Annotated in this window: 54 protein-coding genes (1 of these 54 running past the window's edge); 28 read left to right on the forward strand and 26 right to left on the reverse strand. The window is 61.4% G+C overall.

Annotated elements, in window-relative coordinates:
- Positions 1-150: 150 nt before the first annotated feature.
- The 3 genes from J4E63_RS05980 (at position 151) to J4E63_RS05990 (ending at position 2,325) form a co-directional block, all read left to right on the forward strand.
- A complete protein-coding gene (locus tag J4E63_RS05980) occupies positions 151-441 on the forward strand; it encodes a hypothetical protein (RefSeq protein ID WP_060738562.1) in 291 nt (96 codons plus the stop codon).
- A gap of 90 nt (positions 442-531) precedes the next feature.
- The gene (locus J4E63_RS05985) at positions 532-1,293 is read left to right on the forward strand and encodes a CHAD domain-containing protein (protein WP_207281368.1); all 762 of its coding nucleotides are present in this window, start codon (positions 532-534) and stop codon (positions 1,291-1,293) included.
- A 234-nt stretch (positions 1,294-1,527) separates the two neighbouring features.
- Entirely contained in the window at positions 1,528-2,325 is a 798-nt protein-coding gene (locus tag J4E63_RS05990; protein WP_192259571.1) for an acyl-CoA thioesterase II, read from the forward strand.
- Positions 2,326-2,336: 11 nt separating this feature from the next.
- Here J4E63_RS05990 and J4E63_RS05995 read toward each other — a convergent pair whose 3' ends face one another.
- From J4E63_RS05995 to J4E63_RS06005, 3 genes are all read right to left on the reverse strand, one after another.
- Positions 2,337-2,711: a terminase gene (locus J4E63_RS05995; RefSeq protein ID WP_092252884.1), complete on the reverse strand. Its 375-nt coding sequence runs from the start codon at positions 2,709-2,711 to the stop codon at positions 2,337-2,339.
- A gap of 230 nt (positions 2,712-2,941) precedes the next feature.
- On the reverse strand, positions 2,942-4,423 hold the full coding sequence (locus J4E63_RS06000; RefSeq protein ID WP_207281369.1) for a methyl-accepting chemotaxis protein: 1,482 nt from the start codon (positions 4,421-4,423) through the stop codon (positions 2,942-2,944).
- A 246-nt stretch (positions 4,424-4,669) separates the two neighbouring features.
- Positions 4,670-5,476 carry a TatD family hydrolase gene (locus tag J4E63_RS06005; RefSeq protein ID WP_192259578.1) on the reverse strand — a complete coding sequence of 269 codons (807 nt, stop codon included), beginning with the start codon at positions 5,474-5,476 and terminating at the stop codon, positions 4,670-4,672.
- Positions 5,477-5,711: 235 nt separating this feature from the next.
- On the opposite strand from J4E63_RS06005, the gene J4E63_RS06010 reads away from it, so the two are divergent.
- The 3 genes from J4E63_RS06010 (at position 5,712) to J4E63_RS06020 (ending at position 8,227) form a co-directional block, all read left to right on the forward strand.
- Positions 5,712-7,133: a transglycosylase SLT domain-containing protein gene (locus J4E63_RS06010; protein ID WP_207281370.1), complete on the forward strand. Its 1,422-nt coding sequence runs from the start codon at positions 5,712-5,714 to the stop codon at positions 7,131-7,133.
- A gap of 100 nt (positions 7,134-7,233) precedes the next feature.
- A complete protein-coding gene (locus tag J4E63_RS06015; RefSeq protein ID WP_092167599.1) occupies positions 7,234-7,668 on the forward strand; it encodes a DoxX family protein in 435 nt (144 codons plus the stop codon).
- A gap of 250 nt (positions 7,669-7,918) precedes the next feature.
- Positions 7,919-8,227, forward strand: coding sequence for a hypothetical protein (locus tag J4E63_RS06020; RefSeq protein ID WP_024618163.1), 309 nt, complete (start codon positions 7,919-7,921; stop codon positions 8,225-8,227).
- Between the two features lie 7 nt (positions 8,228-8,234).
- Here the strand turns inward: J4E63_RS06020 and greB are convergent, their stop codons facing one another.
- From greB to J4E63_RS06035, 3 genes are read right to left on the reverse strand one after another with little or no spacing between them, the layout of a single operon-like run.
- On the reverse strand, positions 8,235-8,732 hold the full coding sequence (gene greB / locus J4E63_RS06025; RefSeq protein WP_003199337.1) for a transcription elongation factor GreB: 498 nt from the start codon (positions 8,730-8,732) through the stop codon (positions 8,235-8,237).
- Positions 8,733-8,766: 34 nt separating this feature from the next.
- On the reverse strand, positions 8,767-11,271 hold the full coding sequence (locus J4E63_RS06030) for an ABC transporter permease (RefSeq protein WP_207281371.1): 2,505 nt from the start codon (positions 11,269-11,271) through the stop codon (positions 8,767-8,769).
- A complete protein-coding gene (locus J4E63_RS06035; RefSeq protein ID WP_060738553.1) occupies positions 11,271-11,954 on the reverse strand; it encodes an ABC transporter ATP-binding protein in 684 nt (227 codons plus the stop codon). The genes J4E63_RS06030 and J4E63_RS06035 overlap by 1 nt, the downstream gene beginning before the upstream one ends.
- A gap of 10 nt (positions 11,955-11,964) precedes the next feature.
- Between J4E63_RS06035 and J4E63_RS06040 the strand changes: the two genes are divergently transcribed.
- From J4E63_RS06040 to J4E63_RS06050, 3 genes are all read left to right on the forward strand, one after another.
- Positions 11,965-12,570, forward strand: a complete 606-nt coding sequence (locus J4E63_RS06040) for an arylesterase (protein WP_192259582.1) — start codon at positions 11,965-11,967, stop codon at positions 12,568-12,570.
- A 56-nt stretch (positions 12,571-12,626) separates the two neighbouring features.
- Positions 12,627-12,920 (forward strand): hypothetical protein, encoded by a 294-nt coding sequence (locus J4E63_RS06045; protein ID WP_003199347.1) that lies wholly within the window; start codon positions 12,627-12,629, stop codon positions 12,918-12,920.
- 234 nt (positions 12,921-13,154) lie between these two features.
- Positions 13,155-14,126, forward strand: coding sequence for a L,D-transpeptidase family protein (locus J4E63_RS06050; protein WP_060738551.1), 972 nt, complete (start codon positions 13,155-13,157; stop codon positions 14,124-14,126).
- Positions 14,127-14,249: 123 nt separating this feature from the next.
- On the opposite strand, the gene oprI is transcribed toward J4E63_RS06050, so the two are convergent.
- Positions 14,250-14,501: an outer membrane lipoprotei OprI gene (gene oprI / locus J4E63_RS06055; protein WP_003183784.1), complete on the reverse strand. Its 252-nt coding sequence runs from the start codon at positions 14,499-14,501 to the stop codon at positions 14,250-14,252.
- 635 nt (positions 14,502-15,136) lie between these two features.
- Here oprI and J4E63_RS06060 point away from each other — a divergent pair.
- Complete coding sequence (locus J4E63_RS06060) at positions 15,137-15,418, forward strand: GNAT family N-acetyltransferase (protein ID WP_053120470.1); 282 nt, start codon at positions 15,137-15,139, stop codon at positions 15,416-15,418.
- A 154-nt stretch (positions 15,419-15,572) separates the two neighbouring features.
- On the opposite strand, the gene J4E63_RS06065 is transcribed toward J4E63_RS06060, so the two are convergent.
- Entirely contained in the window at positions 15,573-16,649 is a 1,077-nt protein-coding gene (locus J4E63_RS06065; RefSeq protein ID WP_092197632.1) for a 3-deoxy-7-phosphoheptulonate synthase, read from the reverse strand.
- Positions 16,650-16,917: 268 nt separating this feature from the next.
- Between J4E63_RS06065 and J4E63_RS06070 the strand changes: the two genes are divergently transcribed.
- The 4 genes from J4E63_RS06070 (at position 16,918) to cysB (ending at position 20,480) form a co-directional block, all read left to right on the forward strand.
- Entirely contained in the window at positions 16,918-17,871 is a 954-nt protein-coding gene (locus tag J4E63_RS06070; RefSeq protein ID WP_207281372.1) for a putative 2-dehydropantoate 2-reductase, read from the forward strand.
- Between the two features lie 21 nt (positions 17,872-17,892).
- Complete coding sequence (locus J4E63_RS06075; RefSeq protein ID WP_060738548.1) at positions 17,893-18,798, forward strand: 5'-nucleotidase; 906 nt, start codon at positions 17,893-17,895, stop codon at positions 18,796-18,798.
- A gap of 96 nt (positions 18,799-18,894) precedes the next feature.
- Positions 18,895-19,395, forward strand: coding sequence for a universal stress protein (locus tag J4E63_RS06080; protein WP_060738547.1), 501 nt, complete (start codon positions 18,895-18,897; stop codon positions 19,393-19,395).
- Positions 19,396-19,505: 110 nt separating this feature from the next.
- On the forward strand, positions 19,506-20,480 hold the full coding sequence (cysB, locus tag J4E63_RS06085) for an HTH-type transcriptional regulator CysB (RefSeq protein WP_003199376.1): 975 nt from the start codon (positions 19,506-19,508) through the stop codon (positions 20,478-20,480).
- Positions 20,481-20,494: 14 nt separating this feature from the next.
- Here the strand turns inward: cysB and J4E63_RS06090 are convergent, their stop codons facing one another.
- Positions 20,495-20,977: a GreA/GreB family elongation factor gene (locus J4E63_RS06090; protein WP_207281373.1), complete on the reverse strand. Its 483-nt coding sequence runs from the start codon at positions 20,975-20,977 to the stop codon at positions 20,495-20,497.
- Between the two features lies 1 nt (position 20,978).
- Positions 20,979-21,365 carry a hypothetical protein gene (locus J4E63_RS06095; protein WP_207281374.1) on the reverse strand — a complete coding sequence of 129 codons (387 nt, stop codon included), beginning with the start codon at positions 21,363-21,365 and terminating at the stop codon, positions 20,979-20,981.
- A gap of 121 nt (positions 21,366-21,486) precedes the next feature.
- On the opposite strand from J4E63_RS06095, the gene earP reads away from it, so the two are divergent.
- Both earP and J4E63_RS06105 read left to right on the forward strand, forming a co-directional pair.
- On the forward strand, positions 21,487-22,620 hold the full coding sequence (gene earP / locus J4E63_RS06100) for an elongation factor P maturation arginine rhamnosyltransferase EarP (protein ID WP_207281375.1): 1,134 nt from the start codon (positions 21,487-21,489) through the stop codon (positions 22,618-22,620).
- Between the two features lie 48 nt (positions 22,621-22,668).
- Entirely contained in the window at positions 22,669-23,238 is a 570-nt protein-coding gene (locus tag J4E63_RS06105; RefSeq protein ID WP_003199385.1) for an elongation factor P, read from the forward strand.
- Positions 23,239-23,325: 87 nt separating this feature from the next.
- Here J4E63_RS06105 and J4E63_RS06110 read toward each other — a convergent pair whose 3' ends face one another.
- From J4E63_RS06110 to J4E63_RS06120, 3 genes are all read right to left on the reverse strand, one after another.
- Positions 23,326-24,339 (reverse strand): alpha/beta hydrolase, encoded by a 1,014-nt coding sequence (locus J4E63_RS06110; protein ID WP_207281376.1) that lies wholly within the window; start codon positions 24,337-24,339, stop codon positions 23,326-23,328.
- A 35-nt stretch (positions 24,340-24,374) separates the two neighbouring features.
- Positions 24,375-24,794 (reverse strand): organic hydroperoxide resistance protein, encoded by a 420-nt coding sequence (locus J4E63_RS06115; RefSeq protein ID WP_103309637.1) that lies wholly within the window; start codon positions 24,792-24,794, stop codon positions 24,375-24,377.
- A gap of 468 nt (positions 24,795-25,262) precedes the next feature.
- Positions 25,263-25,724: a MarR family winged helix-turn-helix transcriptional regulator gene (locus J4E63_RS06120; RefSeq protein ID WP_207281377.1), complete on the reverse strand. Its 462-nt coding sequence runs from the start codon at positions 25,722-25,724 to the stop codon at positions 25,263-25,265.
- A gap of 147 nt (positions 25,725-25,871) precedes the next feature.
- On the opposite strand from J4E63_RS06120, the gene J4E63_RS06125 reads away from it, so the two are divergent.
- On the forward strand, positions 25,872-26,621 hold the full coding sequence (locus J4E63_RS06125) for a sulfite exporter TauE/SafE family protein (protein ID WP_192259594.1): 750 nt from the start codon (positions 25,872-25,874) through the stop codon (positions 26,619-26,621).
- On the opposite strand, the gene J4E63_RS06130 is transcribed toward J4E63_RS06125, so the two are convergent.
- A complete protein-coding gene (locus tag J4E63_RS06130) occupies positions 26,611-27,465 on the reverse strand; it encodes a LysR substrate-binding domain-containing protein (RefSeq protein WP_207282453.1) in 855 nt (284 codons plus the stop codon). The genes J4E63_RS06125 and J4E63_RS06130 overlap by 11 nt on opposite strands.
- Positions 27,466-27,562: 97 nt before the next feature.
- Here J4E63_RS06130 and J4E63_RS06135 point away from each other — a divergent pair, with 97 nt between their 5' ends.
- Together J4E63_RS06135 and J4E63_RS06140 are read left to right on the forward strand one after the other, a co-directional pair.
- Positions 27,563-27,781, forward strand: coding sequence for a DUF1127 domain-containing protein (locus J4E63_RS06135; RefSeq protein ID WP_053120494.1), 219 nt, complete (start codon positions 27,563-27,565; stop codon positions 27,779-27,781).
- A 64-nt stretch (positions 27,782-27,845) separates the two neighbouring features.
- The gene (locus tag J4E63_RS06140; protein ID WP_207281378.1) at positions 27,846-29,075 is read left to right on the forward strand and encodes a winged helix-turn-helix domain-containing protein; all 1,230 of its coding nucleotides are present in this window, start codon (positions 27,846-27,848) and stop codon (positions 29,073-29,075) included.
- Between the two features lie 127 nt (positions 29,076-29,202).
- Here J4E63_RS06140 and J4E63_RS06145 read toward each other — a convergent pair whose 3' ends face one another.
- Entirely contained in the window at positions 29,203-30,549 is a 1,347-nt protein-coding gene (locus J4E63_RS06145) for a class II 3-deoxy-7-phosphoheptulonate synthase (protein WP_092472922.1), read from the reverse strand.
- 142 nt (positions 30,550-30,691) lie between these two features.
- Between J4E63_RS06145 and J4E63_RS06150 the strand changes: the two genes are divergently transcribed.
- Positions 30,692-31,447, forward strand: a complete 756-nt coding sequence (locus J4E63_RS06150; RefSeq protein WP_025212625.1) for a spermidine synthase — start codon at positions 30,692-30,694, stop codon at positions 31,445-31,447.
- 490 nt (positions 31,448-31,937) lie between these two features.
- Positions 31,938-33,611 carry a DEAD/DEAH box helicase gene (locus J4E63_RS06155; RefSeq protein WP_014337279.1) on the forward strand — a complete coding sequence of 558 codons (1,674 nt, stop codon included), beginning with the start codon at positions 31,938-31,940 and terminating at the stop codon, positions 33,609-33,611.
- 187 nt (positions 33,612-33,798) lie between these two features.
- On the opposite strand, the gene J4E63_RS06160 is transcribed toward J4E63_RS06155, so the two are convergent.
- Positions 33,799-34,566, reverse strand: a complete 768-nt coding sequence (locus J4E63_RS06160; protein ID WP_207281379.1) for a class III extradiol ring-cleavage dioxygenase — start codon at positions 34,564-34,566, stop codon at positions 33,799-33,801.
- Positions 34,567-34,669: 103 nt separating this feature from the next.
- Between J4E63_RS06160 and J4E63_RS06165 the strand changes: the two genes are divergently transcribed.
- Complete coding sequence (locus J4E63_RS06165; protein WP_207281380.1) at positions 34,670-35,323, forward strand: thiopurine S-methyltransferase; 654 nt, start codon at positions 34,670-34,672, stop codon at positions 35,321-35,323.
- 194 nt (positions 35,324-35,517) lie between these two features.
- On the opposite strand, the gene htpX is transcribed toward J4E63_RS06165, so the two are convergent.
- The gene (gene htpX / locus J4E63_RS06170) at positions 35,518-36,405 is read right to left on the reverse strand and encodes a protease HtpX (RefSeq protein WP_003183732.1); all 888 of its coding nucleotides are present in this window, start codon (positions 36,403-36,405) and stop codon (positions 35,518-35,520) included.
- 302 nt (positions 36,406-36,707) lie between these two features.
- Positions 36,708-37,919 carry a pyridoxal phosphate-dependent aminotransferase gene (locus J4E63_RS06175; RefSeq protein WP_018603142.1) on the reverse strand — a complete coding sequence of 404 codons (1,212 nt, stop codon included), beginning with the start codon at positions 37,917-37,919 and terminating at the stop codon, positions 36,708-36,710.
- A gap of 221 nt (positions 37,920-38,140) precedes the next feature.
- Between J4E63_RS06175 and msrB the strand changes: the two genes are divergently transcribed.
- The 3 genes from msrB (at position 38,141) to J4E63_RS06190 (ending at position 39,619) form a co-directional block, all read left to right on the forward strand.
- The gene (msrB, locus tag J4E63_RS06180; protein ID WP_207281381.1) at positions 38,141-38,533 is read left to right on the forward strand and encodes a peptide-methionine (R)-S-oxide reductase MsrB; all 393 of its coding nucleotides are present in this window, start codon (positions 38,141-38,143) and stop codon (positions 38,531-38,533) included.
- Between the two features lie 142 nt (positions 38,534-38,675).
- Positions 38,676-39,161, forward strand: a complete 486-nt coding sequence (locus J4E63_RS06185; RefSeq protein WP_003199416.1) for a glutathione peroxidase — start codon at positions 38,676-38,678, stop codon at positions 39,159-39,161.
- The gene (locus J4E63_RS06190) at positions 39,158-39,619 is read left to right on the forward strand and encodes a MarR family winged helix-turn-helix transcriptional regulator (protein WP_072408019.1); all 462 of its coding nucleotides are present in this window, start codon (positions 39,158-39,160) and stop codon (positions 39,617-39,619) included. Before J4E63_RS06185 ends, J4E63_RS06190 begins: the two co-directional genes overlap by 4 nt.
- On the opposite strand, the gene J4E63_RS06195 is transcribed toward J4E63_RS06190, so the two are convergent.
- On the reverse strand, positions 39,603-41,924 hold the full coding sequence (locus tag J4E63_RS06195) for a response regulator (RefSeq protein ID WP_207281382.1): 2,322 nt from the start codon (positions 41,922-41,924) through the stop codon (positions 39,603-39,605). The genes J4E63_RS06190 and J4E63_RS06195 overlap by 17 nt on opposite strands.
- Before the next feature lie 163 nt (positions 41,925-42,087).
- Here J4E63_RS06195 and J4E63_RS06200 point away from each other — a divergent pair, with 163 nt between their 5' ends.
- Positions 42,088-42,978, forward strand: a complete 891-nt coding sequence (locus J4E63_RS06200; RefSeq protein ID WP_207281383.1) for an ATP-binding protein — start codon at positions 42,088-42,090, stop codon at positions 42,976-42,978.
- Positions 42,975-43,457 carry a GAF domain-containing protein gene (locus J4E63_RS06205; RefSeq protein ID WP_207281384.1) on the forward strand — a complete coding sequence of 161 codons (483 nt, stop codon included), beginning with the start codon at positions 42,975-42,977 and terminating at the stop codon, positions 43,455-43,457. Before J4E63_RS06200 ends, J4E63_RS06205 begins: the two co-directional genes overlap by 4 nt.
- Here the strand turns inward: J4E63_RS06205 and J4E63_RS06210 are convergent, their stop codons facing one another.
- The 7 genes from J4E63_RS06210 to J4E63_RS06240 all read right to left on the reverse strand — a co-directional run bounded on the left by J4E63_RS06210 (position 43,458) and on the right by J4E63_RS06240 (position 53,764).
- Positions 43,458-46,406: an HD domain-containing phosphohydrolase gene (locus J4E63_RS06210; RefSeq protein ID WP_207281385.1), complete on the reverse strand. Its 2,949-nt coding sequence runs from the start codon at positions 46,404-46,406 to the stop codon at positions 43,458-43,460.
- Between the two features lie 116 nt (positions 46,407-46,522).
- Complete coding sequence (locus J4E63_RS06215) at positions 46,523-50,143, reverse strand: transporter substrate-binding domain-containing protein (RefSeq protein ID WP_207281386.1); 3,621 nt, start codon at positions 50,141-50,143, stop codon at positions 46,523-46,525.
- Positions 50,144-50,152: 9 nt separating this feature from the next.
- Positions 50,153-50,779: a response regulator transcription factor gene (locus J4E63_RS06220; protein WP_014337291.1), complete on the reverse strand. Its 627-nt coding sequence runs from the start codon at positions 50,777-50,779 to the stop codon at positions 50,153-50,155.
- 492 nt (positions 50,780-51,271) lie between these two features.
- Positions 51,272-52,600: a deoxyguanosinetriphosphate triphosphohydrolase gene (locus J4E63_RS06225; protein ID WP_053183171.1), complete on the reverse strand. Its 1,329-nt coding sequence runs from the start codon at positions 52,598-52,600 to the stop codon at positions 51,272-51,274.
- 125 nt (positions 52,601-52,725) lie between these two features.
- Positions 52,726-53,061, reverse strand: a complete 336-nt coding sequence (locus J4E63_RS06230; RefSeq protein WP_060738528.1) for a hypothetical protein — start codon at positions 53,059-53,061, stop codon at positions 52,726-52,728.
- Positions 53,058-53,447: a phage holin family protein gene (locus tag J4E63_RS06235; protein ID WP_060738527.1), complete on the reverse strand. Its 390-nt coding sequence runs from the start codon at positions 53,445-53,447 to the stop codon at positions 53,058-53,060. The genes J4E63_RS06230 and J4E63_RS06235 overlap by 4 nt, the downstream gene beginning before the upstream one ends.
- 2 nt (positions 53,448-53,449) lie before the next feature.
- A complete protein-coding gene (locus J4E63_RS06240) occupies positions 53,450-53,764 on the reverse strand; it encodes a YqjD family protein (protein WP_060738526.1) in 315 nt (104 codons plus the stop codon).
- 337 nt (positions 53,765-54,101) lie between these two features.
- On the opposite strand from J4E63_RS06240, the gene J4E63_RS06245 reads away from it, so the two are divergent.
- Positions 54,102-54,696, forward strand: the start of a protein-coding gene (locus J4E63_RS06245; protein WP_207281387.1) for an ammonium transporter. 614 nt of this gene lie beyond the right edge of the window; only the first 595 of its 1,209 coding nucleotides appear in the window; its start codon is at positions 54,102-54,104; its stop codon lies beyond the right edge, outside the window.

The raw sequence follows: 54,696 nt of genomic DNA on the forward strand, positions 1-54,696 counted from the left end.
TCGTTGTGGCGCAGACGTCGTTTTTTGACACGCTGCGACGGCATTTGCGTATGCTCGGCCACACTTGAATTTACGCGGTCAAGCAAGGCACTTTTCGCCGTTGCCACCGTCTTAACAGCACGACTGTTGACCTGACCTGAGGTGTTATTGATGAAAGCCCGGATCCGCCTGCCCTTGGTGGCATCTTTGATGATTTTGGCCCTGGCCGGTTGCGCAGGTAAAACCGCTTACCGCGACAGTTGTGGCAGCCAGCTCGACAGCGCCTGGCGTGAACTGGACCTGGCCAAGGCCGAAGGCTTTGCCGGCACCGTCAGCTACTCCAAGGCCTTGTCCCTGCTGACGGGCGCCAAGACCCAGCAGCAATTCGAAGCGTTCGAAGGCTGCTCCAAGAAAGCCGAGAAGGCACGTTTCTACATTCGCGAATCCCGCGCGGGACGATAAAGGCCGCCGCAAGCTACAAGCGGCAAGAGGGCGATACCCACTGCTTCCACTTGCAGCTTGCAGCCCAAAGATGCGTACGGAGTACGTTCCATGATCGATCGGCTGGTGGCCCGCATATTGGGCCTGGAAGTCCGCCTGTTGGCCTGTCAGGCCCGCTTGAATGCCCACACCGACAGCGAAGCGCTGCATGACCTGCGGACCACGGTGCGCCGTTTGCGCAGCCTGCTTCGTCCGCTGCGTGGGTTGCCCGGCGTCGAACAACTGGAAACGGCGGCTTCGGCGGTGGGCACCCTGACCACGCCGCTGCGCGACCGGGAAGTGTTGGCGGCTTACCTTGAACAACATGGCCTGGCCGAGGCGGCGCGGCGACGCCAGATACAAATGGCCGATGCCTATCCCGCCGTGGCCGCGAGTGTTGAACTGGCCCAGTTGCTGATGATGCTCGATGCCTTCCCGCGCTTCGTTCGCGCCGCCCAGCGTGAGGGGCTGCTGAAGGGCTTGCGCAAACGCATCGAAAAGCGCTTGGACAAACAGTGGAAGAAACTCGGCGAAGCCCTGCGTGATCCAGCTCATGACCGCCACCGGTTGCGCCTGCTGATCAAGCGCGTGCGCTACGCCATCGAAGCTTATCCTGAGCTCGACCGCCTGCCCGAAGCCGCCATGCCACGGCTCAAGTCCGCCCAGGGCGTGCTGGGCGACTGGCACGATTGCTGGCAATGGCTGGCCAGGGCCAAGGAAGAAACCGATCTGCAAGCTTGCGTGCCCACCTGGCACGCCACGATGGAAAAGGCCGAGGCCAAGTCCGACAAGGTGCTCGACAAGCTGATTGCGAGTTGCTTCGAAAAATCCTGAAGTCACCCCATTTCCCCTTGTGGGAGCGAGCTTGCTCGCGATGGCGGTGGGTCAGTTTGCATACAGGTTGACTGATACGCCGCCATCGCGAGCAAGCTCGCTCCCACAGTGGTTGGGTGGATTCAGGAATCCTCGGCTTTTCTGTCAGCCTCTTTGGCCGGAATGAGCCCTGTGCCGCCTGCCTGGGCTGGTTAAGATGCCGTCATCTCCTTTTCCCCTGTTTTCGAGGTCGTCATGCGCTTTTCCGAGTTGATCGATGCCGTGCGCCGGCAGCCAGGTGCGGTGACCATCGCGCCAGAGTGGGGCCAGGGCCGGGCCAGTTTTGGCGGGTTGGTGGCGGCGCTGCAGTATGAGGCGATGCGTGCCCAAGTGCCGGCGGATCGCCCGGTGCGTTCCCTGGCGATTACTTTTGTCGGCCCGGTCGAGCCCGACGTGCCGGTCAGTTTCGAAGTCGACGTGTTGCGAGAAGGCAAGGCGGTAAGCCAAGTGTTGGGGCGTGCGGTGCAGAACGGTCAGGTGGTGACCGTGGTGCAAGGCAGCTTTGGTGCCTCGCGCTCGTCCGTGGTGGCGGTGCAGGCCGATCCCGCGCCGGAATTCAAGAGCGTGGAGCAATGCCAGGAGCTGCCTTACGTCAAGGGCATGACCCCGGAGTTCATGCGGCACCTGGCGATGCGCTGGAGCGTAGGCGGCGTGCCATTCAGCGGCAATAAATCCCGGAGCATGGGCGGCTGGGTGCGCTTGCGCGGCGATGTGCAGGAGGAGCCGCTGAACGAAAGCCATATCCTGGCCCTGGTGGACGCCTGGCCCCCGGCGTTGTTGCCTCACCTCTCGCAAATGGCCCCGGGCAGCACGCTCACGTGGACCATTGAGTTCGTCCAGCCGCTGCTGGACCTCACGACACTGGACTGGTGCAAATACCTGGCCGAGATCGAACATGCCCAGGACGGCTACGGCCATATTGCCGCGAAGTTCTGGAGCGCCGATGGCCGCTTGATCGCCCTGAGCCGGCAGACGGTAACGATCTTTGGGTAAGGCCGCTTCGGTTAAGGTTTACGGTTGTGACGGTGGCGATCACGCCAGGCGCGCCACCAGCCACCGCTGAGAAAGAACCGCGGAAAAGTCAGGAACTGCTCCACCAACAGGCGTGACACGGCATCCTTGCGATCGCTGAACGGCTCGGAGGCCTGGGCCTCCAGGCTGTGTCCGTGACGCTGCAGGCCGAGTGCCGCGAGCAGGCCGATGACGCCGATGGCGATGTCCCCCAGGCTCAAGCTGAACACGCCGGTCACAATCAGCAGAAACGCGATGATGAACAGCGGCACGGCAATCAGGTGCAACACCAGGTTGGTGGGGTGGCGATGATTGTCGGGGTAGGCGCGCCATTGCCAGGCTGGAAGATTGGGGTGACGTTTGCCCATGATGCTATTCCTCGATTCGTGTGCACTCATGCTTGAAGAATAGGTGCCGCCCAGGGCGCCTGCGAATCGAGGTTGGTTATCGGGGCGATAGAGTTTCAAAGGTTACATTTGAGTTGACTGTACTGGCCTCTTCGCGAGCAAGCTCGCTCCCACATTGGATCGAGTTGGACGCAAAAGTTTGTGAACCCGACAGACCCCATGTGGGAGCGAGCTTGCTCGCGAAGGCGTCCTCAAAGCTTGAGCTGCCCAATCGCCTTGCTCAACTCGCCTGCCAATGTCGCCAGTTCATCGCTGGTGGTGGCTGAATCGACGGTCTGGCGCACGGTGTTTTCGGTCACGTCGCGAATGCTCACCACCGCCCGGTTCATTTCCTCGGCGACGTGGCTTTGCTGCTCGGCCGCGACCGCGATCTGGGTGTTGCTCTCGCGCATTTGGGCCACCGCTGCGGTGATCTGTGCCAGCGCGTCGCCGGCCTCGCGGGCCTGTTGCACGCAATCGTCGGCCTTGAGCGAACTCTCCTGCATGAAGTCCACCGCGTCCCGGGTGCCGGCTTGCAGGGCCGAAACCATGGTGGTGATTTCATCCGTGGAGGCCTGTACCCGCTTGGCCAGGTTGCGCACCTCGTCGGCCACCACGGCAAAACCTCGGCCCATTTCCCCGGCCCGCGCCGCTTCGATGGCCGCGTTCAGGGCCAGCAGATTGGTTTGTTCGGCGATGCTGTGGATCACATTGACCACGCCGTTGATCTTCTGACTGTCTTCGGCCAGGCGCTGGATCATTTCGGCAGTCTGCTGCACCCCAGACGACAATCCGGTGATCGACAGTTGCACCCGACCGACCACTTCGTGACCGTTGCCGGCCAGGGTGTCGGCGGTTTTCGACAGGTCGCGGGTGGCGCCGGCGTGCTGGGCGATGTGATAAACCGTGGCGGACATTTCGTTGATCGCTGTGGCTGCCTGATCGGTTTCGCTTTGCTGGCCGAGCATGCCGTGGCGAACATCGTTCATGCTCGACGCCAGGCGCGCCGCGCCACTGTCCAGCTGCCGGGCAGTGCTGGCGACGGTGTCAACCACCCGTTGATAACCGGCCTGCATGGCGTTGAACGCCGCCGCCATCTGGCCCACTTCGTCCTTGCAGGCCAGAGGCACGCGGGCGGACAGGTCACCGGTTTTTTCCACATGCAGCATCACGTCTTTGAGCGTGTTGAGCTGGCTGAGCAAAAAGCGGATCAACAGCTGCGACGCGCCCAACATTGCCAGCATCAACACGAACACGGCCATGGCGTATTGGCTGAAGCGTTCACCGAACACTTGGCTCAGGCTTACACCTCGGGCCAACACCGCGAGTGCCTGTCCGTCATCTCGACGGATCACTTGGGCACCCAGCAACGGATCGTCGCCAAGCAGCGGCCCGGCATCGAGTTCGACCCAGCCATCGGCCTGAGCCAGCGAAGGCAACGGTCGTTCGTTGAACACCGGGACCTGGTCGCGCCGGAATGCCAAGAGATCCTCGGCCCTGGGCAAGGGTTGCCCGGCAGGCCAGGCCTTGAGCACCTGTGCTTGGGCCTGGGCGTTCGCCTGGGCTGCGTGGTTGCGCGCCTGCTGTTCGAGGTGCACCGCGTAGAGCACCAGCAGCAGGGTGGTGATAAAGGCGACCGCATTGACCGCCCAGAATTTGTATTTCAACGAGATATTGCTAAGCCAGGCACCCATGGAAGGTTTTCTCTGATAGCGGAAACAGCATTGGCAAGGTGCCATTATTCTGCCGCTATTCAGGTGTCGGGATTTTGATGTGGGTCAACAGACAACAGAGTCCCAGGGTTTTGATGTGGGCCAACAGACAACGAAGTCCTCTTGTGGGAGTGAGCTTGCTCGCGATAGCGGTGTGTCAGTCAGCCAATGTGCAGGCCGATACGCCGCTATCGCGAGCAAACTCGCTCCCACAGGGATTTGCAGGGTTCAGGAGATCGTGGGCAACCCAAAGAACGCCCGGGCGCAGGCGCTGCTGTGGGCTGCCAGGTCTTCCTCGGTTTCGCCCCGGTGCAAGGCCACTTCGCGCAGGACTTCCGTCAGGTAGGCCGGCTCGTTGCGCCCGTTCTTGGGTTTGGGCCGCAGCGTGCGGGGCAGCAGGTAGGGCGCGTCGCTTTCGAGCATCAGCCGGCCACGGGGTATTTCGCGCACCAACGGGTGCAGGTGCGTGCCGCGGCGTTCGTCGCAGATCCAGCCAGTGATACCAATATGCAGGTCGAGATCGAGGTAGCTGAACAACGCCTTTTTTTCCCCGGTGAAGCAGTGCACCACGGCCGCTGGCAATTGATCGCGAAACTCCCGGAGGATGTCCAGCAAGCGCTGGTCGGCGTCGCGCTCATGCAGGAAGACCGGTAATTGCAACTGGACCGCCAGGGCGAGGTGTTCCTCCAGGACCTTTTCCTGTTGGGGGCGGGGCGAGAAGTCTCGGTTGAAATCCAGCCCGCATTCACCCACCGCGCGCACGCGGCTGTGCATCAGCAGGTCCTTGAGGTGCCGGGCGCTGTCGGCGGTCCACTCGCTGGCGCTGTGGGGGTGAATGCCGGCGGTGGAAAACAGTCGTTCCCCGGTCTCGTCGAGGTGTTGGCACAACTCCAGGGCCTGTTCGCTGCCCTCGATGCTGGTGCCGGTCAAGACCAGTTGGCAGACCCCGGATGCATAGGCGCGCTCAAGCACCGCCTGGTGTTTGTCGGTGAAACTGGGGTTGGTCAGGTTGACGCCGATATCGATGAGTTGCATGGTGCTACCTCGGCCCAAAGGCCGGAAAGCATATCAGAGCTGTAGATTTATAAGAAAAGCCAAGAACTACAATGAGTTGAGGCTGTCTGTTAAGGCCGCGAGACACATAGGGTTGGTATAAAAGCCATCACTGTGCCAGTCTTCCGCACTTTTTCAGCGCCCCAGGCGCTCTGTTTCTGTCGACCCAGCCTCGTTTTTCACGGAGGCGGTCCGCAGTGTTCCTTCCGGAGAGTGGATGACACGTCCCCAGGTATTGTTACTGTTGTGTTGTTCGCTGCTGTTGCCGATACCGGCCGAGGCCCGGCTGCCCGGGCCGGTGCAGGCGGCGGCGCCGGGCACGGTGCGCGACCTGGCGCAGATCCGCAGCAGCCGTGTGTTGAAGGTTTTGGTCAACCAGAGCCGCAACAGCTCCGGTGAAGTCCAGGGGCAACCCATTGGCGTCGAATACCATCGGTTGCGCGCCTTCGAGCAATACCTCAACGGCCACGCCCGGGACGGCCAGGAAATTACCCTCAAGATCATTCCCAAGGCCAAGGACCAACTGCTCGGTGCCTTGCAGCGCGGGGAGGGCGACCTCGTCGCGCCGGGTGAGCTGCTTGAGCCTCAGGCCGGCCATGCTGTCAGCGCCAGCAACCCGATCCGTACCGACGTGCCTTTGCTGTTGGTGGGCATCAAGGGCGAGAAGCGCTACACGCGCGTGGAGCAACTTTCCGGCAAGACCCTGGCCCTGCCCAACGGCAGTGCGGCCGGGGATGCCGTGAGCCAGATCAACCAGAAACTGGCGCTGCTCAAGCTGCCGCCGGTGAAGATCGAATGGGTCGATCCTACCCTGGCTGTGGAAGATGTCCTGGAGATGGTCCAGGGCGGGATTTTCCATCTGACCATCGTCGAGCAACCCATTGCCGAGCGCTGGAGCAAGATCCTGCCCAAGCTGCGCTTCGACCGCCAGGTGCTGATCGGCGAGCCGGGTGACGAGTATTGGTTCGTTCGCCGTGACGCCGCCATGCTGCGGGCGAGCATCGACCGATTCCTGGTGACCTACAAGGTGCCCTCCAACCAGGACGCGGCGTTCCTGCGCATCTACCGGCGTTTGTATCAGGTCCACTATCCGCTGGCCCGGGCCAACCGCCAACGCCTGGAAAACCTGCGTCCGGTGCTGCAAAAACATGCCGATGCCCAGGGCATGGACTGGCTCAACCTGGCGGCCCTGGCTTTCAAGGAATCCGCCCTGCAACCCAATGCCCGCAGCGGTGCAGGCCCCACCGGCCTGATGCAGATCACCCCGGCGGCAGCCCAGCGGGTCGGGGTCGATAACATCCAGAACCTGGACGCCAATGTGCAGGCCGGCGCCAAGTACCTGGCCCTCATCCGCCGCAAGTTCTTTGCCAGCCCCAAGCTCAACGAGCGCGAACGCATGGCTTTCGTCCTGGCGGCCTACAACATGGGCCCCGAGCGCGTCCAAGGCATGCGAGCCGAGGCCCGGCGGCGGGGGCTGAACCCCAACCAATGGTTTTTCCAGGTCGAACGCATTGCCATGGAGCAGGTAGGAATGGGCGCCGTCAGCTATGTTAATAGTGTGAATAAGTACTACTTGGCGTTTGATCGTGAACGGGAGTCCTTGGAACCGAAGGAGCAAAAGGTTGCATTGCGTAAATGATCGAATAAACTGATTGGTATTACGGATATTTTCCGCTTTTAGCATGAGTTTTATTGATTAATATAGCGGCCACTCTCTACTACTCCCAAGGAATGACCTTATGAGCACTCTCATCAACAAAGTTCTGTTCACCCGCGCCGGCTATGGCTTGACTGTCCTGCGCATCGCCGTCGGTGTCATATTTGCCGCCCACGGCTCGCAGAAACTCTTTGGCCTGTTCGGTGGCTACGGCCTGGCAGGCACGGCGCAGTGGATGGAAAGCATCGGCCTGACCCCGGGCTATGTGATGGCGACACTGGCGGGCGGTACGGAGTTTTTCGCCGGGCTGGCGCTGATCGTCGGTCTGCTGGCGCGTCCAGCGGCACTGGGCCTGGCCTTCCTGTCGCTGGTGGCGATTTTCTCCGTGCACATCGGTAACGGCTTGTTCATGGCCAACAACGGTTATGAGTTCGCCCTGGCCTTGCTGGCGGGCAGTATTGCCGTGCTGATCGAAGGGGCGGGCAAGCTGTCGGTCGATCGCGCCATCGCGGGTTGAGTGCACGATTGGAACCCGAGGCCCGTCTTGTACGGGCCTTTTTTATGGGGAGTGATTCTTGACACTGGCCGGTCAGCTTCTCTAGGATGCCGCTCATGCGCCGATTTAAACAGCTACTTGCGGGGCGCCAGGTGACTCATCCCGTTGCCGATAGAAGCCGGAAAGACACGGCTTCGAAATACCGCTAAAGCGCTGGTTCGGTGTTGCCTCTCACCTGCCATGCAGACTTTCGAGGCAGAGACACGACACGATGAACGCACCCAGTCCCCTTGTACGTCTTGCGCCGATCACGGCGAACCTTGTGCAACGCAACCCGAAAATTCTCCTGGGCGGCACTCACCAGCCAACACTCTTGCGTTACCTCGACGGCTGGCCGCGTCGCAACCACGGGCCTGCCGCCTTCCTGATCCAGTTTGTCGAAGACGGTGAGTCACTGGCGCGTTTTGCCAATGACAGCTTCGACCTGGCTGTCATCCAGTCCCCCAGCGCAGCGGACGCTCCTGAAATGATCCGGCAACTGACCCGTGTCGCACGGCAGGGCTTGATCACGCGCCGTTGAGGTGAGGTTACGGATAAGCGATGTCCACGATGTAGACCCGTTTCTCGCCTGTGGGCGTCTGGACGCTGACCTCGGCGTCCAGGGCCTTGCCGATCAGCGCCCGTGCCAACGGCGAGTCGATGCTGATCAGGTTCTGTTTCAGGTCCAGCTCGTCCGGGCCGACGATGCGGTAGCGTGATTCCTTGCCGTCCTCATCTTCAACCGTGACCCAGGCGCCAAAATATACCTTGTTCGGATCGCTGGGTTTTTCACTGACCACTTTGAGCGCTTCGAGGCGCTTGGTGAGGAAGCGCACGCGACTGTCGATTTCCCGCAGCATTTTCTTGCCGTAGGTGTATTCGGCATTTTCCGAACGATCACCCTGGGCCGCCGCCTCGCTGACCGCCTGGGTCACCTGGGGACGGCGCACATGCCACAGCTCATGGAATTCAGCGCGCATCCGCGCTTCACCCTCGGGGGTGATCAGCGCGGTGCCGGCGGTGCGGGGTGGGCGATAACGGCTCATGGCAACTTCTTGTGATAGCGAAGCCGGGAGTCTATCAACCCTCGCGCAATACTGTCAGCGGGCTGGCGTTGAGCGCCCGACGGGTGCCGAACACCCCGGCCGCGCCGATCAACAAAGCCCCCAGCAACGGCAATACCAACAGCCATGGATGCGGATGCCAGGGCAGGTCGAAGGCGTACCGGTAAAGCACCAGGCTCACCAGTTCCGAACCCAGGGCCGCCAGCAGGCCACTGACGGCGCCCAGCAGGCCGAACTCGATGCGCCGGGCCTTGACCAGCAGGGGCCGTTCGGCGCCCAGTGCGCGCAACAGCGCGCCTTGGCGGATCCGTTCGTCGAGGGTCGCCTGCAGGCCGGAGAACAACACCGCCATTCCCGCGGCCAGCACGAACAGCAACACGTACTCCACGGCCAGGGTCACTTGGGCCAGGATGCTGCGCAGTTGTTCGAGCAGGGCCTCGACTTGCAGGATCGTCACCGCGGGAAAGGCCCGGGACAGGTCGACGATCTGTTGGTCGTGGCCCGGCGCCAGGTAGAAACTGGTGAGGTAGGTCGCCGGCAGGTCTTTCAATGTACCGGGCTGGAAGATCATGAAGAAGTTGGGTTGGAAATTGTCCCAGTTGATTTCCCGTAGGCTGGTGACCTTCGCTTCACGGTTGACCCCGCCCACGCTGAAGACCAGGCGGTCGCCCAACTTGATCTTGAGGTTCTCGGCCACTTTGCCTTCCACCGAAACCCCCGGGACATCGTCCGCAGGCTGCTGTGGCCACCAGGTCCCTGCGGTGACGACGTTCCCCGTCGGCAGGTCCGCGGCCCAGGTCAGGCTCAGGTCGCGCTGCAGCGCCCGGTCACCCGCCGAGTCCTTGGTGACGAACTCCGTGGCCGGTTCGCCATTGATGCTGATCAGACGCCCGGGTACCACGGGGTAGAGCGGGGCCGATTGTGCGGACAATTCCAGCAGTTTGTCGGTGAAGGCCTGCTTGTCGTTGGGCAGGATGTTCAGGGCGAAATAGTTCGGCGCGTTTTTGGGCAACTGGTTTTGCCAGGTGTCCAGCAACTCACCGCGCAGTAGCGCGATCAACGCCATGGACAACAGGATCAGGCCGAACGCCAAGGCCTGGCCGGCGGCTGCCAAGGGATGACGCAGCAATTGGCCGAGGCCCAGCCGCCAGGGCAGGGCGGCGCGGGCCAGCAGGCGACGCAGGCTCTGGAGCAGCAGCAACAACAAGCCGCCGAGCACCAGCGCGGCAACGACGCCACCGCCCAGCAGGGCGAAGGTCAGGACCAGGTCCAGGCTCAGGCGCCACATGATCAGGCCCAGGGCACCCAGAGCGGCACCGTAGATCACCCAGGAGCTGGAGGGGATCGGCAGCATGTCCCGGCGCAGCACGCGCAACGGTGGCACCCGTCCCAGCGCAGCCAGTGGCGGCAGGGCGAACCCCGCCAGCGCCACCAGCCCGGTGCCGATCCCGGCGATCGCCGGCAGCAGGCCGCCCGGCGGAACGGTGGTGGGCAGCAGGTCATGCAGCAGGGCGAACAGGCCCAGTTGGGCGACCCAGCCGAGCAGGGCGCCGCTGATGCTGGCGAGCAGGCCCAGCACCGTCAATTGCAGGCTGAACAGCGCCATGGTTTCCCGACGTGAAAGGCCCAGGCAGCGTAGTAGCGCGCTGGCATCGAAGCGTCGGGTGGCAAAGCGGTTGGCCGAAAGCGCGACGGCGACCCCGGACAGCAACACCGCCACCAGGCTGGCCATGTTCAGGTAGCGCTCGGCCTTGCCCAGGGCGCCACCGATCTGACGGTTGCCGTCGCGGGCATCCTGCAGGCGCTGGTTGGCTTCAAGGCCAGGCTTGACCAGGTCGCGGTAGGTTTGCAAGGCCGGTGCCGGACCGCGCCACAGGTCGCGATAGCTGACACGGCTGCCCGGTTGCACCACGCCGGTGGCCTCCAGGTCCTTGAGGTTGATCAGCACGCGCGGGGTGAGGCTGTAGAAATTGCCGGCGCGATCCGGTTCATAGGTCAGCACTCGGGCCAGCCGCAGGGTTTGGTTGCCAACGTCGATGCTGTCGCCGATCTTCAGGTCCAGTGCCGTCAACAGCCGTGCCTCGACCCACGCCTCGCCAGGGTTCGGACGTCCGCCGGTTTCTTCCGGCGCGAACGGGGCGGGGCTGCTTTTCAGCTCGCCGCGCAGTGGGTAGCGGTCATCGGCCGCCTTGACGCTGGACAACTGGATACCATTGTCGGTGGCCACGACACTGGAGAACTCCACCACCCGGGCGTGTTCCAGCCCCAGTTCAGTGCCGCTGCGGATCTGCTCCGGGCGGGCCGGCGAGCTGCCTTCGAGCAGCAGGTCGGCGCCGAGGAATTCGGTGGCGCGCATCATCATCGCGCCGTTGAGGCGGGCACCGAAGTAACCGATGGCGGTACTCGCCGCCACCGCCACCAGCAGGGCGAAGAACAACACCCGCAACTCACCGGCGCGGGCATCGCGAAGCAATTGACGGACAGCGAGACTGAACAGGCGCAACAGCGGCAAACGTGCCATCAAGGCTCCAGAGGGGCGACCATCTCGCCGGCTTCAAGTCGGATCAGGCGCCGGCAGCGATGGGCCAGGCGTTCATCATGGGTGACCAGCACCAGGGTCGTGCCGCGTTCCTTGTTCAGTTCGAACAGCAGGTCGCTGATGCGCTCGCCGGTGTGGCTGTCGAGGTTGCCGGTGGGTTCGTCGGCAAACAGCACATCGGGCTCGGCGGCAAAGGCGCGGGCAATCGCCACCCGTTGCTGTTCGCCGCCGGAGAGCTGGCGCGGTGAATGGGTCAGGCGCTGGCCCAGGCCGACGCGCTGCAACAGTTGCGTGGCGCGTTCACGGGCATCCTTGCGACCGTCCAGTTCCAGCGGCAGCATGACGTTTTCCAGTGCATTGAGGCTGTCGAGCAACTGGAACGACTGGAAAACGAAACCGACATGCTCGGCGCGGATTCGCGCACGCTGGTCTTCATCCAGTGCGCTGAGGGCCTGGCCGGCGAGTGTGACTTCGCCGCTGCTGGGCAGGTCGAGGCCGGCCAGCAGGCCCAGGAGGGTGGATTTGCCGGAACCGGACGCGCCGACGATGGCCAGGCTGTCGCCTTTGTTCAGTTCCAGGCTGAGTTCGTGCAGGATGGTCAGTTCACCTTCCGCGCTGGCGACCACTTTGCTAAGGTCCGTCGCGGTGAGAATGCTTGAGCCCATGGAGAATCCGATGCGTGTGTGGTTTTTGAGTGCCGGCCTGGCCTTGATGTGCATGGCCCAGAACGCAGCGGCGGGTACAGTCCTGATCGTTGGCGATAGTATCAGCGCGGCTTTCGGCCTGGATACCCGGCAAGGGTGGGTGTCGTTGCTCGAACAACGGCTCAAGGTCGAGGGTTTTGACGATAAAGTGGTCAATGCTTCCATCAGCGGCGACACCAGCGCCGGAGGCCAGGCGCGGCTGCCGGCGCTGCTCGCAGCCCATAAACCGGACCTGGTGATCCTGGAGCTGGGTGGCAACGATGGCTTGCGCGGACAACCACCAACACAATTGCAACAAAACCTTGCAGCGATGATCGACAGTTCCCGCGCAAGCGGTGCCAAGGTGTTGCTGCTGGGCATGCAACTGCCGCCCAATTACGGGCGCCGATACACCGATGCCTTCGCCCGGGTCTACAGCACCCTGGCCGAGGAGAAAAAAGTGCCGCTGGTGCCGTTTTTCCTCAAGGATATCGGAGGTGTTCCCGGAATGATGCAAGGCGACGGATTGCACCCGTCCGTCGCGGCCCAGGGCAAGTTGCTGGAAAATGTCTGGCCGACGCTGAAACCGCTGCTTTGACGCTTTTCTACAGGCGGGCTTTCGGCTAATGTGGCGCCCCCGATTTGGAGCCCCCGATGCCGCGTCCCGCCTGGTCCCTGTTTGCCTACCAACTGATCGAGCCTGACGAGCAGCTGGATCTGTTCGCCTGCCAGGAAGTGCGGGTGCATCTGGTGACCCGGCAGCTGGAACTCGGTGGCTCGGCCGACCGGACCCTCTGCGGTAGCCTGCTGCCGGCCCAGCCGCGCTGGTCGAGTGTCGATCGCAAGATTTTCCAGGATCATCGCCTGTGCTCGCTGTGCCGGGCGATCCTGGAATCCCAGAAGCGCGGCACCTCGCCGATCTGGCCGGAGCTGCGGTTCGAGTTGTAATCGCGCTGTTCCCGTGTGGGAGCGAGCTTGCTCGCGATGACGGTGGCACATTCAACATCGTTGCTGGTCGACCCATCGCTATCGCGAGCAAGCTCGCTCCCACAGGGGGGGCTTGCAAAGGCCTCTAACCTGTTGCACATCGGACGCTTGATTGCCGCTCTCCCCGAAATAAAGGGTGGCAGTGTACAATCGCCGTTTTCATACCCCTTGTTCGATCTGCGAAGGATTTCCCGGATGTTGCCGCGCTTGCCTGCCGTCGCCCGCTGCCTGTCTCTTGCCGCCCTGTGTATGGCGGGCCCCGTTGCCGCACTCGAGCTGCCTCTGCCACCGCCGGGTGAAGACATCATTGGCCAGGTGCAAGTCATCAAGGCCAAATACGAAGACACCTTCGCCGACCTGGGCACCACCTATGACCTGGGCTACAGCGAGATGGTCGCCGCCAACCCTGGGGTCGATCCCTGGTTGCCTGGCGCTGGCACCGAGATCGTGCTGCCCACCCGCTTCATCCTGCCGCCGGGCCCGCGCGAGGGCATCGTGATCAACCTGGCCGAGTACCGTCTCTACTATTTCCCCAAGGGGCGGAACGTGGTCTACACCTTCCCGCTGGGGATTGGTCGTGAGGGCTGGGGCTCGCCGATCGCCCACACCAGCATCATCGCCAAGACGCCGAACCCGACCTGGACGCCGCCCGCATCGATCAAGGCCGAACACGCTGCCGACGGCGATCCGTTGCCGAATGTCGTGCCCGCCGGCCCGGATAACCCGCTGGGCCCTTTCAAGTTCACCCTGGGCACCCCGGGCTACCTGATCCATGGTTCGAACAAGAAGTTCGGCATCGGCATGCGGACCAGCCACGGTTGCTTCCGGATGTTCAACAACAACGTATTGGAAATGGCCGGCATGGTGCCGGTGGGCACGTCGGTGCGGATCATCAACGACCCCTACAAGCTGGGCTTGAGCGGTGGCAAGGTGTACCTCGAAGCGCATACGCCACTGGACGACAAGGGCAACCCGTCGGTGGTGGACAAGCACACCGCGGTGATCAATGCGATGCTCAAGCGCGAAGACATCACCAGTAACCTGCGCATGAACTGGGACGTGGTGCGGGACGTGGTAGCGGCCGAAGATGGCCTGCCGGTGGAAATTGCCGTTCCCAATACCTCGGCACCGATGGTCTCGAGCGCGCCGATCGACTTGCAGCAGTAAAACTCGAAAGCAACCCGCCGACGTTTTGCGATGTCGGCGGGTTTTTTATCGCCTGCTAAAACACCAGACAATAAAAAAGCCGACCCAAAAATGGGTCGGCTCGATAACAATCCCGAAGGACTATTACTTGCGGCTAGCTTTTTCCAGCATGCGCAGAGCACGCTCGTTAGCTTCGTCAGCAGTCTGTTGTGCTTTTTGAGCAGCAGCCAGAGCTTCATCAGCTTTACGGTACGCTTCGTCTGCACGAGCCTGGGAGCGAGCTGCTGCGTCTTCGGTAGCAGTCAGACGTGCTTCGGTTTCTTTCGATGCGCTGCTGCAACCGGTAGCCAGAACTGCGGCCAGGGCCAGAGCAGAGAATTTCAGAACGTTGTTCATCGGTTTCCCCTTCAAGGACTTTCTATTAGTGACTGTCTCCCCAGACTGGAGAGTTAGCCGGCGTACATACTACCCATTACTTGTAGTAAGTAAACTGACGTAGCGCAAGAAGCAAAAAAATTGTAGGCGGTGATTCTTTTTCGAGCAACTTTTCTTAGGGTTGTTGAAAAAATATACAGCCCCAAGCCCTTGGCAGGAGCGCGTCGACGAAGAAAAGTTCCGCGGCGGGGGAGAACTCTTGCAGCCCTCGCTAACGTCGTTGTTTATTGATTCACCTACACTTTTGTACATTTTTTGTGCAATGTCCCAGGCATCTTTATTGGTATTGGCGGTGACTTTAACTACGCGCGCTCGTCTCAAGACTCAACAACTGGCGATGTTCAGCTATTGCACCGTGACCGACTACCGCCCGACGATGGCGCTCAATCGATAAACCCGGCCAGGTTTAGCCATTCGATGACAGGCGTGCCTTGAGCATTTGCGTCATTGGTGCCTACTATTCACGACGTGCTCGGGTTTGAGCGGATCGTTTTTGGCGCTCGGTGACCAGGAAGGCACGGGGTGGCGTAGATGTTCCTTCGCCGGAAAAACATCGGTAAGGTAGGGGTCGGCATTCAGACCCGCGAGGAGTAGTGATGAGCGAGGCGGTTACCATCCACCATGACCAGGCTGGTCATCAGTTCGAGACCAATGTGGACGGTCATCGTGCCTATCTGACCTATATGGACCTGGGCAAGCAGACCCTGGATATCTATCGCACCTTCGTGCCCAACGCGTTGCGCGGCCGGGGCATCGCGGCGGCGCTGACCGAAAGGGCGCTGCAGTACGCTGAAGAGATGGGCTACACGGTGATCCCGTCCTGCTCCTACGTAGAGCGTTACATGGAGCGTCACCAGCGGCACGCGGCGAAGCTCTGAGAAAACGGATTCCCCAATAAAAAAACGCCGGACTGAAAAGTCCGGCGTTTTTTTATGCCTTAAAGAGAGCAAAAGATCGCAGGCTTCGCCAGCTCCTACATCCCCAGCCTAAATACATGTAGGAGCTGTCGAGTGAAACGAGGCTGCGATCTTTTTAACTACGCTGCCGCTTCGGCAGCACGTCCTTGAGTTTGGCGTGCATGCTGCGCAGGGTGTTCTCGGTCGCGCTCCAGTCGATGCAGGCATCGGTGATGGAGACGCCGTACTGCAAGTCGGCGAGGTCTTTCGGGATGGCCTGGCAGCCCCAGTTCAAGTGGCTTTCGACCATCAGGCCGATAATCGACTGGTTGCCTTCCAGGATCTGGTTGGCCACGTTCTCCATCACCAACGGTTGCAGCGCCGGGTCCTTGTTGGAGTTGGCGTGGCTGCAATCGACCATGATGTTCGGCTTGATCCCGGCTTTGTTCAGCGCCTGCTCACACAGTGCGACGCTGACCGAGTCGTAGTTCGGCTTGCCGTTGCCACCGCGCAGGACCACGTGACCGTAGGCGTTGCCCTTGGTGGTGACGATCGACACGCCACCTTCCTGGTTGATGCCCAGGAAGCGGTGCGGGCTGGAAACCGACTGCAAGGCGTTGATCGCCACGGTGAGACCGCCGTCGGTGCCGTTCTTGAAACCCACCGCCGACGACAGGCCGGAGGCCATTTCGCGGTGGGTCTGGGATTCGGTGGTGCGCGCGCCGATGGCCGACCAGCTGATCAGGTCCTGCAAGTACTGCGGCGAGATCGGGTCCAGGGCTTCGGTGGCAGTGGGCAGGCCCATTTCCGCCAGGTCCAGCAGCAACTGGCGACCGATGTGCAGGCCGTCCTGGATCTTGAAGGAGTCATCCAGGTACGGGTCGTTGATCAGGCCTTTCCAGCCGACGGTGGTGCGCGGTTTCTCGAAATACACGCGCATGACCAGGTACAAGGTGTCGGAGACTTCCGCCGCCAGCACTTTCAGGCGCTCGGCGTATTCGTGGGCGGCCTTGATGTCATGGATCGAGCAGGGGCCGATGACCACGAACAGGCGATGGTCGGTGCCGTCCAGGATGTTGCGAATGACTTCCCGGCCCTTGGTCACGGTGCGCAGGGCAGCGTCGCTCAGGGGGATATCGCGCTTGAGCTGGTCAGGCGTGATGAGGGTCTCGTTGGAGGCGACGTTAAGGTCATTGATCGGTAAATCAGCCATCGTGTTACTCGTCAGGTCACGGGTGCCGGCCGCCAGCGATCCCCGCGCGGCGGTGCACAGCGAATTTTAAGCGCGTCGGGGAGCCGAACCTTATCGCGTTACGAGGTGGCTCGACAATGGGCTGGGCCCGGTTTAATGCCCTATAGGCCAGGGAAAAGGCCTTGGCGATGGCTCTGCAACAGATTCGTGAGCGGATGTAATGAAGATTGCATGCCATGCTGCTCGCGCCGATAGTGTGCAGGGGCTTTTTACCAGGAGAGTTGCAACGATGCAGGCAGGGGTTAAACCGCGGATCGGGATGATCGGCACCGGGGCGATTGGCGGGTTTTACGGCGTGATGCTGGCGCGCGCCGGTTTTGACGTGCACTTTCTACTGCGCAGCGAGTTTGCTGCCGTGGCCGAAGCCGGTTTGCGGATCGACAGCGCGGTCCATGGCACGCTGGCCCTCGACCCCGTCCAGGCCTATCGCTCGGCAGCCGATATGCCGCCCTGTGACTGGCTGCTGGTCGGCGCCAAGACCACCAGCAATGCCGACCTGGCGCCGGCCATTGCCCAGGCTGCCGCTGACGGGGCAAAAGTCCTGTTGCTGCAGAACGGCCTGGACGTGGAGGACGATCTTCGACCGTTGTTGCCCGATTCGCTGCATCTGCTGGGTGGCCTGTGCCTGATCTGCGTGCATCGCATCGGTCCTGGCGTCATCGCCCACCAGGCACTTGGCGCGGTCAACGTCGGTTATCACAGCGGTCCCTGTGCCGATCAGGCGCAACGCATGGCAATCGTCGAAGAGGCGGCGACCTTGTTCCGCAGCGCCGGTATCGAGGCCCAGGCCATGCCTGGCTTGCAACAGGCCCGCTGGCAGAAGCTGGTGTGGAATGTGCCATACAACGGTCTTTCGGTTTTGTTGGGCGCCAGTACCACGCCGTTGATGGCCAACAGTCATAGCCGCGAATTGATCCAGGCGCTGATGGCGGAGGTGGTCCGCGGTGCGCAAGCCTGCGGGCATCACATCGCGCCGGGTTATGCCGAGCATCTGTTCACGATGACCGAGAAGATGCCCGATTACTGGCCGAGCATGTACCACGATTATTCCCACAAGCGAGCGCTGGAACTGGACGCGATCTACGGCCGGCCATTGGCGGCGGCGAAAGCGGCAGGGTGTGAGCTGCCGAAAATCGAAGCCTTGTATCAGGCGTTGGCGTTCATGGATCGCTGTAACCGCTGAGCGGGGCGAAAGGGGAGTGGCATGGCAAACAACATCGACGACAAACTGGTGCTGGCGATTTCGTCGCGGGCGTTGTTCGACCTCAGGGAAAGCCACAAGGTGTACCTGTCGAGTGGCGTCGAGGCCTATCGGCAATACCAGATCGAGCATGAAGACGAAGTCCTGGCACCCGGTGACGCGTTCGCCCTCGTGCAGAAACTGCTGGATCTCAACGAACACCTGGGGCGTGCCCGGGTCGAGGTGATCCTGGTGTCGCGCAACAGTGCCGACACCGGCCTTCGGGTGTTCAACTCGATCCATCATTATGGGCTGGCGATTTCGCGCGCGGCCTTCGTCGGCGGCCGCAGTCCTTACCCGTACCTCAAGGCATTCGGCTGCGACCTGTTCTTGTCCACCCACGCTGAAGACGTGCGCAGCGCCCTGGACGCCGGATTTGCCGCGGCGACCATCCTGTCGGGTGGGGCCAGTCGCGCCGCCAGCGCAGAACTGCGCATTGCCTTCGATGGGGATGCCGTGCTGTTTTCCGATGAGTCGGAGCGTGTCTATCAGGCCGGTGGTCTGGAAGCTTTCCAGGCCAGCGAGCGGCAGTCTGCCCGTGAACCGCTGCGAGGCGGGCCGTTCAAGGGCTTCCTGGCGGCGCTCAACGCGCTTCAGCGCGAGTTCCCCGAGGACGCCTGCCCCATCCGCACGGCCTTGGTGACCGCCCGTTCGGCACCGGCCCATGAGCGGGTCATCCGGACTTTGCGTGAGTGGGATATCCGTTTGGACGAGTCGCTGTTTCTCGGCGGCCTGACCAAATCGGCTTTCCTGGAGGCCTTTGCCGCCGATGTGTTTTTCGATGACCAGACCGGCCACTGCGAATTGGCCCGGGAGGTGGTCGCCACCGGTCACGTGCCCCATGGCATCAGTAACGAAATAAAGCCCTGACTGCCTCTGAGTCGGGACGTCAGGCCGCACGTCGTAGTCCCCAAGGCGCTGCTAAGCTGAATCAATCTCCGCCATTCTGGCACGTGAGGAGGTCACATGATTCGTTCGATGCTGTACGCCACAGACCTGGGCCTTTATGCCCCTTATGTGATGCAGCATGCCTTGGCGCTGGCACGGACGTTTGAAGCCGAGTTGTATGTGGTGCATGCGGTGGAACCGATGGGGCTGTTCGCCGAATCGGTGTTGCAAAGCTATCTCGATGAGCAGGCGCTGAACGAATTCCATCGCCAAGGTCTGAATACGGTGATGGCCAATATCGAACAGCGGGTGCTCGACAGTTTTCGTGAGGAATTGGGGGAAGGGCAACAGGACTTGAAACTGATCAGGTCGGTCAGGGTGTACCAGGGCGATCCTTCCCAGGTCATTCTGGAGCAGGCTGCGAAACTCTCCGTTGATTTGCTGATCGTAGGCAGTCATTGCCAAGGGGCGAACGGTGAAACTCCCTTGGGCAGGACCGCTGCCCGGGTATTGCAGTTATCCCGGGTACCGGTCTACCTGGTTCCGCTGGTCCAGCGTCGACGTCAGGGCGAGGCTTGAGGCTAAATGATGGCGTTTTATAAAAAGTTCTAGATTTATTGTCGTGACCTTCCATATAGTTATATACCGTCGCTGATGCCCGTGGCGTCCAACTGCTTTGAGGGATACATATGAAGCTTCAACAACTGCGCTACATCTGGGAAGTGGCGCACCACGACCTCAACGTTTCCGCTACTGCCCAAAGCCTCTACACGTCGCAACCCGGCATCAGCAAGCAGATCCGCCTGTTGGAAGACGAGCTGGGCGTCGAAGTCTTCGCCCGCAGCGGCAAGCACCTGACCCGCGTGACCCCGGCCGGTGAGCGCATCATCACCACGGCTGGCGAGATCCTGCGCAAGGTCGAAAGCATCAAGCAGATCGCCCAGGAATTCTCCAACGAGAAAAAAGGCACCTTGTCGATCGCCACCACCCACACCCAGGCCCGCTATGCGCTGCCGCCGGTGATCAGCAACTTCATCAAGCAATACCCCGACGTGGCGCTGCACATGCACCAGGGGTCGCCGATGCAGATCGCCGAGATGGCTGCCGACGGTACGGTGGATTTCGCCATTGCCACCGAGGCCCTGGAGCTGTTCGGGGACCTGGTGATGATGCCGTGCTACCGCTGGAATCGCTGCGTGGTCGTGCCCCAGGGCCATCCGTTGACCAAGCTGCCGAAGCTGACCCTCGAAGCCCTGGCCGAATACCCGATCGTCACCTACGTATTCGGTTTCACCGGGCGTTCCAAGCTCGACGAAGCCTTCAGTCATCGTGGCCTGACGCCGAAAGTGGTGTTCACCGCCGCCGACGCCGACGTGATCAAGACTTACGTTCGCCTGGGCCTGGGCGTGGGCATCGTGGCGAAGATGGCCGTTGATACCAAGCTCGACAGTGACCTGGTTGTGCTGGATGCCAGCGAATTGTTCGAGTCCAGCGTGACCAAGATCGGTTTCCGTCGTGGCACTTTCCTGCGCGGTTTCATGTGCGATTTCATCGAGAAATTCGCGCCGCACCTGACCCGGGAAGTGATGGCCAAGGCCATCCAGTGCCACAACAAGCAGGAACTCGAAGAGTTGTTCGACGGCGTCGAACTGCCGGTGCACTAAAAAACGTTACCTGCCTAGATCGCCTCGGTGACAGTGAACTGTTGCCGGGCGCCCGCGACCACGATCTCCACCTCATCCCCTTCGAACTTGCCCAGCAGGCTTCGGCCCAGCGGTGAGCGAGGGGTGATGACGGTGATCGGCTGGCCTACCAGCGAGACCTTCAAGCCTGCCGCATCCGGCCCGAGGAAGAGCCATTGCTGGCGGCCGTGCTCATCTTCCAGTCCGATCAATGTGCCGACCTGAACGCCGCGCTGCTCGTCGTAAGGCCTCAACGTCAGGTTTTGACAAAGGGTGAGTGCCTGGCGGATTTCTTCCACGCGCCTGGCTTGTCCGGCGGCGAGGTAGGACGCCTCGAGGCCCAGGGTGTCGTATTTGTTCTCGGCGATGTTTTCTTCGTGGATCGCGGTTTCGTAGGCGGTTTGCGCGGCGCGCTCGGCGATATCGAGATCAATCTCGAGCTTGTCGAGAATCAACTGGTGGACGGTCTGTTTGTTCATGTCATTCGCAGAATTGCAGCACGTTGGCGCGGCTTTTTTCACTGGGCGCATTCTGGTCCTGTTGCAGCCAGAACTGGCACTTGGGGTTGGACAGGTTGCGAGGATTGCTGCGGGCCTGATCAAGCGCCTGACGCTGCTCGTTCCTCTGCAGGTTCTGCTGATACTGCTCGAACATCGGCGTGGGCGGCTCCGGGGGCGGTTGCACCGCCGGTGGTTGCGCCAGTTGATGGACGGCGGCGGCCACCGGTGCCAGTTGTTCGTTGAACAGGAATCTGGACAGCAGCCAGCCCGTCAACACGATGGCCAGGAACCCCAGCCACAGGCCCAGGGCAATGCTGAAGGTCAATTGCAAAGCCGTAAGGCGCGAGGGTGTCGAGTGATCGGGCATGGCTGCTTCCTGGCAGGGTCATGGGCAGGCGCTGATTGTCGCATGAAGATTAATCGCCGTCGGCTCTTCTGCGCGATCGGTTTATTCGGGACAATCAGGCCTTTGTCACAGGGAGTCGGGAATGGCTGTGCGCTGGGATATTTTTTGCACCGTCGTCGATAACTATGGCGACATCGGTGTCACTTGGCGCCTGGCTCGGCAATTGGTGGCCGAGCACCGATGCGCGGTGCGGCTGTGGGTCGACGACCTGCGTGCTTTCGAACGGCTGTGCCCGCAAATCGATACCACCCTGCCCGAGCAATGGCAGCAGGGCGTGCAAGTGTGCCACTGGCCTGCTGAGTGGCAGCCCACCGAGGCCGCCGAGGTGGTGATCGCCGCGTTTGCCTGCCAGTTGCCGAGTGCCTACATGGAAGCGATGGCCGAACGCCGGACGACGCCCTTGTGGATGAACCTCGATTATTTGAGCGCCGAGGACTGGGTGATCGGTTGCCATGGCTTACCGTCAGTCAAATACAAACATGTGCAGAAATATTTCTTTTTCCCGGGCTTTCGGGAGGGAACGGGTGGCTTGCTGCGTGAGGCCGGTCTGCTGGAGCGCCGTCGGCAATTCCAGCAGGATGCCGAAGCGCAACGCAGTTTCCTGCAAGGATTGGGCATCGAGCGGGCGCCGCAGGCCTGCCTGATCTCGCTGTTTGCCTACGAAAACGCCGGGCTGGCGAGCTGGTTCGACGCGATGGCAACCGATACCCAGGCATTTCATGTACTGGTTCCCGAAGGGCGAGTGCTGGGCGACGTCGAGCGTTGGCTCGGTGTCGAAGGCCTGAAGGTCGGTGCGCTGCATCGACGCGGCGCACTGACGGTGCAGGTGCTGCCGTTCGTTCGCCAGGATCAGTACGACCAGTTGCTGTGGTGCTGTGATTTCAACGCCGTGCGTGGCGAAGACTCCTTCGTGCGCGCGCAATGGGCCGGTCGGCCGCTGCTCTGGCATATCTACCAGCAGGAAGAAGACGTCCACTTGGAAAAGCTCGAGGCGTTTCTCAGGCTCTACAATCAAGGGCTTTCACCGGCCGCGCAAAAAGCGACCAGTGGTCTCTGGCGGGCCTGGAATGCCGGCCAGGACATGGCCGAGCATTGGAAAACCAGCCGCGAACAGCAGCAGGAACTGGCCGAACATGCCCAGGCGTGGTGTCTGGAACAGGCCTCGCGACCCGATCTTGCCGCAGCGCTGGTGAAGTTTTATGTAAATTGGATATGATACGCGGCCTAGATTTTTGTAAATCCCATCCAAATTCGGATATTCGCAATGAAAACTGGTAAAGAACTGAAACCCGGGACCGTGATCCGTCTCGAAAACGATCCTTGGCTGGTTCAGAAAGCTGAGTTCACCAAGTCGGGTCGTAACAGCGCGATCATGAAGACCAAGCTGAAGAACCTGCTGACCGGTTACAAGACCGAGATCGTCTACAGCGCCGACGACAAACTGGACGACGTGATCCTCGACCGCAAAGAAGCGACCCTGTCCTTCATCAGCGGTGACACCTACACGTTCATGGACACCACTGACTACACCATGTACGAGCTGAACGCCGAAGACATCGAAAGCGTTCTGCCGTTCATCGAAGAAGGCATGACCGACGTCTGCGAAGCCGTGTTCTTCGAAGAGCGCCTGGTTTCCGTAGAACTGCCGACCACCATCGTGCGTCAGGTTGACTACACCGAAGGTTCCGCTCGCGGTGACACTTCCGGCAAGGTCATGAAGCCTGCCAAACTGAAGAACGGTACCGAACTGTCGGTCGCTGACTTCATCGAAATCGGCGACATGATCGAGATCGATACCCGCGAAGGCGGTTCCTACAAAGGTCGCGCCAAGTAAGCGAAGCCTTCTGTATGAAAAAGCCCGACCATTGAGTTGGGCTTTTTTATTTCAGGACTGAATACCAGATCCCTTGTGGTTCCATCATCACTTCAGGTGCTGCTTGAGCTCTTCGGACACCTGCAACATCGCCGAACGCACTGCTGGCACCTGGCTGACCACATTGAGCAAGCCATAGTCGTGGATCATGCCGTTGTAGCGCACGGCCGTGACGGGCACACCGGCCGCGTCCAGTTTGCGGGCATAGGCTTCGCCTTCATCGCGCAAGACATCGGCCTCGGCGGTTTGCACCAGCGCTGGCGGCAGACCCTTGAGTTGTGCGGTGCTGGCCCGCAGCGGTGAGGCATAGATCTCGCCGCGTTGTCCGGCATCGGTGGTGTAGTTGTCCCAGAACCACTTCATCATGTTTTTACTGAGGAAGTGCCCTTCGGCGAACTGGTTGTAGGACGCCGTCTCGAAGCTGGCATCGGTCACCGGCCACAGCAATGCCTGGAAACGGATCGCCGGGGTGCCTTTGTCCTTCGCCATCAAGGCCACGACCGCCGCCATGTTGCCGCCGACGCTGTTGCCCACCACGGCCAGGCGCTTGCCATCGACGTTGATCTGCTTGCCGTGCTCGGCCACCCATTTCGTCGCGGCGTAAGCCTGGTTGATCGCCACCGGGTAATGCGCCTCGGGTGAGGGCGTGTAGTTGACGAATACCGCGACGGCACCGGACCCCGCCACCAGATCCCGGACCAGTCGTTCGTGGGTCGGGAAGTCGCCCAGTACCCAGCCACCGCCGTGGAAGAACATGAACACCGGCAACTCACCCTTGACCCCGGCGGGGCGAACGATGGTCAGGCTGATCGGCTGGCCATCGACCTGGATGGTTTTCTCGCTGACGTCGGCCTTGGGCAAGCTCAACTTTACCCCCGCCTGGGCGCCCACCAGGACGGCGCGGGCGTCCTTGGGCGACAGCTGCTCCAATGGCTTGTCGGTGCCGGCATTGAGCGCGTCGAGAAACGCCTGGGTGTTGTGTTCGACGATACCGTCGGCGAAGGCGCTGCTGACGCTGAGGGCGAGAAGGGTGCCGGTCAGGGCTTTGCTGAATGTGTTCATGTGTATCTCCTTGAGTTCGGGGCCAGGGTTGGTGGTCAGACGGTCACGTGCAGGCGCACATCCACGTTGCCGCGGGTGGCGTTGGAGTACGGGCAGACGTGGTGAGCTGCGTCCACCAGGCTTTGCGCGTCGGCCTGGTCCAGCCCTGGCAGGCTGATGTGCAGGTCGATGTCGAGGCCGAAACCACCGGGGATCTGGCCGATGCCGACATGGGCGGTAATCGAGGCGTCGTCCGGGATCTTGCGTTTGCTCTGGCTGGCCACGAATTTCAGGGCGCCGATGAAGCAGGCCGAGTAGCCGGCGGCGAACAATTGCTCAGGGTTGGTCGCCGCACCGCCCGCGCCGCCGAGTTCCTTGGGCGTGGCGAGTTTGACGTCGAGAATGTTGTCACTGGAGATCGCACGGCCATCACGGCCGCCGGTGGAAGTTGCGATTGCGGTATAGAGCGTTTGCATGATGGGAGCCTCGTTTCTGGGTTGATTTGTTTGTACTAAATGTTTGCGCGCTAAGCAGGTGTGAGGCGAATGTATAGCGCTAATATTTTGTGCGCAAGATAAATTTTCAAAACAGGTATGAAAATTCAGGCTGAAAGGGCTTGTACCCCTTGAGCTAGAGGGGTTTGGTGGTGTTAAAAATTTTTTTTCTGGTAGGCAGGGAGGCCGCTATCGCGAGCAAGCTCGCTCCCACAGAGGGGAGCGCCGCAACTTCAATGTGGGAGCGAGCTTGCTCGCGATAGCGGTGGGGCAGTTGGCGGGGATATCGGATGTACCGGCGCTTTCGCGAGCGAGCCCGCTCCCACAGGGAGTTGTGAGCGCCGCAAATCCAATGTGGGAGCGAGCTTGCTCGCGATAGCGGTGGGTCAGTTGGCGGGGATATCGGATGTACCGGCGCTTTCGTGAGCAAGCCCGCTTCCACAGGGGGAGTCAGAGGCTGTCTTGCAAATGCCCGCGTAGCGCTTGCAGGTCATGTTGCAGCTTCCTCAACTGTTCCAGGGTCTGGCCGCTGGCGGCGAGGATGCATTGGGGGATGTCGAGGGCTTTTTCCCGCAGGGCACGGCCCTGTTCGGTGAGTTCGACAATGACCACCCGTTCGTCCTCACGGCTGCGGGTGCGGCTCAACAGGCCTTCGGCCTCCAGGCGCTTGAGCAAGGGGGTCAGCGAGCCGGGGTCGGTAAGCAGGCGTGTGCTGATTTCACCGACGGTCAATCCGTCCTTTTCCCACAGCACCATCATCGCCAGGTATTGCGGATATGTCAGGCCCAGGGCCTGCAGCAGCGGCTTATAGACCTTGGTCATCAGCAGCGACGTGGAGTGCAGGGCGAAACAGACCTGGTTGTCGAGCAACAGGGCTTCGCAGGCTTCGGGGGTGTCGCGCAGGGTGTTCATGGCAAAACCTTCATTCAATGATCGTTACGAATCTAGCGGGCGAATCTTTAATGCGCCAGATAATTCTGACATTCCGGATAGATGTTACGTTTCCCCGCTGGCGCCGACTGCGTAGGATAAGCGCCCTGAGGAAAAGGGGAGTCTTCTGTGTTCGAATTTGCATTGTTCTTGGTGTTTGGTGCCGTGTTAGGCACCTTGGGGGGATTGTTCGGGATCGGTGGCGGCCTGATTGCCATTCCGGTGCTGGGCGTCTGGTTCGGCCTCGACCAGCAAATGGCCCAAGGGACGGCGCTGGTCATGGTGGTGCCCAATGTCATGCTGGCGTTGTGGCGTTACCACCAGCGCAATCGCATCGAATTGCGCCATGTCCTGCCGTTGGCTTCCATGGGGTTCTGCTTTGCCTGGCTTGGCTCGATCTGGGCCGTGGGGATCGATGCCGATAGCATGCGGATCGGCTTCGTGGCGTTCCTGATCGCGCTGACGCTCTACAACCTGGTTCGCATGTTTGCCGCCACCGCACCTGCTTCGGCGCAAATGCGGTATGGCTGGCCGTGGCTCGGCGTGCTGGGAGCCGCATCCGGCACCATGGGCGGTCTGTTCGGTGTCGGCGGGGCCGTTGTCGCCACCCCGATCCTAACCAGCATTTTTGGCACCAGCCAGGTGGTTGCCCAAGGCTTGTCCCTGGCGCTGGCCTTGCCCAGTACCGGCGTGACCCTCGCCACGTATGCGTTTCACCACGAAGTGGACTGGAGCATCGGCCTGCCGCTGGCCGTCGGTGGCTTGCTGAGCATCAGTTGGGGGGTGAAAGTCGCCCACGCCTTGCCGGAGCGGCTGTTGCGCGGGCTGTTCTGCGGTTTCCTGATGCTGTGCGCGGTGTTGCTCGCTTTTAAAGTTTGAAACCTTCGACGATGTGTTCGGCCAGGCACTCGGTGATCGGCGACGGGTTATGCAGGTTGCGGATCAGCATGATGCTGGCCTCGGGCAGCTCCGGCAGGTCTTCGGCCTTGCCCAGTACGCGCATGTCCGGGGTCAGCAGGCTTTCCAGTTGCGCCGTGATTGCCAGGCCGGCCCCCACCACCGCCATGAGCGCCGACAGGCTCGAGCTGTTGTACGCCACGCGATAATCGCGGCCCATGGCATCCAGCGCATTGCAGGCCCATTGCCGGCAGAAACAATCGCTGTTGAACATTGCCAGCGGCAGCGGTGTTTGTTCATGGACGTTGAAGCAGGCGGCTTCGGCCCAGACAAAACGCTCCTTGCGCAGCAACTGGCCGATTTCGTCCCCCGGTTTGCGGGTGACGATGGACAGGTCCAGGTCCTGGCGCAGCAGCAACTGCTTGGATGACTCGCAGTGCACTTCGATTTCGATCAGTGGATAGAACTGGGCGAAGCGTTGCAGGATGCCCGGCAGGAAACGCATCACGTAATCGTCCGGCGTGCCGATGCGCACCGTGCCGACCATGTGCGGTTCGCGCAGGGTATTGAACACCTCGCTGTGCAGCTTGAGGATCCGCCGGGCGTAACCCAGCAACACCTGGCCTTCGGCGGTGAGCTTGACCTGGCGCCCGTCGCGTTCGAACAGCCGTCGTTGCAAGACGTCCTCTTCCAGCCGCTTCATCTGCATGCTGACGGCAGACTGGGTGCGATTGACCAATTCCCCGGCGCGAGTGAAACCGCCCTGGTCGGCGATGGCGACAAAGGTACGCAGCACTTCCGTATCGATGCTCGGGTAACTCGACAATTGATCAATCTCCGAGATGTATTGCATAAGAAACATTCGTTGGATTGATCTTAGCGTTAGCGCGAGACTTGAGCCATCCCCAACGGAGGACATCACGATGAAAGGTCAAAAAGGTTATCTACTGATAGACAAACTCTCCCACGGCTTTTCCATCAGCGCCTTGCTGCACAAGTTTAGCCGCTGGTACGAATTGCACCATGAACGCGAACTGCTGGCCGGAATGAGCGACGAGGCGCTCAAGGACATCGGCGTGAGTCGTGCCGACGTGGAGCAGGAAGTGGTTCGGCCATTCTGGGATGACCCAATGCACAAATGAGCCATCCTCTCCTACACAAACCCCTTATTGGTGAGGTAGGTTGCGAGCAGACAAGGAGATCTCCATGCCCGCGACTGTGTCCTTTACCCTCAAACAGGCCCGGCGTCTGGCGTTGGCCGCCCAAGGATTCGATGGGCGGTCGCCGCCAGCTTCGGTGCAACCCTCGCGCCTCAACCGTCTGATCGAACGCCTCGGCGTCCTGCAGATCGACTCCGTCAATGCGCTGGTGCGCTCGCATTACCTCCCGTTGTTTTCCCGCCTCGGTCACTACCCTCGCGATTTGCTCGATCAAGCCGCCTGGAGCCAGGGCCGACGCCGCACGCTGTTCGAATATTGGGGCCATGAAGCGTCGCTGCTGCCGCTGTCCATGTATCCACTGATGCGCTGGCGCATGGATCGGGCGTCGCGTGGCGAGGGCATCTACCAGCAATTGGCGCGTTTCGGTCATGAACGCCAGGATGTCATCCGTCGTGTCCTGGCGTCGGTCCAGGAGCAGGGCGCCCTTGGTGCGGGCAGCTTGTCCACGCGCCAGGAGAAGGCCGGGCCGTGGTGGGACTGGAGCGCAGAGAAACATGCGCTGGAGTGGCTATTCGCGGCGGGCGAAGTCACGGTGGCGGGGCGGCGTGGGTTCGAGCGGCTCTACGACTTGCCGGAGCGGGTACTGCCGGCTTCGATCCTGCAGCAACCGTTGCCGGACGAAGCCCAGGCCCAACGCGCCTTGCTGGTACATGCCGCCGACGCCCTGGGCGTCGCGACCGAGAAAGACCTGCGCGACTACTTTCGCCTCGACCCGGCCGACAGTCGCGGACGGCTGGCCGAGCTGGAGGAGGCCGGGGAGCTGCTGCGCTGTCAGGTGCAGGGCTGGAAGCAACCGGCCTGGTGCCGACCCACGGCGAAGATCCCTCGCAAAGTAGCGGCCAGCGCCTTGTTGTCGCCGTTCGATTCGCTGGTCTGGGAGCGCAGCCGTACCGAGCGACTGTTCGATTTCCGCTATCGGCTGGAGATCTACACCCCTGTCCACAAGCGGATGTACGGCTATTACGTATTGCCGTTCTTGCACAATGAACGCATCGCGGCTCGGGTGGACCTGCGGGCGGAGCGGGCCCTGGGCCGATTGGCTGTGCATGCGGTGCACGAGGAGGAACCGGGGCTGGACGAGGAGGGGGTGCAGGCCTTGGCGATTAACCTGCGGCGCATGGCCGATTGGCTGGGGTTGGAGCAGGTCCAGCTTAACTGTCAGCGGGTGGGTGGGGTGCGCTTGGCGGTGGCGTTGGCTCAGTTCGGTGGTGACTGAGCTGGCCCTATCGCGAGCAAGCTCGCTCCCACATTGGATCTGCTGTGAACACAAAACCTGTGGTCACCCGGGACCCGTTGTGGGAGCGAGCTTGCTCGCGATAGCAGTCTAGCCGGCGAAGAAGAACCTACCGCCGAACCTGCTTCAACGTCTCCGCAATCAGGAACGCCAGCTCCAGCGACTGATCGGCATTCATCCGCGGGTCGCAATGGGTGTGGTAGCGGTCCGACAGCCCGTCCTCGGTAATCGGTCGCGCACCGCCGATGCATTCGGTGACGTTTTGCCCGGTCATTTCGATGTGAATCCCGCCGGCATAGGTGCCTTCGGCTTCGTGGGCCTGGAAGAACTGCTTCACTTCACCGAGGATCTGCGCGAAGTCCCGGGTCTTGTAGCCGCTGCTGGCCTTGATGGTGTTGCCGTGCATCGGGTCGGAGCTCCACAGCACCTGCTTGCCTTCACGTTGCACGGCGCGCAACAGTGGCGGCAGGTGTTCGCCGACCTTGTTGGCGCCCATCCGGGCGATCAGGTTCAGCCGGCCGGGGTCGTTGTCCGGGTTGAGCACGTCGATCAGGCGGATCAGGTCGTCCGGGTCCATGCTCGGGCCGACCTTGACCCCGATCGGGTTGTTCACCCCACGCAGGAATTCGACATGGGCACCGTCCAACTGACGGGTGCGGTCGCCGATCCAGAGCATGTGGGCCGAGCAGTCGTAATAGTCGTTGGTCAGGCTGTCACGGCGCACGAAGGCTTCTTCGTAATTGAGCAGCAGTGCTTCGTGGGCGGTGAAGAAACTGGTTTCGCGCAGTTGCGGCGAGCTGTCCATGCCGCAGGCGCGCATGAATGCCAGGGTTTCGTCGATGCGGTCGGCCAGGTGGCTGTATTTTTCCGCCAGGGCCGAGTTGGCGATGAAGTCCAGGTTCCACTTGTGCACCTGGTGCAGATCGGCGAAACCGCCCTGGGCGAAGGCGCGCAGCAGGTTCAAGGTGGCGGTGGACTGGTGGTAGGACTGCAACAACCGCTCCGGGTCCGGTACGCGGCTTTTTTCGTCGAAACCGATACCGTTGACGATGTCGCCGCGGTAGGCCGGCAGGGTCACGCCGTCGATGGTTTCGTCGTTGGCCGAGCGTGGCTTGGCGAACTGTCCGGCCATGCGCCCGACCTTGACCACCGGGCAGCCGGCGGCAAAGGTCATGACGATCGCCATCTGCAGGAGCACCTTGAAGGTGTCGCGGATCTTGGCCGCCGAGAACTCGGCAAAGCTTTCGGCGCAATCGCCGCCTTGCAGCAGGAACGCCCGGCCCTGGGTGACTTCGGCGAACTGACGGCGCAACTCCCGGGCTTCGCCGGCAAACACTAACGGCGGATAACTGGCCAGGGTCTGCTCTACCTGCGACAGGTGCGCGGCGTCGGGGTAACGGGGTTGCTGCTGGATCGGCAGGGCACGCCAGCTGTCAGGGCTCCAGGGTTGGCTCATCATGATCTCTAGGTGATTTACGCTCGGACGGCCATGTTATCAGCAAATTAGTACGTGACCTGTTCCGGTTGCTTCGCGGACAATCGCGCCTTTGTCCCGTATCCGCAGGCTCATGCCGGCACGGCAACCATCAGGAGATGAAATGACAGAGGAGCGCGTCGAGCATTTGCTCGCCGAGGTGCACGACGAGTTCGGCATGATTCGCGTATTCGAAGTGGCCGATTACCGGTTTCTGGAGTTTGGCGATGCCATCGAGCAAAGCTGCGTGTTCACAGCCGATCCGAGCTGGCTCGAATATGACTACACCCGCGCCATGCTCATCGGTGCGTTGTGTCACGAGCAGCCGGAAAGCGCGCTGTTCCTGGGGCTGGGTGCCGGTACGCTGACCCAGGCCTGCCTCAAGTTCCTGCCACTGGAAGACGTCGAGGCTATCGAACTGCGTCCCGACGTGCCGCGCCTGGCCATCGAATACCTGGGGCTGGACGACGATCCGCGACTGTACATCCGCGTTGGCGATGCTTTGGAGCTGCTTGAAACGGCGGAACCGGCGGACCTGATTTTCGTCGACCTCTATACCGATGTCGGCCCGGGCGTCGGGCACCTGGCCTGGGGGTTCCTGGAAAACTGCCAGAAGCGCCTCAACCCGGGCGGCTGGCTGGTGATCAACCAATGGGCCACCGACGACGGCAAGCCATTGGGCGCGGCGCTCTTGCGCGGTTTGTACCACCGGCATTATTGGGAGCTGCCGGTGAAGGAGGGCAATGTGATCCTGATTGTGCCGGCGGACCTCGATCAGGAGCTGGACATGCAAGGACTGGTCGCCAGGGCCGAAGGGCTGGCGCCACGCTTGGGGTATTCGTTGCAGTCACTGATCAAGGCGATCCGGCCGGCGACCTGATCAAAGGCCCCCAAAACCTTTTTACAAGTGAGTTCCCCTGTGGCGAGGGAGCTTGCTCCCGCTGGGTCGCGAAGCGGCCCCCTTCGATTTCAGATATCAACCCAGGCGTCTGCTTCGCAGCCGAGCGGGAGCAAGCTCCCTCGCCACAAGGGCAAAGTCGTCTGGAGGTGAACCGTTTTAGCTGGCTGCCCCAAGGCCTTCTGACAGCGAGCCCCATAACGGGGTTTGGCAATAAAAAAAGCTCCCTTTTCGGGCAAATTCCGGTATAGTGCGCGCCGGCCTTTAGCCGGGCCGCGTCAAGGTAGCGCAATTCTCCGAAGTCAGCTTCGGTTGCATGTCCGCACAACGGATGCTTCCACGACGTTCTTTTTCCATTCATTCGTTTTCGCAAATCCCCGCCGACAAAGCAGCCAGGGCGACTCTTGAGTCTCAACACGGCATGCGCAGCTTTGGAGCATGGGTCTTTGCGGATGCACTTAGAGGCAGACCCATGACCCAGGAAACCGGCGGCTTCGCCGCTTTTAATCTCAACCCGAACATTCTTGCTGCCGTCACCGCGACCGGCTACGAAGAACCTTCGGCGATTCAGCAGCAATCGATCCCGATCATCATGGCCGGCCACGACATGATTGGCCAGGCGCAAACCGGTACGGGTAAAACCGCTGCGTTCGCTCTGCCGATCCTGCATCGCATCGATCCTGCCAAGCGCGAACCGCAAGCCCTGATCCTGGCGCCAACCCGTGAGTTGGCGCTGCAAGTAGCCACCGCTTTCGAAACCTACTCCAAGCAAATGCCTGGCGTTACCGTTGTGGCCGTTTACGGCGGCGCCCCGATGGGCCCACAACTGAAAGCTATCCGTAATGGCGCGCAGATCGTTGTCGCCACTCCGGGTCGTCTGTGCGACCACCTGCGTCGTGACGAAAAAGTCCTGGCTACCGTGAACCACCTGGTTCTCGACGAAGCCGACGAGATGCTCAAGCTGGGCTTCATGGATGACCTGGAAGTCATCTTCAAGGCTCTGCCGGCGACCCGCCAGACTGTATTGTTCTCGGCCACCCTGCCGCAATCGATCCGTGCCATTGCCGAGCGCCACCTGCGCGATCCGCAACACGTGAAGATCCAGACCAAGACTCAGACCGTCACCGCGATCGAACAAGCTCACCTGCTGGTTCACGCCGACCAGAAGACTTCCGCCGTTCTCAGCTTGCTGGAAGTGGAAGACTTCGACGCCCTGATCATGTTCGTGCGCACCAAGCAAGCGACCCTGGACCTGGCCAGCGCCCTGGAAGCCAAAGGCTACAAAGCCGCCGCGCTGAACGGTGACATTGCCCAGAACCAGCGTGAGCGCGTGATCGACTCCCTCAAGGATGGCCGCCTGGACATCGTTGTGGCGACCGACGTCGCTGCCCGTGGCCTGGATGTTCCGCGCATCACCCACGTGTTCAACGTGGACATGCCGTACGATCCGGAATCCTACGTTCACCGTATCGGCCGTACCGGCCGTGCCGGTCGCGAAGGCCGCGCGCTGCTGCTGGTCACTCCACGTGAGCGCCGCATGCTGCAAGTGATCGAGCGTGTGACTGGCCAGAAGGTGGCTGAAGTTCGCCTGCCGGACGCCCAGGCCGTTCTCGATGCCCGCATCAAGAAACTGACCAACAGCCTGTCGCCCCTGGTGGCTGACGCCGAATCGACCCACGGTGATCTGCTCGATCGCCTGACCGCCGACATCGGTTGCACCCCACGTGCCCTGGCCGCGGCACTGCTGCGCAAGGCCACCAATGGCCAGGCGCTGAACCTGGCTGCGATCGAGAAGGAACGTCCCCTGGTGCCGAACAACGCACCGCGTGGCGATCGTCCCGAGCGCACCGGTGATCGTCCGGACCGTGGTGATCGCGAGCGTCGTGCACCGATCCCGCTGGCCGAAGGTCGCGCGCGCTGCCGTACTGCGCTGGGTGCCCGTGACGGCATCGCCGCCAAGAACCTGCTGGGTGCCATCCTCAACGAAGGCGGCTTGGCCCGCGAAGCGATCGGCCGCATCCAGGTGCGTGACAGCTTCAGCCTGGTCGAGCTGCCGGAAGATGGTCTGGAGAAGTTGCTGACCAAGCTGAAAGACACCCGCGTCGCTGGCAAGCAGCTCAAGCTGCGTCGCTATCGCGAGGATTGATCGGCTCTTGGGCTGATTGATCGAACATGAAAAATCCCCGACTGGTTCGGGGATTTTTTTTGCCTGATGTTTGGTGTGCTTTCAGGGTGGAGGCCAATCGCGAGCTCGCTCCCACATTGGACTTGCGGTGCTCACAAAACCCTGTGGGAGCGAGCTCGCTCGCGATTGAAGCGACGCGGTCCATCGGTCAATCGAACCGATAAATGTCCATCCCCAGCGTCCCCATCGTGAACCCTGCATGGGCAACGCTGAATGTCCCACCGGCACCCCGGGCAAAATACAGCGGCAACAAGTGCTCATCGCTGGGGTGGCTGTGCACGGCATTGGGGGCTTGGCGACGGTAATCGTGCAGCGCGGTCTCGTCGTCGGCCGCCAGTTGCTCGACCATCCAATCGCGAAAGGCCTTGGCCCAGGGTTCGATGCTGTCAGGGCCGGCGTTCCAGTCCAGGTCGCGCAGGTTATGGGTGATGCTGCCGGAGCCGATCAGCAAGACGCCCTCTTGGCGCAGGCTCGCCAGGGCCTGGCCGACCTGTGTCTGCAGCGCCGGTCCCTGCTGGCTGGGCAGGGAAACCTGCACCACCGGAATGTCAGCCTCGGGGTACATCAACGACAATGGCACCCAGACGCCATGGTCGGACGGCCGTTGAGGGTCGAGGCGGGCCGGCAGGTGCGCGGCGTTGAGCATGTTCGCTACTTGCGTCGCCAGTCGAGGATCGCCAGGCGCGGGGTACTGCACCTCATACAGCGCCGGTGGAAAGCCGCCGAAGTCGTGCCAGGTGCGCGGCTGCGGATTGGCGCTGACCAGCAGTTCGTTGCTTTCCCAGTGGGCGGACACGATGACGATGGCCTTGGGCTTGGGCAACTGACTGGCCAGGCGAGCCAGTGCCGGCCCGCTGGCGCCGGGTTCCAGGGCGAGCATCGGTGAGCCATGGGAGATAAACAGGCTGGGCAGCATGAACGGACTCCTGAGCGTTAAGATGGGCTCATCTTCCGTCAGGTCTATGATCTAAATCTAATATAAGTTTTAGCGCGTTTTGATCGAATTTTTGGAGCGAATCATGGAGCCCGAGTTTTGGCACAAGCGCTGGTCATCGAACCAGATCGGTTTTCATTTGCCGGAGGTGAACCCCTACCTGCGGCATTTCTGGCCGCAACTGGGGTTGGAACGGGGCAGTCGAGTGTTGGTGCCGTTGTGTGGCAAAAGCCTGGATCTGCTGTGGCTTGCCCATCAGGGATATTCGGTTTTGGGCGTGGAGTTGTCGGAAAAAGCCGCAACCGATTTTTTCCTTGAGCATCAGCTTGAGCCGAGCGTAAGCGAGGAGGGCGTATTCAAGGTCTTTCGTGCGGCTGATATCGAGATTCGCTGCGGTGATTTCTTTGCCCTGGACCGGGAGGATGTGGCCGATTGCACGGCATTGTACGACCGCGCGGCGCTGATCGCCTTGCCGGCGCCGATGCGGGAGCAGTATGCGGTTCATCTGCAGAGGATCTTGCCCAACGGTGTCGGGTTGTTGATTACCCTGGATTACCACCAGGATGAAATGCCTGGCCCGCCTTTCTCCGTGGGAAATGATGAGGTGCAGCGGCTGCTGGGGGATGCCTGGCGGCTGGAGATCCTGCAGGAGCAGGATGTGCTGGGGGAAAGCTGGAAGTTCTTGCAGGCTGGGGTGACACGGCTGGATGAGCGGGTGTATCGGATTTCCAGTCGTTGATGCTGTGCGTCTATGCTGGCGCCATCGCGAGCAAGCTCGCTCCCACAGTTGATCGGCAGTGAATAAAGAGTCTGCGTCCACCGAAGATTCCTGTGGGAGCGAGCTTGCTCGCGATGGCGCCCGTCCAGTCACCCCATGATCCCCCGGATAAAAAAAGCCCGCATTGCTGCGGGCTTTTTTACAAGGCTTAGCGGTTAGCCGCGACGACGCAGTGCGTCGATACGCTCTTCCAGCGGCGGGTGGCTCATGAACATGCGTGCCAGGCCCTGCTTGATGCCACCGTTGATGCCAAAGGCATTCAGGGTATCTGGCATGTGCACCGGCAGGCCTTGCTCGGCGCGCAGGCGTTGCAGGGCGCCGATCATGGCGCTGGTGCCGGCCAGGCGTGCACCGGCGTCGTCGGCGCGGAACTCGCGTTTGCGCGAGAACCACATGACGATGGCGCTGGCGAGGATGCCCAGTACCAGCTCGGCGAAGATCGTCGCCACGTAGTAGGCGATACCCTGGCCTTCTTCGTTCTTGAAGATCACCTTGTCGACGAAATTACCAATGATCCGGGCGAAGAACATCACGAAGGTGTTCACCACGCCCTGGATCAACGCCAGGGTCACCATGTCGCCGTTGGCGACGTGGCCGATCTCGTGGGCCAGTACGGCCTTGACTTCATCGGGCGAGAACCGCTCGAGCAGACCCTGGCTGACGGCGACCAGGGCGTCGTTCTTGTTCCAGCCGGTGGCGAAGGCGTTGGCCTCGTAGGCCGGGAAGATACCGACTTCCGGCATCTTGATACCGGCTTCGCGGGACAACTGCTCGACGGTCTGCAGCAGCCATTGTTCGTGACGCGTGCGCGGCTGGCTGATGATCTGGGTACCGGTGCTCATCTTCGCCATCCACTTGGAGATGAACAGCGAAAACAGGGAACCGGCGAAACCGAACACCGCACAGAAGATCAGCAGCTGATTGAGGTTGAGGTCAACCCCATTGGCCGCCATGAACCCGTTGAAGCCAAAGAGGCTCAGGGTGATGCTGGCAATCAGCACGACCGCCAGGTTAGTGGCCAAGAACAGCAGGATGCGCATCATGGTTGTGAAAATCTCCTCATGCTAAAGATGTAGCGTTATGCGGGGTATATAAGGTGCTGCCGCAGGCTATTCAACTCGGCGACTATTTCAAACTGTGTCCTACAGGCGTCCTAAATGTTTGAAAGACTTTTCTGAAAGTGACCAGGGAAAAGAAATGCGCTGCCTGCCCCCCGTGAACGTTGAGCCCAGATGCATGTTGACCATCCAATTCCCAGTGTAGAAGGCCCGACGGAGTCGGCGGAACGGATATGTTGCTGAATCAAACAGCGTGCGAGGTGAGGACGCCCCGCACGCAGCCCGGCTTATTGACGGTAGGACTTGAGGAAGTTGCCGATCCGGCCAATGGCCTGGTCGAGGTCATCGACCCGCGGCAGGGTCACGACGCGGAAGTGGTCCGGCCATGGCCAGTTGAATGCCGTACCCTGGACCACCAGCAGCTTCTCGGACAGCAGCAGGTCGAGGACGAACTTTTCATCGTTATGGATCGGGCAGACCTTCGGGTCGATCCGTGGGAAGGCATACAACGCGCCCATCGGCTTGACGCAACTGACGCCGGGAATGTCGTTGAGCAATTCCCAGGTGCGATTGCGCTGTTCCAGCAGCCGGCCCTGGGGCAGGACCAGGTCGTTGATGCTCTGGTAGCCGCCCAGCGCCGTCTGGATCGCATGCTGGCTCGGCACGTTGGCACACAGGCGCATGTTGGCCAGCATGTCGATGCCTTCGATGTAGCTCTGGGCATGGTGCTTGGGCCCGGAGATGGCGATCCAGCCGGAGCGGAAACCGGCGACCCGATAGGACTTGGACAGGCCGTTGAAGGTCAGGCACAGCAGGTCCGGCGCCAGGGAAGCGGTGCACACGTGCACGGCGTCGTCGTAGAGGATCTTGTCGTAGATCTCGTCGGAGAACACCACCAGGTTGTGCTGGCGGGCCAGTTCCAGCATGCCCAGCAGCACTTCCCGGGAGTACACGGCGCCGGTCGGGTTGTTCGGGTTGATGATCACCAGTGCCTTGGTATTGGGCGTGATCTTGGCCTTGATGTCCGCCAGGTCGGGAAACCAGTTGGCCTGTTCGTCGCACAGGTAATGCACCGGGTTGCCGCCGGACAGGCTCACTGCGGCGGTCCACAGCGGATAGTCCGGTGCCGGTACCAGCACTTCGTCACCGTTGTTGAGCAGGGCCTGCATGGACATCACGATCAGCTCGGACACGCCGTTGCCCAGGTAGATGTCCTCGATGCCGATCCCTTCGACCTGCTTCTGCTGGTAATACTGCATCACGGCCTTGCGCGCACTGAACAGGCCTTTGGAGTCGCTGTAGCCCTGGGCGGTCGGCAGGTTGCGGATGACGTCCTGGAGGATTTCATCGGGCGCTTCGAAACCAAAGGGTGCCGGGTTGCCGATGTTCAGCTTGAGGATGCGATGACCTTCCTCTTCCAGGCGTTTGGCGTGCTTGAGCACCGGGCCGCGAATGTCGTAGCAGACGTTGGCGAGCTTGTTCGATTTGCTGACCTGCATGGCGATGTGTTCCCGAAAATGAACGATCCAGGCGGCGTATGAACTACCGTAACTGGGAATCCTGCGTCTGTGCCCAGGCCTGACGCGGTATAGGCGCCACAATCCGTTTGAATGCGCATGACGTGACTGCCAGACTGGCGTCTGACGAGGCGCAATCATACGTGCCGCCCGATCTGCGGAAAAGCGTCGGATCGGGCTTTTTCAATTGCCGAGGTAGGACGATGGAAAAGTTGGAAAAAACCCTTGAGGAATGGCGCGCCATGCTCGACCCGGAGCAGTACAACGTCTGTCGGTTGAAGGGCACCGAACGGCCATTCTCCGGTAAATACAACGCCACCAAGACCGACGGCGTATATCACTGCATCTGCTGCAACGAGCCGTTGTTCGATTCGCAGACCAAATTCGATTCGGGCTGTGGCTGGCCGAGTTTCTACGCGCCGATCGAAGGCAGCGCGGTGGTGGAGGTGCGGGACGTCAGCCACGGCATGATTCGCACCGAGGTGGTCTGCGCCAAATGCGATGCCCACCTGGGCCACGTCTTCCCCGACGGCCCGCCGCCCACGGGGTTGCGGTACTGCATCAACTCGGTGTGCCTGGATCTCGTGTCTCGTTAGGCACTTGTGGCGAGGGAGCTTGCTCCCTCGCCACATAAATGCCTCCACTATCATTGCGCGCGGGGATGATCTCTATAATTAAATTGCACACAATTTAATTGATCGCTATCTTCAGCATCCAACCTTTAACCGGAGCCTTGCCATGAGCGACAACCTGCTGAGTATCCCGTGCACCACCATCAAGGGTGAGCAAAAGACCCTCGCCGATTTCGCCGGCAAGGCCGTGCTGGTGGTCAACACGGCCAGCCAGTGCGGGTTCACCCCGCAATACAAGGGACTTGAGGCGTTGTGGCAGACCTACAAGGACCAGGGCCTGGTGGTGCTGGGCTTTCCCTGCAATCAGTTCGGCAAGCAGGAGCCGGGCAATGAAGGGGCGATCACCGAGTTCTGCGAGCTGAACTTCGGCGTGAGCTTTCCGCTGTTCAAGAAAATCGAAGTCAACGGCGCCAACGCCCATCCGCTGTTCGTCCAGCTTAAACAGCGTGCCCCCGGCGTGCTGGGGTCCAAAGGCATCAAATGGAATTTCACCAAGTTCCTGATCGGCAAGGACGGTCAGGTGGTCAAGCGGTTTGCCCCGACCACCAAGCCCCAGGACCTGACCGGCGAGATCGAAGCGCTGCTCAAATGAATGACCTGTCAGCCGATTCGCTGAAGCTCGACAGCCAGTTGTGCTTCAAGCTGTACGCCGCTTCACGTGCGGTGATCCGTGGCTACAAGCCGATGCTCGATCAGCTTGGCCTGACCTATCCGCAATACCTGGCCATGCTGGTGTTGTGGGAATGGCAGGACACGGCTCCGCCACAACCGACGGTCAAGGCCCTGGGTGAACGTTTGCTGTTGGATTCCGGCACACTGACGCCGCTGCTCAAGCGCCTGGAACAGTTGGACCTGGTCCAACGCCAGCGTTCGGCCCGGGACGAGCGGGAGGTCCACTTGAGCCTGTCGGCTGCGGGGCGGGCTTTGCGCGAACAGGTCGGCCCCCTCAAGGCCCGCCTGTTATGCGACAGCGGGGTCGATCTGGACCGCCTGGGCGCGTTGCGAGACGGTCTCGATCATCTGCTGGGCCAGATCAAAGCGCTGACGTAGTGGGCACCCACTGGTCCAGCACGGCTGCCAGCTCTTCGCGGCGGAACGGCTTGGACAGGTAGTCGTTCATGCCAGAGGCCCGGCAGCGCTCGCGTTCTTCGGGCATCGCGTTGGCCGTCAGCGCAACGATCGGCAGGTCCGACCAACGCCCGCTGCGGCGAATCTGCCGGCTGGCTTCGTAACCGTCCATCACCGGCATGTTGCAGTCCATCAACACCAGGTCGAACGCCCGCTGTTCCAGTTGATCCAGGGCTTCGACGCCGTGGGCCGCGACGGTGACCTCGCAGCCCAGTTTCACCAGCATGCCCTTGGCCACCAGTTGGTTGACCGGATTGTCCTCCACCAGCAGCACCCGTCCACGCTTGGATGGCGTCGGGGTTTCGATCTGTGCGTCGTTGATGGTGGTCGCCTCGCTTTGCATGGCGCGCCGCACAATCTGGTACAGCGCATGGCGTGCCAGCGGTCGGGCCTGCTGTATCAGCGGGGCAAGGGCGGCGGCCTCTTCGCCGGGCATGAAGCTGCCATAGGCGGTCACCAGCAGGATCGGTGCGTCAAAGGTCGGCCGCAGGTTGAACAGGCATTCCGGACAGTCGGTGATCAGCACGTCAGGCTTGAGCCCCAGCAGCCCGTCATCGATGGAGCGCTGCACATAATCCAGGCCCCACCCCGGCAACAACATGCCCAGCAACTCGGCCAGGCCGCTGCTGCTGGCGGTGATGGCGACGACGTTGCCACGCAACGGTTCGACCGGCGTTGCAGGGAGATGGCAGGGCAGGGGCAGGTCTGCGCAGAACTGACTGCCGAAGCCGGCTTCGGAGCTGATCGTCAATCGGCCCTGCATGGCTTCGCAGAGGTTGTAGGTCAGTGCCAGGCCCAACCCGGTGCCGCCAAACTGACGGGTAATCCCGGCGCCGGCCTGAGTAAACGGCTGCAGGATTCTCGCCTGGGCTTCCTGGGGAATGCCGATACCGGTGTCGCAGACTTCGATTCGCACGCCGCCTTCGTAATGGCTCAACTTCACATCGACCCGGCCGAAGCGTGTGAACTTCAGTGCGTTGGACAGCAGGTTGCTGACGATCTGGCGCACCCGGGTCGGGTCGCCGAGCACCTGCGCCGGGAACCGGGGATCGATCAGGCAGGCCAACTCGACACTGGGGGCCGCGTTCTGGGAAAGCAGGTTGGCGGTATCCTCCACCAGGGCGCCGAGGTCGAACGGGATGCGTTCGAGCTCCAGTTGCCCGGCGTCGAATTTCGACAGATCGAGGATGTCGTTGAGCAACTCGACCAAGACCTTGCCCGAGTCATGGGCGATCGAGAGCTGCTGCTGTTGCTCGGCCGTCAGGGGGCCGTCCAGGGACAGGGCGATCATGCCCAGCAGGCCGTTGAGCGGCGTGCGGATCTCGTGGCTCATGTTGGCGAGGAACACGGAGCGGGCTTCGGCCATATCCAGGGCCGTGCGCCGAGCCACCTCCAGCTCTTCGTTGGACTGGCTGAGGCGGGCGTTGATGGCCTTGAGTTCGGCGGTGCGTGCCGAGACGATGTTTTCCAGTTGCGCCAGGTACTCGGTGAGGCGATTTTCGGCGGTGCGCCGCTGTTGGATTTCCATGGAGATATTTTCGAACTGCTGGTTGGCGACGGACACCAGCACGCCGATTTCATCGGACTGGTGGCCGGAAGGGCATTCCAGGCGGTTCTGTTCGTTGCTGCTTGGGTCGCGGCTGCTCAATTCGCGGATGACCCGCACCAGGGGCTTGGTCAGCATCACGTAGAACAGTGCCAGCAGCAGGCCGGTCAGGATCAGGCTGCGGGCGAAGCCGTTGAGCAAAGTGACCTCGGCGCGGCGCAGGAAACGACTGCCGAACGCATAGGTGTCGACGTCCAGTCGCAGCATGCCCAGGGATTCGCCGGGCAAGTGGTCCAGGTAGAGCCGGTCCTCGAACTGGCGCTGGGCACCGAACAGGAAGTCGCTGATGAACCGGTAGCTGCTTTGCAGCTCGGGCCGCGTGACGCTGGTCAGCACGGTATTGTTGTTGTCGATCAGCTCGGCGCCGATGATGGCCGGTGAGCGCAACAGGCCCATGGCCAGTTCCTGGGCGAGTTCGGCGTCGATGTTGTAGGCGATGCGCGAGGCCGGGTTGTGGCTGATTTCCAGCAGCGACAGGATTTCACGGTTGATCGACGCGTCTTCGCTGGCATAATCGATGCCGATCTGCATCAGGCTGAGCAAGGTGCCCAACACGAAGCCCACCAGGACGGTCAGGCGGGCCTGCTTATAGGAAAGCCGTTGGGTGAATCTGATGTCCATTGAGTGATGAACCACTTACGTTTCCCTTCGCCGGTCAAGCATAGCTGATCATCTCTGAATACCGGTGCGGCCGGTGTGTATTGTGTGAAGTAGACCCGCCATTGGATAAGGCGTTTCGTTGTTGGAGCGCCATCATTACTGTGAACCTGTCCGAGGAAAAGACGTGGACTCGCGATTGAATGCTTTTCTTGAGCGTGCCGATGCCGTGCTGGCCCGGATCGAGCCTTTGCTGCCGGCGCCCCGGCCCGCCATCGATTGGACCCAGACCCTGGCCGCCCGCTGGCAGCGTGATGGCCGTAGTGGCTACCTGTTGCCGCTGCACGTCAGCCTCGACATGCGCCTGTCGGACCTGATCGGCGTGGATCGCCAGGTCGAACAGCTGGGTCGCAACACCCGGCAGTTCCTCGATGGCATGCCCGCCAACCATGCCTTGCTCTGGGGCTCGCGTGGCACCGGCAAGTCGTCCCTGGTGCGCGCCCTGTTGGCCGAACATGCCCCGCATGGCCTGCGGTTGATCGAGATCGAACGCGATCACCTGGCCGATCTGCCCCGGGTGGTCGAGCAGGTTGCGAAACTGCCGCAGCGCTTTGTGTTGTTCTGCGATGACTTGTCGTTCGAGTCCGGCGAAGGCGATTACCGCGTGCTCAAGAGTGTGTTGGATGGCTCCTTGGAGCAGGCGCCGGACAACGTGCTGCTGTATGCCACCTCCAACCGTCGCCACCTGGTGCCGGAAAAGGAGAGCGACAACGAGAATTGGAAACGGGTCGACGGCGAACTTCACCCCAGCGAAGCGGTGGAGGACAAGATCGCCTTGTCCGACCGCTTCGGCTTGTGGCTGTCGTTCTATCCGTTTACCCAAGAGCATTTCCTCAACGTCGTGGAGCACTGGATCGGTGAACTGGCGGCCAAGGCCGGGCTGGCCTGGCAGCGCGACGAAGCGCTGGATGTGCTGGCGGTGCGCTGGGCAACCGGTCGCGGCAACCGCAACGGACGTTGCGCTTATCAGTTTGCCCGTTATTGGGTAGGCCTGAAATTGTTGGAGCACAAGGCATGATCGATTTGAAGGGCACCGGTAATGGCCTCGATGGCTACGACTTGTTATCGGCACAGTTGGAATCCTTGCTGGCCGATGAGCGTGACTTCATCGCCAACGCCGCGCAGTTCTCGGCCTTCCTGTCCAGTCAGCTGGACGACCTGAACTGGGCCGGTTTCTACCTCAATCGCAACGAAGAGCTGGTCCTGGGACCGTTCCAGGGCCAGATCGCCTGTGTGCGGATTCCCTTTGGCCGTGGCGTGTGTGGCACGGCAGCAGCGACCCGGCAGACCCAGCGCGTCGAAGATGTCCATGCTTTCGCCGGACACATCGCCTGCGACAGCGCGTCGAACAGTGAACTGGTGGTGCCGCTGGTCAAGGACGGGCGCCTGATCGGCGTGCTTGACCTGGACAGTCCGAAACTGGCGCGTTTTACCGAGCATGATCAAGCTGGCATTGAAGCATTGGCTGCGATATTCCTGCGCCTGACGGATTGCTGATCATGCCTTCAGCCCGGCCTTGACCAACAGGCTGTCGGGGTCGACCTCATCGATCTGGCGCGGGGCGAGGAACTGCTCGGCGTAGCTCAGGTAGATCTTTTCTTCGATGAACAGCCAGAACAGCTCGGGATCGATATGGGCGTCACGGCACATGGTGGCCATGATGCCCAGGGCCTCGCTCAGCGTCTTGGCTTTCTTGTAGGGGCGGTCGGCCGCCGTCAGTGCTTCGAAAATGTCGGCGATCGCCATCATCCGTGCCGGCAGGCTCATCTCCTCGCGCTTGAGGCGCTTGGGGTAACCGCTGCCGTCCATTTTCTCGTGATGACCGCCGGCGATCTCCGCCACGTTGTTCAGGTGGCTAGGGAAGGGCAACTGACTGAGCATCAGGATCGTCTGCACCATGTGATGATTGATGACGTAGCGTTCCTCGCGCGTCAGCGTGCCTCGCGTGATGCTCAGGTTGTAGAGCTCGCCGCGGTTGTATTTCCAGGCCGGCACATCGAGCTGGAAGCCCCACGGGTTGTCCGCCGGGATCAGCTCGGCCGCGTGGCGCTCGAACAAGTGTTCGGGCTTGTCCGCCAACAGCGGCTCGGTGACCGGCAGTGTCGGCTTGGGCGTGCGGGCCTGGCGCCGGTTTTCTTCCCAGGAAACCCCCAGGCGATCATCGAGGGTCCGGCTCCACGGGCGTTGCGCGATGTGTTGCAGGCGTTGCAGATCGGCCTCGGCCATGGCTTCGGAGCCCAGGTTGCAGCGGGCGACGAAAGCAAAGTCGTCATCCAGTGCCGTCAATGTCGCATCACGCTGTCGTGCCAGGGATGACGACTCGCCGCCGTTTGCCACGGCCTGCCAGTAGTCGACCCAGGCGTCGCGCTTGAGTACTTCGAAACGGGTGCGTATCTCGTGGATCCGGTCGTTCAGGGTTTCCAGCTTGGTGGCTTTGTCGACGACATACTCGGGGGTGGTGACCTTGCCGCAATCGTGCAGCCAGGCGGCGATGTGCAGGGCTTCCCATTCATCCTCCGTGGGCCGGTAGGCGCTGAACGCCGGGGCCTGGCTGGCAGCGGCGGCCTGGGCGAGCATCAGCGTCAGGACCGGCACCCGCTGGCAATGGCCGCCGGTGTAGGGACTCTTGGCATCGATCGCGCCGGCCAGCAGTTGGATGAAGGCGTCCAGCAGTTGCTTTTGCTTGGCTTGCAGGCGCTGGCCCTCGATGCTCACGGTGGCGGCGCCGGACACGGCTTGCAGGAAGGCGATGCGGTCGGGCTGGAGTTTTTCCAGGTCGGCTTCGGTGCCGCTGTCGGTGATCAGCAACACCAATACGCCGACGGTTTCCTGGTGGCGATTGCGCAGGCGGATGCCGATCAGGTGGACCCGAGGCGAGTCCAGTGCCTGCAGGATGCCTTGCAGGTCGGCCGCCTGCTCGAAGCCCAGGGAGGTCACGAGATTGTCCGAGACGGCCAGTTGCTGGAGCCATTGCGGGCTGTCGCCCGCCTGTAGCTCATGACTGCGCAGCTTGAAGGCGTCGAGGTCCCTGGGGGTTCCATCGATCACCAGCCCATAAGGCTTGAGCCGGTTTTCGTCGTTCTCGCGCAGGTAGATCAGGCCGGCCTGGGCCTGGCCGATTTTCACGGTTTCGAACAACATCCGTTCCAGCAACGGGGCGAAGCGGGTTTCGGCGCGCAGGCTGGCGGTGATTTCAAAGAAGCTTGCCAGGGTCTCTTTCATGCGTGCCATCGAGACACTCAACTGATCGACCTCCAGCACCGGGGAGCGGCGGGACACCGGGTAGTTGAAGTCAAAGCTGCGAATGGCGTCGGCCTCCTGCACCAGTTCGCGCAAGGGCTTGACCAGGATCCTGGACGTCAGCCAGCCCAGGGGCAGGCACAGCAGCAGAGTGGCCAGGGTGATGAGCGCGCCTTGCCAACGCATGCGATAAGCATGGTCCAGCAGCTCGTCCTCAGGCACCAGCAACGCCAGTTCCAGGCCTTGGGGCCCGCCTTCCTGCATGTGGCTGCGCGACACGATCCACTGGCGTCCGGCCGCTTCCAGGCGGGTCGTGTCAGTGTTGTCGTCGAGGACGGCGGCGATGGCCGGGTTGAGGTCGCGGGCCTTGATCAGGCGCGCCGACTGGGCGTCGGCGAGCAGCCGGTCGCTGTCGGGATAACCCACCGCGTTGCCCTTGGGATCGAGCAACACGATCTCGGTGCCGGTGGTCACCTTGTGCTTGGCCAGGGTCTGGGACAGGGCCGCCAGGGTCAGGTCGGCGCCGATGACCGCCTGCTCGCCGCTGCGCCGGGCGAGGGTAGTGCCGACGTTATGCGTGGAGAAGAAAACGTAGGGCTCAGTGGTGATCTGCTCGGCGCTGCCGGCGGCGCTGCGAAACCAGCCACGGCTGCGCGGATCGTAGGTTTCGTCGGCCATGTCCCGGCGATCGATGAGCGTCAGGGTCTCGTCGTAGAACAGCGACTGGGAGTGGACCGGGCCTTGCTCGGTGGCCCGCTCCACGGTCCAGACTTGATAGGCCGCCTCGGCGGGGGCCCGCAGGGCGGTTTTCAGGGCCGGGGTGCGCAATGGCCGGACCATCAGGAAATTGCCGTGCTGATCGCCCAGGTACAACGACGCCAGGTTCGGGTTGTCCCGCAATGCCTGGCTGAAGGGCACGAGCAGGGCCAGGCGTTGCGCCATCTGCGGCGTACGTGTCGCCGGGTAGTCGGCCAGCAGGCTCAGCAGGTGGCGGATGGGTTCGTAGGTGTCATACAGGTCCAGGCGCACCTCCTGTTCAATGCGGTTGAACAGTTTTTCACTGCTGGACAGGATGATTTGCGTGGTTTGCCGGTAGTTGAAAATACCCAGCACCACCCCGGTCAACAAGAGAAGCAGGGTAAACATCACGCTGATGTGGACATGCAGGGGGAACCGGCGTTTGTCCGGACGCGGTGCGCTGGGCATTGCAATCACTCCAAGTGTCAGGGGGTGTTCTCGATGGGTGTTCCCGCGTGCAAGGGAAACCGATCGAGAACCCCCCAGGTACGCACTGCTGAGCGAATAGCATAGTAAACGCTGGATTATTTTGCCTTGGCGATCTCCGTTTCCAGAGCCCGCTCCAGTTCGCTCATGGCGCGGTCGAGGGCATCGATGCAGGCGCTGATTCGTTCAGGGGCCTGTGCCAGATGACACGCCTGCTCCAGCGCCTCGCACCGCTGGATCAGCGTGGTCGCCTGGACGATGCGGGCGACGCCTTTTATCTTGTGCGCCGTTTCGGTCAGCGCTTGGCGGTTTGCGCCCTGGGCGACGTCGAGCAACTCCTGGCGGTCCGCGCGGCAGCTGTTGAGTAACTCCGCCAGCAGGCGCCGGTTGGATGAAGGGTCGCCGCCGGTCAACGCCTGGAGACTGTGCACGCTGAAAGCCGTTGGGTGACCGACGGGTTTGACCGTCTTGATCCACTGGCTCAGGGCGCTCAGGCTGATCGGTTTGAACAGGCAGTCATCCATTCCCGCGTCCTGGCAGCGTTGTTTCTCCTCCGGTTGAGCATTGGCGGTGAACCCCAGGAGGGTGCAGGGCGGCCGTCGCTGTTCGGACTCATCGCGACGAATCGAGCGGGCCAGTTCGTAACCGCTCATGATGGGCATGTTGCAATCGGCAATGACCAGATCGAAATGGCCTTTGCGCCAGACCTCGAGCCCGTGGGCACCATCGTGGGCGACCTGGTAGTGATGGCCGAGGTATTCCAATTGCTGGGACATCAGCAGGCGGTTGGCGGGATGATCGTCCACGATCAGGACGTTCAAGTCAGCCTGGGCCGTTTCGATGACCGGTTCGAGCGGGATGCTCACCGGCGCCGTCGACAGGACGGTCAGTTGCAGGTGGACCTGGACCTGGGTGCCGACGCCGGGTTGGCTGCTCATGTGCAGGCTGCCGCCCATCATCCGGCACAGGTTGCGACTGATCACCAGCCCCAGCCCCGCGCCTTTGCGGGCCATTCGGCTGGTGTTATCGACCTGGGCAAACGGCTCGAACAAGCGTTGCAAATCTGCCGGGCCGATACCGATGCCGCTGTCGTTGACCTCCAGATGCATGTGCAGGACGTCGTCCCGCTCGGTTGGCGCTAGCCGGACCTTGACCACGACCTGGCCCTGCTCGGTAAATTTGAGGGCATTGCTGATCAGGTTCGACAACACCTGCTTGAATCGCAAGGGGTCTATCAACACGTCAGGGTTGCCCTCGGCCGCATCGAACCGCAGCGACAACGCCAGGTTCTTCTGCCGGGCCACGCCCTCGAAGACCCGTATGACCGATTGCAGCAGGGCCCTGAGATTGACGCGTTCGGGAGCCAGGCTCAGATGGCCGGATTCGATACGGGCGATGTCCAGGATATCGCCGATCAGTTCGAGCATGCCGGAGGCCGATTCGTAGGCGACTGCGATGGTCGAGCGGTCCACGTGGCCCTTGTCTGCGTGTTTCAGGGCCAGCTCGAGCATGCCGATCACCGCGTTCATCGGGGTGCGGATTTCATGGCTCATGGTGGCCAGGAACGTGCTTTTGGCGCGGTTCGCGTCATCGGCTCGTTGCTTGGATGCGCGCAGTTCCTCGAACAGCTGCCGTCGTTCACTGATGTCGATCCAGCCGCCGATGATGCCTTGCACTTGCGCGGCGGAGTTTCGGTAGGGAAGGATCCAGTGATAGATCGTCAGCTTCCGGTCGCCGATGTGCAGGGGACGGTCCACGATCAGCGCGGTGCCTTCGGCCATGACGCGCTGGTAGTCCGCCTGGTATTCCTGCGCTTCGAAGGCGTTGCTCATGGAACCTGGCATCAAGTCCTTGCCGATGACGTCTTCGCGCCTGGCGTTGAACGCTTCCAGGTAACTGTCGTTGCAGCTCTGCAGGATGCCGTTGCGATCCCTCACGTAGATAGGGTGGGGGGTGCCATTGAGCAGCGAATGCATGAATTCGAGTTGATCGTTGAGGGCCAGTTCCGCCCGTTGACGTTGCCTGATCTGGCGCTGCATGTAGGCATTCCATGTCAGGGAAAGCAGCAGCAACAGGCCGACGCCCGCGACGACCTGGAAGAACAGGCGGTTATAAGTGCGCCAGGTATGTTCCGAGGGCGAGACGTAACCGCGCCAGCGGTTGTTGATGATGCCCAGTTCGTCGGGGTCGATGCTGGTCAGGGCCTTGTCGAGGATGGCGTTCAACTCGCTGGCGTGTTTGGCCGTGGCCAGCGCGAACAGCGCCTGTTGGGTGCCCACCGTGCTGCTGATCTGCAACCTGTCCGGCCACGCCTGGGAGGAGATGAAGTAGTTGGCCATTACCTGCGAGTTCACGCTGCCGTCGACCTGGCCATGGGCGAGCATTTCCACGGCGCGCAAGGGGCCGTCCGTTTCGATGATCCGGATGCTCGGGTACTGGCTGCGTAGCCATTCAATGAGCGGGTTGCCCTTGGCGATCGCCAGGCTGGCGTGGCCGAACTGATCGAGCGTGGTGGGCGTGTCGGACGGCTTGCGGGTCAGCAGGACGAACGAGCTGTCGACGTAGGGGCGGCTGAATTTCAACTGGCGTTGCCGTTCACTGCTGGGCAACAGCGCGGCGATCATGTCGGCTTGATCGTTGAGGACCGCGGCAATCATTTCACTGTCGTTCTGGCGGCGCTGGATGTCCAGGCGCAGGCCGGTGCGCAGCCGGATCAGCTCCAGCAGGTCGGCGCTGATGCCGCGAAAATCGCCGTCCGGATCGAAGAAGGTGAAGGGGGCGGAGGTTTCGTTCACCACCACCCTGACCACCGGATGCCTGGCCAGCCAGCGTTGCTCGCGGTCGGTCAGTTGTACCCGGTGGTCCGTGAGGTACAGGTCGCTGCCTGCACTCCAGCGCTTGGCAATGGCCGTCTGTTCGGCGATGGGGACCTGGTTCAGCGTCGCGTTGATGACCTCCAGCAAGCGGGTATCGCCACGGCGTACGGCGAAACCGAAGCCATAGGATTCATGTTTGCCGAAGCTGGCCATGCGGATATTGCTCAAGTAACCCTTGCTGATCATGTAGTGGGTGGACAGGGTATCGCCGATAAATACATCGGCCTGGCCAAAGGCGACGGCATTGATGGCGTTCTGGTAGGACGGATAGGTGGTGATGATTGCCTTGGGGTAGAGTTTTTCGATTTCCCGCAGCGGCAGGTAGTGATAGACCATGCTCAGCCGCAAACCCTTGAGGTCTTCATTCAGGGATCGGCTTTCATTCGTTCGGGTGACGAGAACGGGTTGGTCCACTGCGTACGGCGTTGAAAGCGCAATGTCGGGGTCGCGGGCTTCGAAACCGTTGGCGGTGCCAAGCATGTCGATTTGCCCGTCCTTGAGCGCCGCCATGGCTGCCTCACGGGAGGCGAAGCGCAGGACTCTCATGGGCAAGCCGGTGGACTTGGCGAGGATGTCGGCATAGTCGGCGGTCAGGCCTTCGTAGTCACGTCCGCTGGCTGAGAGATCGAAGGGCGGGTAATCCGGTGCGGAAGTGCCCAGGACCAGTTCCTGCCGGTTTTTTAGCCCGGCGCGGTGAACATCATCGAGCTTGATCTCGGCCTGAGCCATGGACGAGCGCCCCAGCAGCGTGTATTGCCCGGGCGCATCCGGTGTCGCCGCGAGCACTCCTGTATATAACGCTGCGCTGATCAGCAGGAGACATTCGGTTATGCGTCTGAGCATCCTGTTTTCTCACACCAGCGCGTTGCGCTTCGCCATCTCAATCAGCTCGACCAAGGACTTGACCTTGAGTTTCTGCATCAGGCGTTTTTTATAAGTGCTGACGGTTTTATTGCTGAGAAACATCCCCTTGGCTATTTCCTTGTTGGTTCGGCCCTGGGCAAAAAGTTGCAGTACCATCAGTTCTCGATCATTGACGCTTTTGAAAAGGTCCAGCTCTATACTGCGTGGATCATCCGGGCGTACCGGGTTCAGCGCCTGGCTGGGGAAATAGTTATAGCCGGACAGTACCGCTTTGATCGCGCTGACAAGTTCGCTGAGGTCTTCCTGTTTGCAAACGTAACCGGAGGCACCGGATTGCATGCATCGGATACCGAAGAGCGTCGGTGACTGTGCCGTGAGCACCAGTGTCTTGAGCGGCGTGGTCATGGCGTTGAAGCGTGACAGAATTTCCAGCCCGTCAAGTTTGGGGATGCTGATGTCCAGGATAACCAGGTCTGGCATGCATTCGCGCACCATTTGCATCGCGTCGACGCCGTTGTCAGTTTCTCCTACGACCTTATAGCCCTCATGTTCCAGGAGCATGCGAACGGCGAGGCGGATGACCGGATGATCGTCGACAATGAAAACGGAGTTCATGAATAAATTACCCTGCGAACTTGAATAAAGCGCGCACCTTAGCCCACTTACAGCCAGGGCCGTACGAAGAGACGGGCATGCAACTTCAATTTCAGAAGTTTCCTACAAAAAAAGAGGCAAGATATTACGATGTAATCGGTTTTTTAGTAGGTGGATGACAATAAGAGGAGGAAGGTGTTGGCAGTGTGTGAAGGGATATTTCTTTGATTGTGTTGTTTGTGCAAACAAAGGAAACGTTCTAATCGAGGTTTGTGTAAGCCATACATTTATTTATCTACTTCAAACTCCTTGTGGATGGCACTACAAAAACCACATGCACCGCCAATCCCCTGTGGGGGTAAGGTGGCTGCACGATCCATATCCACCGCAATCCCTGTGGGAGCGAGCTTGCTCGCGATGGCGGTGGATCTGTGCGCATCGATGCTGGATGCGCCTGCGTCATCGCGAGCAAGCTCACTCCCACATTTTTTCGAGGTGCTGCAAAGGGTGCCTTTATTGGCGCGTGCGGCCTGTCATCTCCTGGGCCATTTCGCTGGCGTAGCTGTCGGTCATGCCGGCGATGAAGTCGATCATTCGCAGGAACGCGCCATGCAAAGGCCCATTGGGATCCGGCGCATTGTTCCCCAGCAGGTCGAGAATGCGGCGATTCTTGAACGAAGGCGTGCGGCCGCCGTGCTGTTCGAGGGCTGCGCCGCAAAAGCCGTTGAGCAGGATTTCCAGCGTGGTGTAGGCGCCGATTTCATGCAGGGTCTTGCGCTTGTCCTGAAAGATTTTCCGGCGCGCCATGTCCTTGGCATTCAACACGCAGCGTTTGGCCGGGCCGTGCATATGTTCCACCAGGTCCCCTGGCAGCGTGCCGGCAAGCAACGCTTCCTGCTGCTCGACAAACGCCCGGGCGGCGGCGTTGGTCAGGTGTTCGATGGCCTTGCCTCGCAGGATCGCCAGTTTGCGCCGCCGCGAGTCCAGTGGCCCCAGTTGCCGGTAGGTGTCCGGAAGATCGTCGCCCACCAGGTCCAGGAGCAGCGACTCCACCTGTGGGTATTCCAGAAGATCCATCTCCACGCCGTCCTCCAGGTCGATCAGCGCGTAGCAGATGTCATCGGCGGCCTCCATCAGGTACACCAGTGGATGCCGTGCCCACCGTTGATCCTCGATCTGTGGCAAACCGAGCTTGTGGGCAATCTGCTCCAGCAGTGGCAGTTCGCTCTGGTAACAACCGAACTTGTGCTTCTTGTAGCCCAGGGAATCGGCGTGGCGGGCGGTCCAGGGGTATTTCAGATACGTACCGAGGGTGGCATAGGTCAGCCGGGTGCCGCCGTCGAACTGATGGTATTCAAGCTGGGTGAGGACGCGAAAGCCTTGGGCGTTGCCTTCGAAATTGAGGAAGTCGTTGCGCTCGGCTTCGCTCATCGCATCAAGCCAACCCCGTCCGGCGGCCTGCTGGAACCAATAGCGAATGGCGTCCTCGCCGGAATGACCGAACGGCGGGTTGCCAATGTCGTGGGCCAGGCAAGCCGATTGCACCACCATGCCCAGGTCGCTGGGCTCGCACCAGTCGGGCAGGGCATTGCGGATGGTCTCTCCCACGCGCATGCCCAGGGAGCGCCCGACGCAACTGACTTCCAGGGAATGGGTCAGGCGCGTGTGGATGTGGTCGTTGCTGGAAACCGGATGTACTTGCGTCTTGCGCCCCAGGCGGCGGAAGGCACCGGAAAAGATGATGCGGTCGTGGTCCTTGTGGAAGGGACTACGGCCCAGTTCTTGCGGGCTGTGCAGCGGTTTTCCGAGACGTTCGCGAGTCAGCAGGGTATGCCAATCCAAGGCCGGTTGCTCCGTTCGATGATGTCGATGCCCTAGCTTCCCGGTTCGTGGGCCGCCCTGCAAGGCCTATGGGCCTGCCAAACCGGATACGTAACCCTGTGGCCCTCGCCACAGGGTGTCGGTCGTCAGGGTTTGCGCAGGTCCTTGGCCAGCTTGACCAACGGCAGCAATGTCGTTGCCAGGCGGATCAGGCCTGTCAAGCCACCGCCACCGCCATGGCGGGTCCGTTTGCCGGTGAGGAAGCCGAGCAGGGACACTGCCGCCACCCCCCACAGCGGCGCATGCTTGATACCGAAACCTTCGTGCCAGCTTTGCGTCAAGCCGCGCACCCGATGCAAGGGTTGCAGCAATTGGCGTGTCTCCTGACGGATTTCCTGGCGATGCATTTCCATGCGCAGGCGCACCAGTGCCTTGCGCATTTCCTGTCGTGTCCGGGCTTGAGGAATATCAGGCAGGCTCATGGCAGCAGGCGCTCCCGGTCATTGGCCAGTTCTTCGAGGGTGGCATTGAAAGGAGAGGACTCGTCGTAGATCGCTGCCTTGAGCCGCAGACCGCAGAACAGGGCCGCCAGCAGGTAGAACAGGCACAGGCCGATAATGCCCGACAGGCGATAGGTGTCCCATACCAGGATCAGCACCAGCGCCGAAAGCCCGACCAACAGCAGCAAGCCGAACACCAGCGCAAGGCCGGCGAACAGCAGGAGGCTGACGGTGCGTGCCTTCTGTTCCTGCAACTCCATGCCGAACAATTCGACGTGGCTGTGCAGCAAGCCAAGAAATGCCGCGCCCAGGCGGCGCGCTGTCGGTTGTGTGCCCGCTTCGGACGAGCCGGATTCGTCGATACCCATGATCAGCGCCGTGTCGCCAACAGACCAATCAGAAAACCAACGCCCGCGGCAATGCCTACCGATTGCCAAGGGTTGGCCTGTACGTATTCCTCGGTGGCGACTACAGCAGCCTGACCCCGTTCGCGCATGGAGTCTTCGGTCAGCTTGAGTGTTTCGCGGGCGCGCAGGAGGGTTTCGTGGATCTGACCGCGCAGCGCATCGGCCTGATCGCCTGCCAGCGTCGCGGTGTGATCGAGCAAGCGCTCCGTGTCGCTGACCAGCGTCTGAAAATCTTCCATCAGGATTTCTTGAGCAGTCTTTGCCTGGGTTCTGGCCATGGGTGAATCTCCGTAAGTGACGTCTGAAGCGTTCGAGTATGAGCCTTGCCGGAAGGTTCAGTGCAAGTGACTGGTACAACTTTTGCTCAGGCTTCTGCCATGTACTGGTGCGTCAGTCTGTTCCAGTGCGCTGAAGCTGGGCGAAAGCCCGTAAAACCTTAACCAAATAATCAAAACCCGCGAAGCACCTCGAAGCGGGACTTCGTTTTGCCCGATCTACGCACCAAAGCAGTTCAATGGCCTGTTTGTGGCCAATGAGTCGTTTCAACTTGGTGCGTCCGTGGGGCGAGCGAACCGGTTTGGTGCTTTTTTCAACTTTTTCAGGTCTGCCAACACCATGGAAAATATGCAAAGTGCCGTGGACAGTCTGGTCCACAGCTCCAATACGCTGTTCATCCTGCTCGGCGCAGTCATGGTCCTGGCCATGCATGCCGGCTTCGCGTTCCTTGAAGTGGGAACGGTCCGGCAGAAGAACCAGGTCAATGCGCTGTCGAAAATCCTCAGCGATTTTGCGGTCTCGACCCTGGCCTATTTCTTTGTCGGTTACTGGATTTCCTACGGCGTGACCTTCCTGCAGCCGGCGGCGGTACTCAGCACCGATCATGGCTACAGCCTGGTGAAGTTCTTCTTCCTGCTGACCTTTGCCGCCGCGATCCCGGCCATCATTTCCGGCGGTATAGCCGAGCGTGCACGGTTCGCGCCGCAGTTGTGCGCCACGGTGTTGATCGTGGCGTTTGTCTACCCGTTTTTCGAAGGCTTGGTCTGGAACGGCAATTTTGGCTTGCAGACTTGGCTGCAAGCTCGGTTCGGCGCCAGTTTCCATGACTTCGCCGGTTCCGTGGTGGTGCACGCCATGGGTGGCTGGCTGGCGTTGGCCGCAGTGCTTTTGCTCGGGCCGCGTAATGGCCGCTACCGGGATGGTCGCCTGGTGG

This window comes from Pseudomonas sp. FW300-N2F2 (genome assembly GCF_017351655.1).
In the GTDB taxonomy this organism is placed as follows: Bacteria; Pseudomonadota; Gammaproteobacteria; order Pseudomonadales; family Pseudomonadaceae; genus Aquipseudomonas; species Aquipseudomonas fluorescens_AA.

What these genes read in the sequence shown, in the direction of transcription:
- J4E63_RS05980 (WP_060738562.1), top strand. Translation starts at nt 151, where the DNA reads ATGAAAGCCCGGATCCGCCTGCCCTTGGTGGCATCTTTGATGATTTTG.
- J4E63_RS05985 (WP_207281368.1), top strand. Translation starts at nt 532, where the DNA reads ATGATCGATCGGCTGGTGGCCCGCATATTGGGCCTGGAAGTCCGCCTG.
- J4E63_RS05990 (WP_192259571.1), top strand. Translation starts at nt 1,528, where the DNA reads ATGCGCTTTTCCGAGTTGATCGATGCCGTGCGCCGGCAGCCAGGTGCG.
- J4E63_RS05995 (WP_092252884.1), bottom strand. Translation starts at nt 2,711, where the DNA reads ATGGGCAAACGTCACCCCAATCTTCCAGCCTGGCAATGGCGCGCCTAC.
- J4E63_RS06000 (WP_207281369.1), bottom strand. Translation starts at nt 4,423, where the DNA reads ATGGGTGCCTGGCTTAGCAATATCTCGTTGAAATACAAATTCTGGGCG.
- J4E63_RS06005 (WP_192259578.1), bottom strand. Translation starts at nt 5,476, where the DNA reads ATGCAACTCATCGATATCGGCGTCAACCTGACCAACCCCAGTTTCACC.
- J4E63_RS06010 (WP_207281370.1), top strand. Translation starts at nt 5,712, where the DNA reads ATGACACGTCCCCAGGTATTGTTACTGTTGTGTTGTTCGCTGCTGTTG.
- J4E63_RS06015 (WP_092167599.1), top strand. Translation starts at nt 7,234, where the DNA reads ATGAGCACTCTCATCAACAAAGTTCTGTTCACCCGCGCCGGCTATGGC.
- J4E63_RS06020 (WP_024618163.1), top strand. Translation starts at nt 7,919, where the DNA reads ATGAACGCACCCAGTCCCCTTGTACGTCTTGCGCCGATCACGGCGAAC.
- greB (WP_003199337.1), bottom strand. Translation starts at nt 8,732, where the DNA reads ATGAGCCGTTATCGCCCACCCCGCACCGCCGGCACCGCGCTGATCACC.
- J4E63_RS06030 (WP_207281371.1), bottom strand. Translation starts at nt 11,271, where the DNA reads ATGGCACGTTTGCCGCTGTTGCGCCTGTTCAGTCTCGCTGTCCGTCAA.
- J4E63_RS06035 (WP_060738553.1), bottom strand. Translation starts at nt 11,954, where the DNA reads ATGGGCTCAAGCATTCTCACCGCGACGGACCTTAGCAAAGTGGTCGCC.
- J4E63_RS06040 (WP_192259582.1), top strand. Translation starts at nt 11,965, where the DNA reads ATGCGTGTGTGGTTTTTGAGTGCCGGCCTGGCCTTGATGTGCATGGCC.
- J4E63_RS06045 (WP_003199347.1), top strand. Translation starts at nt 12,627, where the DNA reads ATGCCGCGTCCCGCCTGGTCCCTGTTTGCCTACCAACTGATCGAGCCT.
- J4E63_RS06050 (WP_060738551.1), top strand. Translation starts at nt 13,155, where the DNA reads ATGTTGCCGCGCTTGCCTGCCGTCGCCCGCTGCCTGTCTCTTGCCGCC.
- oprI (WP_003183784.1), bottom strand. Translation starts at nt 14,501, where the DNA reads ATGAACAACGTTCTGAAATTCTCTGCTCTGGCCCTGGCCGCAGTTCTG.
- J4E63_RS06060 (WP_053120470.1), top strand. Translation starts at nt 15,137, where the DNA reads ATGAGCGAGGCGGTTACCATCCACCATGACCAGGCTGGTCATCAGTTC.
- J4E63_RS06065 (WP_092197632.1), bottom strand. Translation starts at nt 16,649, where the DNA reads ATGGCTGATTTACCGATCAATGACCTTAACGTCGCCTCCAACGAGACC.
- J4E63_RS06070 (WP_207281372.1), top strand. Translation starts at nt 16,918, where the DNA reads ATGCAGGCAGGGGTTAAACCGCGGATCGGGATGATCGGCACCGGGGCG.
- J4E63_RS06075 (WP_060738548.1), top strand. Translation starts at nt 17,893, where the DNA reads ATGGCAAACAACATCGACGACAAACTGGTGCTGGCGATTTCGTCGCGG.
- J4E63_RS06080 (WP_060738547.1), top strand. Translation starts at nt 18,895, where the DNA reads ATGATTCGTTCGATGCTGTACGCCACAGACCTGGGCCTTTATGCCCCT.
- cysB (WP_003199376.1), top strand. Translation starts at nt 19,506, where the DNA reads ATGAAGCTTCAACAACTGCGCTACATCTGGGAAGTGGCGCACCACGAC.
- J4E63_RS06090 (WP_207281373.1), bottom strand. Translation starts at nt 20,977, where the DNA reads ATGAACAAACAGACCGTCCACCAGTTGATTCTCGACAAGCTCGAGATT.
- J4E63_RS06095 (WP_207281374.1), bottom strand. Translation starts at nt 21,365, where the DNA reads ATGCCCGATCACTCGACACCCTCGCGCCTTACGGCTTTGCAATTGACC.
- earP (WP_207281375.1), top strand. Translation starts at nt 21,487, where the DNA reads ATGGCTGTGCGCTGGGATATTTTTTGCACCGTCGTCGATAACTATGGC.
- J4E63_RS06105 (WP_003199385.1), top strand. Translation starts at nt 22,669, where the DNA reads ATGAAAACTGGTAAAGAACTGAAACCCGGGACCGTGATCCGTCTCGAA.
- J4E63_RS06110 (WP_207281376.1), bottom strand. Translation starts at nt 24,339, where the DNA reads ATGAACACATTCAGCAAAGCCCTGACCGGCACCCTTCTCGCCCTCAGC.
- J4E63_RS06115 (WP_103309637.1), bottom strand. Translation starts at nt 24,794, where the DNA reads ATGCAAACGCTCTATACCGCAATCGCAACTTCCACCGGCGGCCGTGAT.
- J4E63_RS06120 (WP_207281377.1), bottom strand. Translation starts at nt 25,724, where the DNA reads ATGAACACCCTGCGCGACACCCCCGAAGCCTGCGAAGCCCTGTTGCTC.
- J4E63_RS06135 (WP_053120494.1), top strand. Translation starts at nt 27,563, where the DNA reads ATGAAAGGTCAAAAAGGTTATCTACTGATAGACAAACTCTCCCACGGC.
- J4E63_RS06140 (WP_207281378.1), top strand. Translation starts at nt 27,846, where the DNA reads ATGCCCGCGACTGTGTCCTTTACCCTCAAACAGGCCCGGCGTCTGGCG.
- J4E63_RS06145 (WP_092472922.1), bottom strand. Translation starts at nt 30,549, where the DNA reads ATGAGCCAACCCTGGAGCCCTGACAGCTGGCGTGCCCTGCCGATCCAG.
- J4E63_RS06150 (WP_025212625.1), top strand. Translation starts at nt 30,692, where the DNA reads ATGACAGAGGAGCGCGTCGAGCATTTGCTCGCCGAGGTGCACGACGAG.
- J4E63_RS06155 (WP_014337279.1), top strand. Translation starts at nt 31,938, where the DNA reads ATGACCCAGGAAACCGGCGGCTTCGCCGCTTTTAATCTCAACCCGAAC.
- J4E63_RS06160 (WP_207281379.1), bottom strand. Translation starts at nt 34,566, where the DNA reads ATGCTGCCCAGCCTGTTTATCTCCCATGGCTCACCGATGCTCGCCCTG.
- J4E63_RS06165 (WP_207281380.1), top strand. Translation starts at nt 34,670, where the DNA reads ATGGAGCCCGAGTTTTGGCACAAGCGCTGGTCATCGAACCAGATCGGT.
- htpX (WP_003183732.1), bottom strand. Translation starts at nt 36,405, where the DNA reads ATGATGCGCATCCTGCTGTTCTTGGCCACTAACCTGGCGGTCGTGCTG.
- J4E63_RS06175 (WP_018603142.1), bottom strand. Translation starts at nt 37,919, where the DNA reads ATGCAGGTCAGCAAATCGAACAAGCTCGCCAACGTCTGCTACGACATT.
- msrB (WP_207281381.1), top strand. Translation starts at nt 38,141, where the DNA reads ATGGAAAAGTTGGAAAAAACCCTTGAGGAATGGCGCGCCATGCTCGAC.
- J4E63_RS06185 (WP_003199416.1), top strand. Translation starts at nt 38,676, where the DNA reads ATGAGCGACAACCTGCTGAGTATCCCGTGCACCACCATCAAGGGTGAG.
- J4E63_RS06190 (WP_072408019.1), top strand. Translation starts at nt 39,158, where the DNA reads ATGAATGACCTGTCAGCCGATTCGCTGAAGCTCGACAGCCAGTTGTGC.
- J4E63_RS06195 (WP_207281382.1), bottom strand. Translation starts at nt 41,924, where the DNA reads ATGGACATCAGATTCACCCAACGGCTTTCCTATAAGCAGGCCCGCCTG.
- J4E63_RS06205 (WP_207281384.1), top strand. Translation starts at nt 42,975, where the DNA reads ATGATCGATTTGAAGGGCACCGGTAATGGCCTCGATGGCTACGACTTG.
- J4E63_RS06210 (WP_207281385.1), bottom strand. Translation starts at nt 46,406, where the DNA reads ATGCCCAGCGCACCGCGTCCGGACAAACGCCGGTTCCCCCTGCATGTC.
- J4E63_RS06215 (WP_207281386.1), bottom strand. Translation starts at nt 50,143, where the DNA reads ATGCTCAGACGCATAACCGAATGTCTCCTGCTGATCAGCGCAGCGTTA.
- J4E63_RS06220 (WP_014337291.1), bottom strand. Translation starts at nt 50,779, where the DNA reads ATGAACTCCGTTTTCATTGTCGACGATCATCCGGTCATCCGCCTCGCC.
- J4E63_RS06230 (WP_060738528.1), bottom strand. Translation starts at nt 53,061, where the DNA reads ATGAGCCTGCCTGATATTCCTCAAGCCCGGACACGACAGGAAATGCGC.
- J4E63_RS06235 (WP_060738527.1), bottom strand. Translation starts at nt 53,447, where the DNA reads ATGGGTATCGACGAATCCGGCTCGTCCGAAGCGGGCACACAACCGACA.
- J4E63_RS06240 (WP_060738526.1), bottom strand. Translation starts at nt 53,764, where the DNA reads ATGGCCAGAACCCAGGCAAAGACTGCTCAAGAAATCCTGATGGAAGAT.